Below are 57,671 nucleotides of genomic sequence, written 5' to 3'. Positions count from 1 at the left end.
GCTAATGTGCTTAGTGATAGCAAGTTATCAAAGGATTTAGCAAGCCTAACTGAAGAGGATAAAGAAATTTCTGAATTGATTAAAGGAACTAAGCATTTAAGTTTAGTTCCTCCTCCAAAAACTAAATTTGTGATTAATACAATCGCTTATGTTCCAGAGCGTAAATTTAGAAATGACTCTTCTAGTGAGGAAAGGGATGGCAGTTTTTCTGATGCAGATTTTAATTTTGATCTTAAAAACAAAAGTTCTTTTCCTTTCACTACTACTCCCCCAAAATATACGAGGAAAAAAGAAATCAATTTTGAAGAACTATCAAACTCAAATCAAAGTGATTCAATTAGTAGAATAATAACTCCATTTTTAGAGAAATTATCACAAAACAGCTTTGAAAAAGATGACAAAGACAAATTAACAACATCTATTAGTACTAGTATAGCATTAAATAGGATGAAATCGTTGAGTACAAGAAAAAATAAATCATTAGATTTAGAACTAAAAAGTAAGATAGAGACAGATATTAGATATGAAAAATTTGGTTTTTTTTGGAAATGTGAATGGTATAGTAAAAGAGGAACAGCTGTTGATCAAAACTTAGTCAGAAAATTTTATAAACAACTTAAAAAACTTGACCCTAAAAAAGCTCAGGAATTCAGAGAGACGGAAGAAAAAAATATTGATGTACCATACCAAAAATTGAGAGAATATGCAAAAAATCATGATAAAACAAAGAAATTAGTACAAGAGTTCAGAAAAAAAGACCATGATGCAAATATATATCTTAGTTTAATAGATAGTGATACAGTTAATTTTAATGGAATTTATAGTGCTTATTTACGTATTGTAAAAGATTATAATATACCCACGGTAATGTCTACAGGGTATGAGTACTCTAAAGATGAGCCAGCATATCAATTTGCAAGTCATATTGATAGGATGATTAGAGTGATTACAGCACTTCACATTCCTCTCGGAGTATATTACCCGGAGCCAAATACATGCGTATTAATACAGCAAAGATGCGATACCTTACTAGAGAGTTTTATAGACAAAACAAGACCAAAAGGCAATCTTGAATCAGCCTGTTTAGTAAAAAAAATTCAAAATAGGAAAAATGCAACTTTTATTTTTAGTAAAGATAAGCCGCTAATTACTACTATACCTGATAGAGCTAAACTAAATAAAGCATCTAAATCTCCAATATCATTTTCCTTTGAATTTGTTCAAGGTGCTTCACCAACAAAAGATGATATTAAAAGTTGTAAGCAAGTTACACAATCTCATTTTCATGAAAAAGTTTGGTACGATAATTTATTCATTAATGGTGCTATTGTTGTCGATGCAAAGGTTAATAAAAATGCTTTAAAACATTGTAAAAGTTTATTATCAAAGATTCGCAATCCTAAAGAAGCTAATGATAAGAACGAGGCTATCAATGAACTAAAACAATACATAAACTCTGATGTTGTTGATACAATAGTTAAAGCAACCGAAACAGTAAAGAAACATATTAAACAATTCAAAATAGATTACATTAGAAGTGAAGATGAAAAAAAGCTTCTTAGAATTCTAGAAGAATGTAAAATAGAAATAACTAAGTTTTCTAGAGATAAATTACTAATGCTTGCACAACAACCTGTACTAGAGTTGGTTGAAAAAGAAATAATAAACCTCCAAGATTTAATAGGGCTAGATATAGAAGTATTAGAATATATCTGTTATGACGAGGAAATTATAGAAATGGTTAAAAACGAGACTATTAATTTTGATAATTTACTATATTTATTAAAAGAAAATTTCTCAAATTTTATGCAAGCTAGAGAAGAATATTCAATTTTAGAGATTTTAGAGGAATACGCGGAAAATCCTCTTCACCTAACTTTTATGGCAGGTGATCCAACTGATATTGTACTTGAAAACTCAGATAATGAGGAAATAGTAAAGTTTGGAATAGAAAATTATGACATTGATACAGCCTGGGTAAGAGGTGAACTAAATGCAGGTCGAGAGCATCAAGATTCATATAGTGCTGCCCTTATGGATTTTGATAGAATAATAATGGGGATAGATGAGGACTTTAGTCATTCTGATAATGAAACTTATTACGAAGAAATACTAGAACTAGAAGAAGTGTCATCAATAGGCAATATGCCTCATTATGAATGATTAAACAATAGATAAAGGGTAGTAAAGAAGTATTTAAGAAGTAAAAACTGACAAATTGCAAGAACAATATTGAGGTTTTTGCAGCTACGATATCCTAAGAACTATACTAAAATACATTGAATTAGGTGACAAAAAACATAGAAATAGCTTCGAATAATTTACTAGTTTCTGTTATCTTATTTTTAATCCATTTTTTCATATTAGCCCAAAATTTTTCTATTGGATTTAAGTCTAGTGAATATGGGGGTAAAAAAATAACCTTACAACCTACTGATTCAGATCTCAGTACAGGACAAAGAGATTAAGGAGAGAATAAAAAAATAGTAGATAACGCGTAGCCAAAGCTCTATTACTTAGGTTATTGAAGACTTAAGAGGCAAGAGAATGAGTACAGCGTTATCACAATTAATAGGAGACTACTTTTTTAATAGTTTTGCAAGCATAAAATTAATAGAACAAATAATATTAGGATTACTGCAAGTGAGAGATGTAAATCTTACCCAGCTTGCCTTAACGATAAAAGGAGATAAGCAAGAATCACGCTATAAGAAATTACAGAGATTTTTTGCCAAATGTGAATTATCATATACGTCCTTAGCCAAGTTACTGGTTAGGTTGGCTGGAATTGATGCTGAACAATGGTTACTAGTGCTTGATCGGACAAATTGGAAATTTGGCAAGCTTGACATCAATATTTTAGTATTATCTATTTGCCATAAAGGCATTGCTATACACGTTAATTCGGGATAAGGATTAGTAAAAATAGCAGACATATATACACTACGAAGAGCAATTAATGTATGAATTCACAGAAATGCAATTTATACATATCCAAAATCTTGTATTAGTTATAGCTAAAGCATTTTTACTAATCCTTATCCCGAATTGACGTTATACCAATTATGTGGGATATGTTGCCAAAAGCAGGAACTTCTAATAACATTGAACGTCAGCAATTAATGGAAAGGTTTGTTACTGTATTTGGCATAGAGAAGATGTCAGCATTGCTTGGGGATCGGGAGTTTATTGGTGATTTATGGCTAAAGTTTTTAGCCGATAAAATGATACCATTTTATATTAGAATCAAAGCCAATCTTACCATTGGTAGAGCAGAAGATGAGTTAGTTACTGCTAATCATTTAATTAAGAAGTTACAGAATGGTGAATATATGTTGTTTAAAGGAAAAAGATATTTGGGTAAGAATTATAAAGGATCTAAAGTATCTGTAGCGGCATTGCGTAATGATCAAGGAGAATTAGTAATCATAGCTACCAATGATAACCCTAATATAGCACTAAATATATATAAAAAAAGATGGGAAATAGAAAACCTTTTTGCTTGCCTTAAGACTCGGGGCTTCAATTTTGAAAATACCCATATAATACATTTAGATAGAATTAGTAAATTGCTTGGTTTACTTGCTATAGTATTTACTTTTGCTTATGTTGTGGGTCAATGGCAAAATTCTATCAAACCTATAAAGCTTAAAAAACATGGCAGAAAGTCTATCTCCTTATTCAGGTATGGCTTAGATTACTTGCAGAGAATATTTTTGAATATTGAAGAAATGATGGAAAAATGGATGGAAGTTATAACAAAATTTATTAAGCCAATGATACCATCTTTACTCCGATTATCACCTTGTTAATCTCTTTGTCCTGTACTAAGAATCTTGCCACCTTTTATTATTAATTTTGCTATATTCATTTAGATATTTATCATAAAGTTCTGCAAATGTCAGTTCATTAGATATCTTACTCTTTGCTTCCAAAGGATTATATCCTTTAGCAATTTTATTCTTTAATTCCATGGCTTTTGTTCTAGCTTCAGTAATAGATAAATTAGGGAAAGAACCTATTTTAATTCTATGGTACTTTTTATTAATTACTGTTCCTAAATAAAACACCTTGCTTCCACCGTATGACACTATCAGAATTAAACCAGCTTCTTTAGTATCTTTATACACATCTCTTTTTACTTTTGGAGCTCCAATTTCATGGAGTAACTCTCTAGTAAAGAGTAATGATTTTACTAACATAATAAAAATCTCCTACAATTAAACTATATACAATTTAACTGTAATATCTTCTTAATTAAATAGCAAATATTATTTTTAAATATAATTACCGAAAAGTTTTAAATATAATCATCATAAAAGTAAAATCAATTAATTATTGTAATAAATTTCTTTCAAACCCAGAAGGTCTTACTACCTTTACAAGATAAAAATTACTTAGTTAATTTTAAATATTATATGCTCCATATATGCTCATAATATTTTGTAAATTAGCTATATTTTTAAATATTGACAAATATTCCCAACTCTACTACAGTGAAACCTTAATTTTAGGTAACAAAGAAAAGACCATAAATACTAGGGTTGTAAGCAAGGGTATAAGTTTATAGGAAGAGGGGTGGTAAATAGGGGAATATAGAGCATTACAATGGCATTCAAAAGGTCGGGGTTCGATTCCCCCTGTCTCCACCAAAGACTTATCAGGGATTAAGGACTTCTCTACTCTTACTAAAAAATCTATATGTGTTATTTCAACTAAAATTCCTGAAAATTTTGATATTATGAAATCTTTTTTTCCTTCTCCTCCTTCCACTTGAATACTTTACCCTTTCTTCTTTACCGGAAACTGCTGATTTTTTAGTAACGAACCTTGACGCGGTTAGATATACAAGATATAATAATATACTAAATTTTTTTTATCAAATAGTATTAGTGCTAACTATATTTAGTGATATAATATACAAATTAACAAAATAGCAATAGCAGAAAATGTTTAATCGAATATATACTCAAGTTCTAAAAAAATCCCCTTGGGGAGATTCTGAAGAGGAAGAAAAAAGTGAATATAATATATTTACTAGACCAAGGAAAAAAAATAAGTTTAACCTTAATGATTTCTATAATAAGTTTAGCTTTAACAATAACATAATGGCGTTAGTTTTGTTGTCATTAGTTGCTGTTTGGTTTGCCTCCGGAGTTTATGAAGTTAAGGAAGGAGAGGAAGCTGCAGTAATGAGGTTTGGTAAGTTTGTTCGTAAAGGATTCCCTGGTTTGAATTATCACCTTCCCTTGCCATTTGAACAGGTAGTAGTTGAGAAGGTAAACCAGTCTCGTAGAATTGAGATCGGCTATAGATCAAGTAGCCTTAGGTCTAATATGGATAACACCAAAGCTGTGGCTGCTGAAAGTACTATGCTGACTGGTGATGAGAATATTGTTGCACTAAATTGTGATATAATGTGGCATATTACTGACTTAGAAAAATATATTTTTAATATTGTCAATCCAGAAGATTCTGTAAAAACAGCTGCTGAAAGTGCTATAAGAGAAGTTATAGGCAATACTCCTATCTCTTCGATATTATCAGACCAAAAACAAGAAATCACTAATAAGATTGAAGGTTTAACACAGAAAATCCTTGATCATTATAATGCTGGTGTTGGTATTGAGAAAGTGCAGTTACTAAAAGCTGAACCGCCAGCTGAAGTAATTGATGCTTATAGGGATGTACAAACTTCTAAAGCCGATAAAGAACGTGAGATAAATCAAGCACAATCCTATAATAATGATATTTTACCTAAAGCTAGAGGGCAGGCGGCTAAAATTGTCCAAGAAGCAGAAGGTTACAGACAAGAGGTTATCTCAAGAGCTGAAGGAGACAGCAAAAGGTTTGCTGCTGTTTATACACAATATGTTGCTAATAAGTCAATAACTAAGGATCGCCTTTACTTAGAAGCTATAGAAAATATTCTAACGGATACCAGCAAAGTTATTATGGGTACTAATGGCGTTTTGCCGCATATGGCAATTCAGCAAAATAAAATTAAGGAGTAGTGCTGGATGAAGACAATTTATTATATAAGTTTCGTAGTTTTCGGATTATTATTATCAGTTAGCAGTGCTTTATTTACCGTTGATCAACGCCATTCCGCTGTGGTATTTCAATTTGGTGAGGCAATGAGAACCATTGAAAGTCCAGGATTAAATATAAAGATTCCATTTATTCAAAATGTTGAATTTTTTGATAAACGTATCTTAAATGTAGAGGCGGAAGCAAAAGAGCTAACTGCTTCTGATGGAAAAAGGGTAATCGTAGATGCTTTTGCCAAATTTCGTATTGTTGATCCTGTGATGTTTTACAAAACTGTACATAACTACCAAGGTGTTAAAATTAGACTTAATAAAAACCTAGAATCTTCAATGAGAAAAGTTATAGGTAGATTACCTTTGACTAGTCTTCTTACAAGTGCAAGGTCTGACATAATGTCAAATATCTTAAATCAGGTTAATGAGGAAGCAAAGAATTTTGGACTTGATGTAATTGACGTTAGAATTTTAAGAGCTGATTTACCAAAAGAGAATAGTGCAGCAATTTATCGCCGCATGCAAACTGCTCGTGAAAAAGAAGCTACCCAAATAAGAGCTGAAGGGCAAGAAGAAGGAGCTCGCATAAGATCAAGAGCTGATAAAGAAAGTAAAATATTACTTGCTGAAGCTTATATGCAATCTCAAATCATAAAAGGTGATGGTGACAGGGAGGCAGCTAAGATATATAATCTTGCTTATTCTGTTGATCCAGAATTCTATAAATTTTATAGATCCTTGGAAGTATATAAAAATACTTTAAAGAAAGATGATACTTCTTTTGTATTGTCTCCGGAAGCAGAGCTATTTAAATATCTAAATTTGGGTAAATAGAATGACATTGAGAGAGTAAAAATGATTAGTAGTTAGGTAGATGATATGGTTCAAAATATTTGTAAGTTTAACAATTTACTAAGGTCTTTAATTGCCACTTTTCTGATGACTATGTGGTGGGCATCTTCTGTTTTTGCTGAAAATATCCAGTCAAGCAAAATTACTCCTGAGGAATCTAGTAATTTACAGTCAGTGCCAATAAAGATACCTGAATCCCATAATTATAGTTTTGCAGATATTGTTGAGCCACTTATTCCAGCTGTGGTAAATGTGTATACAGTACAATATAACCAAAAATCAGAAGATTCTCATAAAAAATCTTTCGAGCGTTTTCCATTCGATCATTTTAATGAACTTTTGGAGCGTTTTAATCTACCTTTTGATTTTGATGAGATGTATTCAAATCCTAAATCTGTTCCCCTTGGCTCTGGTTTTATTATAGATCCTACAGGTTTCATTGTTACCAACCATCATGTAGTTGCAAATGCAGATGAGATTCACATAAAATTAACGGATAATAGGGAGCTATCAGCTAAATTGGTAGGTAGTGATAAAAAAACTGATCTTGCTCTTTTAAAAATTGAGATCGAAACTCCTTTACCTTTTGTAAAATTCGGTGATTCCAGTAAAGCTAGGGTAGGAGATCAGGTTATTGCTATTGGTAATCCTTTTGGTAGACTTGGAGGAACAGTAACTGCTGGTATTATATCTTCAAAGGGACGTGATATTGATAACACTAACGGTATAGTAGATGATTTTATACAAACTGATGCGGCTATTAATAATGGTAATTCCGGTGGACCAATGTTTAATATTAATGGTGAAGTTATAGGAGTCAATACAGCAATATTTTCACCTTCTGGGACTAGTATTGGTATTGGATTTGCTATTCCATCTAATACTGCTAAATCAATTATTGACCAGCTAAGGCAAAATGGAAAAATTAATCGCGGTAGGCTTGGGGTAGTAATTCAAGAAGTAACTAATGAAATAGCTGAAGGGTTTGAGTTAAAAGAAGCTTCGGGAGCATTAGTAGTGGAAGTACAAAAAGATGGTCCAGCTGATAAATTTGGTATAAAACCTGGGGATGTAATAATAGAATTTGCTGGACAACCGGTAAAAAATTCTAGGAGGCTGCAGGTAATGGTTGCTGAAACTATCGTTGATCAAGAGGTAAAAATTATCGTTGTACGCGATGGCAAAAATCAAGAATTAAGTGGCAAGATTAGTAGTGAAGAGGATCTAGAGCCTAAAAAAGTAAATGACAAGGTAAGCGATAAAACTTCTGATAATAAATTTTCTGTTGTAAAAAATAATGTTACTTTTAGTAATTTAACAGATAATCTTAAACGAAAATTTGCCATTAAAAGTAAAGTCGAGGGCATTATTGTAACTGATATCGCAAAAGATGGAAAAAATTATGGTTTTAAAATTGGTGATTTAGTAATAGCGAGCAATCAACAACCTATAGCTTCTATAGATCAATTAAATGTGTTGTATGACAATGCCCAATCTATTAAAAAGCAAAATATAATCTTGTTGGTACAGAGACGGGGTGTTTCTATGTTTATAGCTTTGCCAGTTACCAAATCTGAAAATTAGTAGTAATGAAGTCAGTATGAATAATGATTCTAAAATAGCAGTATTAAGTTTTTATAGTTTTACTAACCTAGAAAACCTTGAGATTTTGCTGCCAAAGATTTTACTTATTGGTAAAAAAAGAAGAATTAGGGGTACTATTCTTTTAGCTCCAGAAGGATTTAATGGTTCAATTTCTGGGACAAAAGAAGAGGTAATTTTTTTAGTAGATGAAATTATAAAACTTACGTCTGCGGAAGATGTAAATATTAAAATAAATTACTGTGATATCCATCCTTTTCAAAAATTAAAAGTAAAGCTGAAAAAAGAAATTATTGCTATGACAGTTGGAGATATTGATATTGCAAATCTGAAAGGAGAGTATATTGAGCCAAAGGACTGGGACAAGTTTATTAGCCAAAATAATGTGGTATTAGTAGACACTAGAAATGACTATGAAGTTTGTGTAGGTACTTTTAAAGGGGCTATAGATCCGAAGACAGAAACGTTTAAGCAGTTTCCCAAATGGGTAGAGCAGAATAAAGAATTACTTGCTGGAAAAAAAGTAGCAATGTTTTGTACTGGTGGGATTAGATGCGAGAAATCAACAGCCTATTTGAAGAAACTGGGTTTTAATGATGTGTACCATCTTAAGGGCGGTATTTTACAATATTTAGAAGTGACCCATAATCGTAATAGGTTATGGCAAGGAGAATGTTTTGTATTTGATGACAGAAGAGCTGTGGCAAGTGACTTGTCACCAGCTGAAGGACATTGGTTGGAACGTGGTGATCGATAAGCTATTATAGTCAGGATCAGGTTTTAATATGAATTGTCATCCCAGCGTAGGCTGATATCTAAAAAATAGCCTAGAAGGATGTGTTAAGTGTTATAGCCCCCTACCTACGCAGGGGTGATATTTAATCTCTTAATTATCTTGAATAGAGTTCAACTACTAAATGTACTTCTGGTTCAAATGGATACGGAACATCAGAAATTACTGGGATTCTGACAAACTGACCAGACAATGAATTGGAATCAAAAGTTAAATAGCTTGGTACAGCGTTTCCTTGTTTGCTAGCTGTCTCGAGTATTACAGGGATTTGTTTTGCTGATTCCTTTAGCTCGATGACATCTCCTTCTTTTAGTCTCATACTTGGGATATTAACCTTTTTACCATTCACTTTAATGTGACCATGGGTAACAAATTGTCTTGCAGCAAAAATCGTTGGTGCAATATTCATTCTATATATAACAGCGTCAAGCCTTCTTTCTAACAGAGCTATAAAATTTTCACCCGTATTGCCTTTCATTTTTTGTGCGAGAGTAAAAGTATTTCTAAATTGCTTCTCGTTAATTCTACCATAATGGCATTTAAGTTTTTGTTTAGCCTTCAAGTGTAGACCATAATCAGAGGTTTTAACCATACTATTCTGACCATGTTGACCAGGACGATAATTTCTTGTATTGAAGGCATCTTTACTATCGCCCCACAGGCTCACACCAAGTCTTCTGCTAGCCTTATATTTAGAATTAATAATTTTTGTCACGCTCTATGTCTCATAATTTTGATATCATACTGACGTCATTATAACGTTAATTTAAGTATATATATTTTAACAATTAAAGTCAATTCCTCATTTTTTAAAATTATGGGAGTGCCTGCGAATTCCTCAACATAAGCAAATTAAGAGGTCTATTCTAATTCCTTGATTTTATCGGATGATTCGAGCAACTGGGCATCAATAATTTCAGATTTTGATGAAACAAGCTGATAACGCTCTATAGGATGCTGGATTGTTTTGTTACCAATATCTATGCCTAATTTTTGAATATTCCTAGCCTTAGATAAAAAATGTCGATTAAAAGAAGCGGCAAATTTATCATAATTATTGACTATATGCTGAATATTATTGCCAAGTTTCTGCGAATGCTCTGCTAACGAAGCAATAGAGGTCAATAATTTTCTTACCTCTTCTATAATTAATTTGTGATTTTCTGAACGTCTATAATCTGAAATTTGGAATTTAGCAAATGATAGCATATTCATAAGTCCTGCTGGACCAACTGGGAAAATATTGCTTTCCCAAGCTTTTTGTAAAAAATTATTATCTGCAATCAGAATTTTTTCAATTGCCTGTTCAGTAGGGACAAACATCAAAGTAACTATATTACCAAAATGTTCCTTTTTATCTTGGAAACTAGCTAAAATATTTTCCGCGTAATCTTTACTATTTAAGGACTTTAAATGATTATTCATGGTTTTACTAAGATTAGTACTATCTTGCCCTAAATCTACTAGAAACTTTGAAGCCTTTGCATCTATAACCATTAAGTTACCAGAAGGTAAGAAAACTAGGGCATCTGGTCTAAGTTTTAAATTATCGGTAGTTGTCACAGAATATTGTATGATAAAGTCTAAATTAGAACGTAGACCTGATGATTTTAGAATGTTCTCAAGAGTAATTTCAGCAAGTAATCCAGCTCCAGATGGAGAAAGAAGGGATTGTTTAATAATGTCTACTGTTCCTTTAGATTGTTCGATATCCCTACTTAATGATCCAACCATGTTTATTAAACGTTCAAACTCGTTATTAAATTTGTTTGTTGCCCCCGAAATATTTTTTTCTGATAATTCTCTTGCTTCTTGATTTTCCCGTCTATGAATTTCAATTAATTGTTTAGACAATTCATTACCAAGATCAAATAAAGCATTTTTTGCCGATGCATAGGACTCCTGTCTTGCTTTATCTGCTTCAGCTATCAATTGACTTTGATAGTCTACTTTACTAGATAATTGCTCAATTTTTTGGATATAAGAAATTTTTTCTTGCTGCAAAATTTGATTCTGCTTACTTGCTTCTAAATAGTTATTTGATAGAAAGCCTAATTCTGCATTTAGTTTGGTTGTCTTATGATAAAACCAAGCAAATAAACCAAATAAAACAACAAGTCCGGTAGTAAGCAATAATGGAATATAACTCATTGATAAATTTACTCTTTAGTTAGTAATTTTGGAATTACCCGCTCTTCTAAAGGACCAGTTGGCATAGCTGGCTTTAATAATTTCGGAGTTAAAATGAATTTAGTCTTTTGTTCAATAGGCGAAAGAATAACAAAATAACTATGCGGTTGCTGAATTACCCCGTATTTATCCCATTCTGGGTATTGCCTATCTAGGTTACCTTTAAATTCATGAGGGCCATAAACTTCAATATCACCAAATTTATATTTCTTTAGTGGAAATATTTCATCAATATAAAAGAAATCATTAGGAAACCTACCTAACGTTCTGAAATTAGCAGATATAAACATGTTGTCTTTTGGACGAAAAATAAAAATATCTATACATCCCTTGTTGCATATAGTGTAAAAATCTTGATGGTAAGTTTTATAACCTAACTCGACAAAATCTGTTAATATATCTTGTAACCTTATTTCATCAGCGTGCATTATAGCAATATCTAAGTCATCATCAAAAGGTATAAGACCTTTATGCCTTACTGCCCCAAGAAGTGTACCGCCCTCAATCCAATATTGTATGTTATGTTTAGTCAATATCTCATGAGTATCTTTCATTAATTGGTATAAGCTTAGGGCTTTGTTTTCACTAATTGTATATTTCTGTACTTGTTGGTCGGTAGGAGTTACATATCTCCATTTGTGATCATAAAACTCTACATAGCCTTGGTACAAACCGTAAGTAATTATAATTACTCCAGCTATTTTAAAGAAAAAGTTATTAGTTTTTTTATGATTTTTGTGCATATATATTTCCCATGTTTATTTTAGTAGACTTTTTTAAAATCATAAACTATAAGTTGCTTTAGTTAGATAATTATATAATTAATACTATATGAAAGTAAAACCAGTAATTATGGCTGGGGGTCTAGGAACTAGATTATGGCCATTATCACGACAGATGCAACCAAAACAATTTATAAAAATATTTAAGAATTTGAGTTTAATACAAAAAACTTTGATTACAAACAGAACTTTAGGCAAACCAACTTTAATAATTGCTAAGGAATATGAATTAATAGCAAAAGAGCAACTTAGAGAGCTAAATATAGAAGCAGACTTAATAATAGAACCTATGCCTAAAAATACAGCTTTATGTGCAATTATATCAGCTATTCAAGCAAAGAATAATGGTTATGATACGGTCATACTACTGCCTTCTGATCATTATATACATGATATTGATAAGTACCTAATTACTATTAATGAATCTTTGAATTATGTCGCAAAATTTGGTATTTGTACTATTGGGGTTAAACCTAGTTTTGCAAATACCGAATATGGTTATATTAAAATAAATAAGTTATTAGCAGATAGAACTTACAACACCCAACAATTTGTGGAAAAACCTACTCTTCAACAAGCACAAAATTATCTAGCAAATGGCAAATATTTTTGGAATTCAGGAATTTTTATTTTTAATATAGATTTTATTTTAGAGCAGGCTAAATTATGGCAAAAAGAACTCTTTAAACATGCATATGATGCATATTATTTTGCAACCAAAGATCATAATAATATAACACTTGCTTTAGAACCATACTTACATATTATCCCAATTTCCTTAGACTATGCTATAATCGAAAATATTAGTCAAATGATTATGATAGAAGCCAATTTTAGTTGGAGTGATATTGGAAATTGGCATTCTTTATGGCAAATACAAAAAGAAGATATAACGAATAATTACTGCGAAGGCGATGTTATAAACATTGATAGTACAAATTCATATATTAGTTCTAATAATAAGCTTACTGCTGTAATAGGAGTTGATAATATAATAATTATTAATACTGAGGATGCTTTACTGATCGTAAATAAATCAAGAGTTGAGAAAATAAAGCAGCTTGTAATGGAAATGACAGAGATGGGACGAAAAGAAGTATTATGAACTTACGTGAGAGTATAAAAAATTATGTCAGCAATTTTCAAGAAGAATATGAATATAAAGAAAGGATGTTGGACTTTTTAGATAATTGTAAAAATCCATTTAGTAGGGAGACAAAAGAAGGACATTTTACCAGTTCAGGATTCTTGCTTAATTCTAATAAAACAAAATTTTTATTGATGCATCATCATAAGTTAGATAAATGGTTGCAACTAGGAGGACATTGTGATGGTAATAATGACATTTTGGCTGTAGCAATTAAAGAGGCACAGGAAGAATCTGGTATTTTAGAGATTGAACCGATTTCTAGACAGATTTATGATATAGATATTCATCTAATTCCTAGTAATTCTATAGACCAAGAACATTATCATTATGATGTGAGATTTTTATTAAAAACCGTTTGTAACGACCATTTTGTAAAAAATTCTGAATCAAACGAATTACGATGGATAGAATTTGCTTCTAATCATCAAGAACTTGTGCTAGATAATTCAGTAGAAAGGATGATAAAGAAGTACACTCTTATGCTTTGAAGAATTGGCTTCGTAAATATATACTGCTATGATTTCAAGAGTTTAGACGATAGAATCAAAATTATGATAGTAGCAGGAGTCAAAGGGTCGAGCGGCGTAGCGTACATTTAGTACGTGGCTACCTACAATCCCTGAAGACTACAACTGTCGAAAATTAGTAAATACAGCTTCTCTATACGTCTATTAGCGAGGAGGCCGTAAGGCCGACGAAGCAATCCAGTAACATCTATAGATTGTTTCCTAGATTGCTTCGTTTACGCTCGCAATGACGCTGTGGTATAGGTATTGTAAACTTTCGACAGTTATGCCCTGAAGACGACAACGCAATTCTTGAAGTTCTACCTGAGTATATATACCTTAATTTTTTGGTTATAATTTATGTTAAAAATCTTTGAACAATATAAGTCTCATCCATTTGCTAAATATTTTCTGATTTTGTTTAGCGTAATAGTCGTCTACCTAGCTTATCATATTTATATTTGGAGTCATACAGAATCGACTGATAATGCGTATATTGAGGCTGACATATCCAGCGTTAGCTCTGAGATTAATGGAGTGATTAAGAATGTATTTATTTCAGATAATATGAGGGTAAAAAAAGGTGATCTTATTGCTGAGATCGATGATCAGGATTATAAGTCACGTCTTGCTTCGCTGGAAGCTTCTATTAAGGCATCTATTAAAAATATAGAAATCATAGAACAAAAGACTTTAATAGCTCAAATTAGTTTAGAGCTTTGTCAAGAGGTTGTTGATTCTGCTAGTACTAATTTGGAGATTAACTCAGTTGATTATATAAGAACTCAAGAGCTTAACAAAGAGAGTTTTGCTAGTAAAAAGACGTTAGATGAATCTAAAATGTCTTTTACTAAAGCAAAGACTGATCATAATCAGGCAAAGTTAAACTTGCAAATTGCACAGCAGAACTTACTACTTTTAGCTTTACAGAAAACTGCTGAGGAAGAAAAAATGAAAGGGTTACTGGAAGATAAAAATATAGTAGCTAGAAGTTTAGTAAATACCCAAATTATAGCCCCAGTTAACGGAATAATAGCAAATAGTAGCTTGCAGGTAGGTAATTTTATTAATCCAGGGAGAGTATTATTTTTTGTTGTGCAGGATGAACAAATGTATGTAAAAGCTAATTTTAAAGAGACGCAAATTGCAAAATTGCAACCAAAGCAAAAAGTTAAATTACAGTTTGATTCTTTACCAAAAAAGATCATATACGGCAGAATACGTAATATATCACCAGCTACCGGCTCAAAATTTAGTCTAATTCCGACTGATAATGCAACTGGTAATTTTACTAAGATTGTTCAACGGATTCCTGTGCTAATAGATTTTGAGACTCCTAAAGATATTACTAGTAATTTGATACCAGGAATGTCTGCTATAGTTTCGGTCAGAACTAATTAACCTGAATTCGATGTAACTTGTTACATCGAACTTTCGTGTTATATATAGAAACAATCAGGTTTGAAGCGGCTGCCCACCTGATTGTTAAAATATAACACTCCATTCAATATATGATTTTAATTATTAAAATCACATATTGAATGATGAAAAAAGTTAAAATGCACTCGCGTTAACCGTTTCAAGAGTGCATTTTTCCTTATAACAAAGCCAGTTCGATATAAGAATTATTAATTCTTATATCGAACTGAGGTTGAGTTAATTAATTTTTTGCTCGACGACTAAACCAGCTTTGCAAATAAGTTGCTGCAATATCACTATTCTCTATTAATAAGACGTTTTCGGCATTTCTATTATCAGCTGCATTGGTAAAATTAAAGCTACCAGTAATCACCTTACTTTTATCAATGATCATAACTTTGTTGTGAGCAATACCTGGTACTTTATCTATTGAGACATCAATACCAGCCCGTTTTAATTCATGCATTTTAGAATATCTATCGTGTAAGTTACTACGATCCAATAATACCCTTATTTGAACACCGTTTTGCTTAGCTTTAATTAATTGATCCACTATATTTTGCGAAGTTAAACCAAATGCTTGAACATAAATACTATCCTTAGCCTTGGATATTTCTTTTGCTATTAATGATCCGCAGCCGGATGGTGGGGTAAAACAAACATTTAAATTATCAGTTTCGGTATGAAAACTGTGCCAAGAAGCTGTTTCTCGTACCTCATTATATCCTATCCCGGTAGTAATGCCGAGTAAGAACGATATTATTACGGATAGATTAAGCTTTTTAGATAGTTTTTTCATTTTCTTATACTATGCCGAAACCGAGGCCTTAGCACCCTTTAATTTTTGGAAATCGTCACCAGCATGATAAGAAGAACGGGTTAATGGACTAGCGGAAACCATCAAAAACCCTTTAACCCTTGCTACTCTTTCAAAATATTTAAATTCTTCTAGGGAAACATATCTAGCAACTGCTGCATGGTTTTTGGTTGGCTGTAAATATTGTCCTATAGTTAGAAAATCAACTTTAGCTTCCCTTAAATCGTCCATTACTTGCATAATTTCATCGTTTGTTTCTCCAAGACCAACCATCATACCTGATTTAGTAAAAATCTCAGAGTCTAATTTTTTCACATTATGCAAAAGACTTAATGAATTATAGTATCTCGCTCCTGGTCTAATAGTTTTGTATAGAGAAGGCACTGTCTCTACATTATGATTATAAACGTCAGGTTTTGCTAATACCACTATTTCAGCTGCCCCATCTTTCTTAAGAAAATCTGGAGTTAGAACTTCAATTGTGGTATTAGGAGCAACTAGTCTTATTTCCTTTATACAATTGGCAAAATGCTCAGCCCCACCATCATCTAAGTCATCTCGATCAACTGAAGTAATTACCACATGTTCAAACCCTAATTTCATTACGGCTTGTGCTAGTCTCTGTGGCTCGTGAGGATCGAGTAAATCGGGACGACCAGTTTTAACATTACAAAATCTACAAGCACGAGTACAGACAGTTCCTAAAATCATAACTGTAGCTTGTTTTTTTGTCCAACATTCCCCTATATTAGGGCAAGCAGCTTCTTGACAGACTGTATTTAATTCTAAACTCTCAATTAGTTTTCTTGTACCATGATATTGATATGAATTTGGTGCTTTAACCTTTATCCAATCAGGTCTTTTAAGGACTTGAGCTTCTTCTATCTTGATTATGTTTGACATATAATCCTGCTTTGTTTATGGCCTGCTTTTTTATGAATTTTATATTCAAATCATTTGAGTATATCATTAAACAAATTGTTTTATTGGTAGTTTAACTATATCTGTAAGGCTAGTGCTGTTATCACAGTTGTAAGATAATTTGGGTTCAATAGGAATCTTACAGATTAAAGGTATATTATATTCTTTGGCAAAATTTTCTCCACTATTACCGTTAAATATCTGAATTTTCTTGCCCGAACTTGGTTCAACTAGATAGCTCATATTTTCTATAATACCTAAAATTGGTAGGTTAAATTTTCTGTATAAATCAATCGATCTAACGACGTCTATTGCAGCCATTTTTTGTGGAGTAGTTACTATTATTACCCCATCTAGTTGGTAATTTTCTAAAATACTTAAGTGAATATCACCAGTACCAGGGGGCATGTCAATAATTAAATAATCTATTTCCTGCCAATGGGTGAGAGATAATAGTTGATAAATGGTCTTGCTGGCCATTGGACCACGCCAAACAATGGCTGAGTTATCCTTAATAAGAAATCCGATAGAAATAATTTCAATGCCTCGCGATTTTAAAGGGGTCATTTTATTATACACTATTTCTGGTACACCACTAATACCAAATATTTGTGGAATTGACGGACCATAAATATCAGCATCCACTATTCCCACCTTGTACCCTTCAAGATTTAGTTGCTCCGCTATCAATGCTGTTATAGTAGATTTACCAACTCCCCCTTTACCGGATGCCACCAATATTATCTTCTTTACTCCATCAATGAAATGCTTAACTTTTGGATTAGTTGATTTTTTAGCTACACCTTTGCTACTAGTTAAAACTATAGTTATTTTTCCAATATTAGGTATTTCATTTAATTTATTAATAGCTTTAATTTTTATTTCATCGATTTCCTTGGAATCTTTACCAAGAATATCAATGGCAAACCCAATATTTTTATCCTTAATTATAATATTAGATATAATACTGACTAATTTTGTATTGTCACTAAAAGTGATATCTGAAATTTTATTTAGTATTTGTTGCTGGTTTATATCAATCATCGTTTTTAAGTAAAATGAAGCTATTATACAGGTTAAATTAGTATATTTATAAACAATAATATTACTGTTATAGTAGTTTTCTTGCTCTAAGATTCATCTTTTTTAAAAAGAGATAATAAATCACTGGAAGTACCTTAATTTTTAGTTTAATTTAACCTCAGTTCGATATAAGAATTATTAATTCTTATATCGAACTGGCTTTGTTATTAGGCAGGGGTCTAAAGAAGTAGCAAGGATTAAGTGCTTAAACATTTTTAGATACCTGCCTTCGCAGGGATGACATCGAGCGTGCAGAGAATAATAATTATTCTTACATCGAACTGAGGTTAAATTACAGTTTATCATCTATAAAAACAATATCCAATAATTCACTAGTGTAAATTGTAATAGATATCTTTCGAAACTTGCTTATGTTAGAGAATTTGCAGGAAATACTTTACTGCAAACCGCAGCGTACTCTAGTATACATGAGGATTCGGGTAGCGGATCATTGTCCAAATTACCAGCTAGAAGTAAAATTATGCAAGAGGTATATTATTCATCCTTATATACTCCCCACAATACTGTTTTAGGTAGCCATCCAGTATAATTTTTGCAGCACACCTGACAATAATCTTGTTTGCATTTATTAAGTAGGCAACGGACATAATTACTTACTCTTGCAACAATTTTATGTTGATCATTAGCTACTCGAGTCAGAGCTACTAACTCGGGACTTACCACAATCACCGATCTTTTACCGGACAATACACTTGAATGTACCCAGCCTCCTTCTCCTTTTGTATCACGAATTTGCCTCCATTGTTCATATTCTGCAATAATTTCTACTGGTTCACCTTTTTTAACAAATACCCATTCTATAGGTGTATTTATCGAAGGACCAACTCTAGCATTTACCTCATTAGCCTTTATTGAGGCAAATCTAGGTATCGGTAATTTCTGATTATCAGCTTTTGTTAGTAAAGGTGTAATGGTCAAGATTATAATCAAAATATATGACTGTTGCTTTAGTAACTTGATTGCCATGGTTATTCTTAATCATTCTCTTCTAATTCACGCAAAGCATCATCTCGTTTAGCTATTACATAATTACCTGATCTAAATTGCCCTTTGATACGATTTATTTCATATTCACTAAGACCAATAAATTTTAAAATTGTTCCACCAAGCTGTAACCCCGTCTCATAATTTTCTGGTATGATTGTTGTTGCTCCAGCATCATAAAATTCTCTAGCCTTCTCTAGATTTTTTAATCTTACAATAACTTCAAGATCTGGAAAATGACTTGAAATTGTTCGAAGAGATTTTTTGATAGTAACACTATTATTCATTGTAAGTACTAGAGTTAAAATCCTTTCTGCTCCCACAGCTTTTAGCGTATCAATCTGTGATACATCTCCTTTAAAAACTGGAAATCCATTAGCTGTTTCTGCTTTTACAATCTCGTCATTAACATCTAGTGCTATATAATTGATTCCTTCAGCTTCCAGTACTAATGCTACCATTCTACCAACACTACCAAAACCGGCAATTATTATATGATTTGTTAAATCTCTTGCTCCAAGTTCTATAATTTGTATTGGAGTCTTGCCAAGTTGTTTATCAAGTCTTTCAGCAAGTTTTTTTCCTAAAATTGCCAGTAATGGAGTTAGTGCCATAGTACATGTCACCACTAACAACAGAACATTAGCCGTACTCTCTCTAATAACTTGAGTTTCTTTACCAAGACCGAATAAGATAAAAGCAAATTCTCCACCTTGTGATAATAATAAACCTGCATGCAAGGCTACTCCTTTATTAAAACCAAATAAAATGCAAGAGGCGGCAATAATTAGCGTTTTTACTACAATCAAGGCAATAGAACAAGTTAGTATAGTTGATATTTGAGCGTATATTTCTTGAGCGTCAATATTCATTCCAACGCTCATAAAAAATAGTCCTAGCAATAAGCTTTTGAAAGGGTATATACTTTCTTCAGCTTGTAGCCGAAATTCTGTTTCTGCAACCAAAACACCTGCAACAAAAGCTCCTAAAGCAAGTGATAAACCAAAATATTGCGTGGCCCAAGCTGCAGATAGAACTACCAATAGAGTCATGGAAATTGGTAGTTCGTTTATATCACCATTGTCCGATGAAATTAACCCAAATAAAGGTCTTAGTAATACTCTACCTGCAACAAATATTGCAAATAGTGCTATGATAGCCTTAAGCAAAGCTGTTCCTAAGGCTATCGCTAACGAATCTTTACTATCGCTAGCAAACAGTGGTACCATAACTAGCAAGGGCACAACTGCTAAATCTTGTAATAACAAGATAGCTAGGGATATACGACCTAGTTGAGTTGATTGGCTACGGCTTTCCTCAATAACTTGCATAACAAGGGCAGTTGAGGATAAAGCAAGACCACCTCCAATAATAATTGCAGCACTACTATTACCGCTGATTAGTACAACAACGGCAGCAATTACTATAGCTGTAGTTAACACTTGTAGTGAGCCAAGACCAAATACATACCGCCTCATTACCTTTAATCTTTCAAAAGATAATTCTAAACCTATAGCAAAAAGTAAAAAAACTACTCCTAATTCTCCTAGTAATTTTGTTTGATCATATGTTACAATCTTAAATCCATGGTCTCCAATTACTGCTCCTGCAATTAAATAACCCAAAACAGGGCTTAGATTAAGGCGTTTAAGTATTGCTACAACAAATACAGCTGTTCCTATTAAAATTATAATATTGATAAGAATATGCTCTTCCATTTACACCTTTTCCCCAGAAGTATTAATACATTATTTTTTAAATACACTAAGTAGTTTTCAGTAAAAAATCTAATATTTTTAACCTCAAGTATCGATGTAAGACATAGGTTTAATCTCCTAGATGTCATTCCTGCGAAAGCAGGGATCTTAAAAAATAACCAAGAATACTATTAGATATTTTAGACCCCGCACCGAAGCAGGGGTGATATCAAACCTGTTACATCGATACTTGAGATTATTTTTAATTTATTTTTTGCTCCACATCTCTTCCAACTTAAAATACTCTCTAGTTTCTGGATAAAAAATATTAACTAATACATTTCCAGCATCTATTAATACCCATTCAGATGTTCCAAGCCCTTCAATATTAGTATCGATATTAGCTTGATGTTTTAACTCTAAAGCTAAATATTCAGCAATTGCTCCAACATTTTTAGTTGAACGCCCGCTTGCAAAAATAATATATTCAGCTAATGTAGTTTTTTGTCTTATATCTATTACTAGTATATCTTCTGCTTTTTTTTCTTCTAAACATTTAACCATAAACTCTTTCAATAGTTCAGTATTTTCTATCATAATTATCTCCAATTGCTAGAGTAACCTGAGGTTACCATACTATTTCACGCGAATTTGGGATAAGAATTTGTCAATTCTTATCCCAAATTTGGTGGAATTATAGAAACAATCAGATTTGAGACGGCTCTGCATCTGATTGTTAAATTAATATTTTGCTAAAAACATGATTTTAATCTTTTAAAATCATGTTTTTAGCTTTAGAAAGGTTTAAAATGCATTCGCGTTAGCCGCTTTAAGAATGCATTTTTCCTTATATTAAAGCCAATTCGGGATAAGAATTAACTAATTCTTATCCCGAATTGGGGTATTTTTCTCCCTTATTTGCCAACACCCAACTACTATCCAAATAATCATTACCATACTTATGCAAATATTCCTGATATTTACCTTTAAAATCAGTGATAGTTCGGTGGGATAGAGCAATAATCCTTGTGGCTATGTTGCTAGCAAAATCTCGATCATGAGTTACTAATATTAGAGTTCCTTGGTAGTTAATTAGAGCTTTTTTTAACATATCCTTAGATTCAATATCTAAGTGATTAGTTGGCTCATCTAGTACCAATATGTTACTTTCTTCCAATATAATTTTTGCTAGTAATAAACGTGCTCCTTCCCCTCCACTTAAATTTAGAATATTCTTGCTTACTTCATCTTTACTGAATAATAATTGACCTAGTACACTACGTAGCACATTATCACTTTCAGTAGGTATTTGGTTGGATAACCAATCAATAACACTCATACTTTCATTTAGCAATTCATGATGATCCTGAGCAAAATAGGAAATTTGAGTTTCATATCCCCATTCATAACTTCCTAAATCTGCAAGTGTTTTATCAAGAAGAATTTTTAATAAAGTGGATTTACCAATACCATTTGGGCCAATAATAACAATTTTTTCCGCGCGCGAGACAGTAAAATTCACATTATTTAATATTTTTTTATCCTCGTAGCTTTTAGAAATACCCTGAACTTTTAACGCTAATTTTCCAGATGGCCTTTTTTGCTTAAAATTAAAATATGGGCTAACACGTGAACTTTTTTGGATATCAGGTAATTCCATTTTTTCTATTTGTTTTTCTCGGGATGCAGCCTGTCTAGCTCTAGTGGCCAACGCTCTAAACCGGTCAACGAAACTCTGCATAGTAGCAATTTTTTTCTCTAAATGAGAGAATTCTTTAAGTTTTTGTTCGGTAACCAACTGTTTATCACGAACAAAAATATCATAATTACCAGTATAAGTCTTGATAGTACCATAATCTATATCAAGAATATGTGTAGAAATATTATTAAGAAAAGCAAGATCGTGTGAAATAAATACCAAAGCACCTTTGAATTTCTGTTTTAGATAATTTTCTAGCCAATAAATTGAGACTATATCAAGATGGTTTGTTGGTTCATCAAGTAACAATATATCAGGATTATTGAATAAACTTTGTGCCAATAACACCCTAAGTTTATAACCCCCGGATAAAACGGATAAAGGCTGATAATGATATTTTTCTTGTATTCCTAAACCAAGCAGTAACTCAACTGCAAAAATTTCTGATATATATCCATCATTGTCAGCTATAATTTCTTCCAACTCACCTAAGCGATAACCGATTTCCTCATCACATTGATCATTACATTGAGATTTTTCTAGTAATTCTTCCTTTTCTTGCAAAGCTTGCCATAATTCATTCCTACCAGCAATAACAGTGTTAATAATTGAAGTATTTTCATAAAGAAACTGGTCTTGTTTCAAGCAACCAACACGAGCATTCTTAAGTATATTGACTTCACCAATACTTGCTTCCTCTTCTTTGATTAAAACTTTAAAAAAAGTAGATTTACCAGCACCATTTGCTCCAACAAGCCCATACCTATTACCTTTCTTAATATGCAGGCTTACATCAGTAAATAATATTTTTGCACCATAGCTCATGGCTAAATTAGTTGTAATAATCATAAAGTATTATCAGGTAATATTGTCCCATTTTTTAATCGCAGCTTAACTTGCTTAAGTGATCTTGGGCTTGCATCAATCACTTCAAGTTCAACCTGTTGCTCAATATCAATTTTAGTACCAACCAAAGGCACATTACCTACTTTTGCTAAGACTAGGCCACCAATTGTATCGAATTCATCATCCTGGAGTTTTAATTTCACACCAAGAGCTAATTCGAGATCCTCAACTTTCACTCGAGCATTTGATAAAATTGTATTATTATTGATAATTCTGAAACTATCATTATCTGATTTCTTATCATGCTCATCATCTATTCTACCAACTATCTCTTCCATAATATCTTCCATGGTTACAATACCGTCAGTTCCACCATATTCATCCACAACTATCGAGATCTGCACACGATCTCTTCGCATTTTTGCTAGTAAATCTATCAATTTCATTGAAGGAGCAGAGATGATAGGTTTACGAATTATTTTTTTTAGCTGCAACTCTTGATTTGTAATAAGTTGCTTAGTAACAAGGATCTTGAACAAGTCTTTTATATGAATAAAGCCAACTATATTATCCAAAGTTTCATCATAAACTAATGTTCTAGTATTAGGTATTTTGCTATTAAGCATTTGGCTTAACTCATCTATACTGGCAGTTAATTTTACTGCCTTAATATCAGATCTAGGGATCATTACATCTTCTACAGTTTTATGACCAAATTTCAGAAGATTCATAAAAATCTTTTTTTCTTCTAACGTCATTTTTTTACTGTTAGATTTTAGCTTTTTAATTACATCATAAAAATTATCCTCTAGCTTCTCTTTGGAAAACAGCCGAGAGAAAAAAGATTTAAGAGCAACAATTTTTGAAGGATTTCTCAGCATAGCCCTTTTAGAATTAATAGATGTAAGGTTTTCTTTTTTCGAAGAAGTGGACAGAACCTAATATGGGGAGGCAATAGCAAAACCCTTTAATATCTCTATTTCTAAATTTTCCATAATATCTGCTTCCTCGTCATCTTGGTGATCGAAGCCAAGTAAATGTAAAATACTATGTACCAAAAGATGGATAAAATGATCCCCAAAGGCTTTATTTTGACTTATAGCTTCGCTTTGAATTATTTCATAGCCAAAAGCTATGTCCCCCAAATACATATAATGTACATTAGGAGTAAATTCAAGTAAATGCCGAAAGTCTAATTCTATATCAGGAAATGATAGTACATTTGTAGCTTTTGCTTTGCCACGAAATTGGCTATTCAAATTTAACATTTCATTATTATTAGTCAGTAATATTGCTAACTCAAACTCTGCAACTCCCTTAAAATTCTTATATTTACTCAGTATAGCACCAATAACCTTCTTCACTAATAGTTTATTGATAAATTTTTGATTTTTCCAATCTTGACAAGTTCGAATAATCTCTACATTGATTTTCATGATATAGTTTCTTGGCTGAAAATGCTCAATAATATTATATAACAATATCTTGCAGATAATACCAAAAATTTTTCTTAGTGGTAGCATTAGTTTGTGGTATCTTGTTAAATAGTTTATAATAATTACTATTAACTAGTTAACCTCAAGTATCGATGTAACAAGTTACATTGTTAAGCATCAACTGCGAACGATGTCACCCCTACGAAAGCAGGGGGCTAAAGAAATAGCCTAATAGGACAGTTGATCATTTTTAAGATATATACTTTAGCAGGACATCGAGACTATTAATATAGATGTCTTACATCGAACTCAGGTTAGTTAAGCAATTACAATATATTTATGATAAAAATAGGCAATATTCAGCTACCTCATCCGGTGATATTAGCTCCAATGTCTGGTGTTACTGATCTACCATTTAGAAAGTTAGTGAAAAAATTTGGTGCAGGACTTGTCGTTTCTGAAATGGTAGCAAGTAGAGCGATGATTATTGAAACAAGACAATCTTTGCAAAGATGTGCGATTATTGGGGACGATGCTACTGGTTCATGTGTACAGATTGCTGGGTGCGAACCTGATATAATAGCAGAATCAGCTAGAATGAATGAGGATATGGGGGCAAAGATTATTGATTTAAACTTTGGTTGTCCAGCTAAGAAAGTAGTAGGAGGATATTCTGGTTCAGCTTTAATGAGAGATGAGAAATTAGCTGCAAAAATTTTAGAAACTACGGTAAAATCTGTCAAAATCCCAGTAACTTTAAAAATGCGGACTGGTTGGGATGATCAAACTAAGAATGCTCCAAATTTAGCAAAAATAGCCTATGATGTTGGAGTGCAAATGATCACTATTCATGGCAGAACAAGATGCCAGTTTTATTCAGGTCAAGCAGATTGGGAGTTTATAAGGCAAGTTAAAGATGTGGTGAGGATTCCAGTTATCGCTAATGGAGATATTACTTCTTTGTCTAAAGCCAAGGAATGCTTACAAAAATCAGGTGCTGATGGCATAATGGTTGGTCGGGGAGTATATGGTAGACCATGGTTTATTTCTCAAATAGCACATTATCTTAAAACTGGAGAAGAACTCCCGCCACCTTCAATAGCAGAGCAGCTAGAAATAATACTGAGTCATTATGATGCTATGTTAGAGTATTATGGAAATGATACAGGTGTTCAGCTAGCTAGAAAACATATAGGTTGGTATAGTAGTGGTTTAGCAAACTCAGCTGAATTTAGAGGAGGGGTTAATATGATGACTGATCCAATTCAGGTTAAAGAAAAGATCATGGAATTTTATGGAAATTCTTTTAACATCGTGACCCCAAAACCATAGTACCCTACATTTTTCTATAATCGTCATCGCGAGGCATCTTTAGATGCCGTGGCGATCCAGGTAAACAGCGAAGCTGTTTTTTCTAGTACACTTCGCGTATCCTGGATTGCCGCGTTGCCGCTTTCAGCGACTCCTCGCTAATAGACGATCAGCAGCCATTTTAATAGTGGTTATATAAAAAATGTAGGGTACTATGCCCCAAAACTCTAATGCTATCTGATAGGACTAACTTCTCTAGGACGGCTATTGTTCCTAATAACAGGAGGAGATGTAGTAGGACGAGATGGATAGGTATTCATCGATTTTCTAATGGTATTAACTTTTTGCTTGGCTTTTTCAAGATCCATTGTTTTTGCATGAGCTTGGCGTAATGTTGTTCCTATGTTTTTAGATTCTTCAGTGGTAAGAATTGCCTCGCCTTTTGCCATTTTAATTAAATTATCCACAACGAAAGCCCCACAATCTTTATCATTTTGTTGTTGCTCAGTGTGTAAATCTACTATTTTAGCATCAGGACAAACTTTTTTAACCATATCTACTAAATCCACTCTTGTATCTATATCTGTTCCCATAGGATCATTATAGGTAAACACTATACCTCCCTCGTTGTCTTTAGTGATTGCTAAACTAACCCAATGTTCGTGTCCAGTGTTAAGGGGTATAATAACCGCTTCCTTGTTATCTACTATTAAATCACTATACACAGCTTTATAAAGAGTTTCCTTTAATAAACTTTCTTCTCCTATAGAAGCATGAGTAATAATAGAAACCTTTGTTTGATCTACAGACGCTTTTAATACATTGCCAATATCATCTTCGTCATATAAATAATCTAGTTTAGTTAATTTGCTACCCTCAGGCAATGAATGTTCTACCTCATTTTGTCTAGTTGATACCCCCCTTTCATCTGCCACTTGCTGAAGGGTATTGGTAATTCTTTTAGCATTTTCTTGTTTATACTCATTTAAATTCTCTTGCATATCCTTAATAGTTAAGCTGTTAATGCCAGGAACAGCTTCCCTTTGCTTAACTTCAGCAACAATATCAGCCCTTTTCCCATGACCTTGAGCTAATGGGATACAGCCATTAGTTAAATTTTCGACCGAGCCTCCTTGAGTTATAGTATATTTAGCCTGTTTGGCAATATTCTGAAGTCTCAATGGATCAGATAGGTCAAAATATATATCAACAGGGTTTATTTCTGCTATATTAAGATCTTTTTGGAATTGTTGAGATAATTGTGATATATAATTTTCTAGTTTTTTAGCTCCACCAATTTTATCTTTTAAAATTTCCTCAACTTCTAGCTTAATACCTAATTGTTGGTTTTGGTCGTTGATACCAAATTTGGTCGCAATAATACTAGCCATATCATCTACAGATGAAGGATTGCTGGCTACTATAACTCTAGTATTTTTTCCTAGTTCTTTTGCAGCAAACATAACCTCAGTCAATCTTTCTTTATTAGGCAATTTCCCTGACACTAATATGTTAGGAGGTCTTTTTAGAATTTCCGACTCTATTAAATTGCTAACTTGCATAGATTGGATGTGCGAAGTTTTTTCTTGTGCTACATGCTTTTCAGCTACAGCCCTAATTTGGTCGTTAGCATTGGCAAAAAACACGTGATTGGTCTGTGCAAGAAGAGGTGGCCAGTAGTTATAATATGGCAAAGTTTGATTATATGCATTATAATTACCAAAGGTAAAACAAGTTTGAACACCTGATTTTTTTAATGCTGCTAAATCATTTGTATCAATTATAGGTTTTTCCATGTTTGAATTATATTGAATATTAAGTATAGGCGTTTCTCCTTGTTTAACTTCATGCAATATTTCACTTATTATATTATCCTTATTTAGTTTGCCATTTTGAATGTTATATTTAAGTTCCCTAGTTGGTATGTTTAAGTCAAAATTAGCCACTATAATATTTTGCTGAGTCTCTTGACCTACATGACCATTAATATTAAATAACCTTACCTTATTTTCTTTTTTACCTGTTTTTGCCATACGTACTCCAAAGTCATCATATCTAATGACTATCATCTTAAACGAAAAAACAAGTCTATACAAATCAATTATATATCTAAACCAGTATTGATAAATTGTGCAGCCTCATTGTATTTTAAGTTAAATTTTACAGATATAGTTGCATAATAATCTCACCCCCTTTAATAATATACTATATATAAGCCTGCACTAATATATTATTTAATTGGTAGAGGGATGGTTAGGTGGTAATAGTAATTGCCTATGGAAATAATTAGGTAAAAATAATGCATTGGAATGATGTTGACGAAATTGCTATAAGTTTAGAAAAAAATTATTCCGATGAGGATATATCTGAATTAACACTAAAAGATCTTGAGGACTTAATAAAATCATTGAGTGATTTTGATGACCACGAAATTGAGACAAATAAAGAAGTGTTAAAAGAAATTCTCGAGGCTTGGAAAGAGATTAAAGATAGTAATTTTGAAGATTAATTATATACTCTTCTGCTTTGAAGAAGAGCTATCATAAATACTTGCGGAGAATGTATACTCGGTGAACTTCAAGAATTGGCGTCGTCGTGTCTAAAGATCTCCGCTGCTCACGTACTAATGTACGCTCCGCTGCTCGACTTTGACACTCCTAGCTCTTCTTGAAGTTGACCTTCGTCTACCAACTATTCATTTACGAGCAGTATACGTAACTTGTACCTCATGTAGTTCATCTATAGCTAACACGAAAAGGTTTAAGGCATAGTAATGGTGATAGCCTTTATGTCATTCCCGCTTCGGTCAGGAATCTAAAAAATAGCCTAAAAGACTATTAGATATTATAGATCCCTGCCTACGCAGGGATGACATCGCTTCTAGTTAAGCTAAGATTAACATATACCTAAAACCTTTTCGGGTTAGCTATAGAATCTAAATAATTTACAGAAATAACTTGATTTTTTTGGGAAGATAGGGCATTATCTGCGTTAAATTGAAAGAAGGGGCGTTTAGCTCAGTTGGTAGAGCATCTCGTTTACACCGAGAGGGTCGGCAGTTCGAGTCTGTCACCGCCCACCATATTACCTCTAGCTTTCTATGGTTTTTATTATTCTAATAAAAAGTCTGTATTCCCGTCGCATGCCGTTTTTTCACTAAAATTGCCGGAATACGACCCCCAAAAAACTCTCTCTTTAACTAGTTTTTTGAGGAAGGAATTATTACAAAAGTGTTAAAATGTACACCTAGTCCTCTCACCCCTTGTTTGTTACCCCCGTCATGTTAGATATTTATTATATAGTTTTTATTTTTAACGTTTTTGATATATACCTAGTAATATTGGTTCTTGGAAGATAATAATTTTATGATAAGAAAAGTAATTATATTTACTGTCATTGCTATTTCGTTGTTAGTATGTACTATATTAGTTGCGGTGAACTTTGTTGATTATAGTTCCGCCAGTAATAGTTTTGTTAATGAATTAAAAATTTCTCCTCAGAATTTAAAAAAAATAAAAATAATTAAATTTCCCATACCTTATTTGATTATTGATCACATAAAAGAGGAAGGGAAATTAGAATTAGAAAATATAGAAATTCGCTTTGTCCCATGGTCATTATTAATTTTCAGACCAAGAATTAGTGCTGTAATTATATATAGTGCCACAATATATTCAGATGAACAAGATTTTGACATTATAAACCATGATAGGCTAGTTAGTTCATTTATAACAAATGATATAATGGATATAAATTTTAATGTTAAAAATCTGAGTATTTTAAATAAAAATAACCAACCTATTCTTACTTTAAATAATTGCTCTTTATTTAAAAATAACTCTATTGCTAATAGCACTTCATTCAAAGGGGATGGAGGATATGTAGGAAAATTATCTGGGTTTTTTGAAAAAAAGGCCAACCAAATAAATCTCGATCTTACTATCTCTAATGATGATTATAATTTTCATTTGCTAGAAACCTATATAGACTCTAAACTAATAAATGGCAAAGCAGAATATTTAATACAAAATTTAGCTGATATATTACATATTCTAGTGCCAGATTTAGATTCTTTATTTAGAAGATTTAATCAGAATGAAAAGATAAATATAAAATTTGATATCTTACCTACTGGGCAACTGCTCAAGCTAGAAAATGTAACCATAGACTCTAATTCGCTTGTAGGTAATGGAGGGGTATATTTGAGCAGAAATGACAATGTTACTAGTATAATAAAATTATATTTTCCTAAAATAGACGTAAAATCACTTATCACTTCATCAAACAATATTAACCAATTTAGTGATTCAGTTTTTGGATTAAGACTTATCTTTGATAATAAATCAATCATAACGAATGTTTTAGTTGACCAAATAATATTAGGTAACGATGAGATATTAAATAATACTAAACTTTCATTTAATTTAGATAAAGGGGTATTAGTGGTCAATGATTTTTCTGGTATAATAAAATCCGGAGGAAATTTTCAATTGATAGGTAATGTAACCCAAAACTCAGTACGAAGTATATTTGATGGCACAATTTACTTGCAACATAATGACCTTAATTCTGTGTTGAATACTTTAGGTTACAAACAAGCAGTGAGTAAGAAACCTACAGCTTTTATTTTATCTTCAGATTTAAAACTAACTTTAATAGATGTCTATTTACAAAACCTTATGCTAAAAACTGACAACACTAAAGTTATAGGTAATATTACTGCTAGATTTATTGGTTCTATGCCGCATTTTATAGCGACCCTTGACTTTTCCTCGATTGATTTAAATAGAGACGATTACCCGATAATCTCACCAATGATCAAATTTGCTAAAAGTTTGTCAGAGAATATGAAAGATGAATCATACTTAGCTAAATATATTCCCATTAGGACAGCTGATTATTTAGGTAATTTTGATATTACTATAAATGATCTGCTTATAGGAAAGAATTCATTTGGCAAAGCATATATCTTAGCAAATGTCTCACCAGGTAATATTGGAATTAGTAATCTTGATATAAGAAGCAATAGTGATTACATCAATCTTAGTGCTAGTTTGTTAGCAAGTAACATTAAACCGCAATTAACAGTTACAATAAATGATGGCTCTCTTAATGTTAACTTTTTAACCCCTAAATCTTTACTTAATCTGCGAAATAACTTATTGAATGAATTTGACGTAGAAAAAATAGAGTTAAAATTAAATTGTGCATTATCAAAAATAATTCAGAATGATCTAGTATTACAAAATGTTAAACTTGCTTTAGCAAATAATAATGCTTTATTTAAGATTGATAACCTTGAAGCAAATCTACTTTCTGGTAAATTAAAAGCAGAAGGTAATATTTTATTAAATCCATATACTCTGAACTTTGTTTATGCACTTAATTCTATTGATTTAGCTCAATTATCTAATATTTTGCCAAGAGGATTACTAGACAATTACGGTGGAATGAGCATAAATGGAACACTTGCTACTCATGGCAATAGTTTAAAAGAATTATTGTATGAGCTTAACACTCAATCAGAGTTTGTAGTAAAAAATGCCAAGATTAGTAACTTCTCTGTTGATTCATTGATAGAAAAAATTAATAATAAAGACTATAATCTAAAGTATTTAAAAGATGATTTAGCAAAATCTATGTATCAAGGGCACACTGAATTGAATAGTTTGCGTGGTAATCTTCAGTTAAAAAATGGAATAGTTACAATGAAAAACTTAGTATTTAATACAAAATATACTAGCGGAGCTGCATCATTAGCTATAAATATATATAATTTAGATATGGTATTATCTTCAATATTATCTTTCTATATAGCAGACTTAAATCCTAATCTAAATAATTCTAGTAATCAAAATACACCTATAAATCTTACAATAAAAACCTCAGGCACTATATTAGATCCCATAAAAACGTCAGACGAGACTGAATTAAGAAAGGCTTTAGAGAACAGAAGGAAATCCACAATTAAAGAAGAATAAATGTTATTATTAAGAATTTTAAAAGATTATAGACTATTCGAAATATTGGTTCTTGGGGCAATTAGTGGCATGCCACTAGCTATATTATTCACTAGCTTAGTTGCTTGGCTTAAAGATTCTAATATTGATATTGCAATTATTACCACTTTTGCCGTTGCAAGACTATCTTATTCGCTAAAAGTTTTTTGGTCTCCTTTGGTAGATTATTTTAAGATACCATTATTAAAGAAATTTGGTCATAGAAAAAGTTGGCTGATACTTTGTACTATACTAATATCTTTAGTACTATTCAGTATGAGTACAGTTTTACCTAATGAATCATTAACTTTACTATATTTTCTTACTATCTGCCTTGGTTTCTTGTCAGCAACATTTGATATTAGTGTTGATGCACTTAGGATAGATAAATTTGATCAGGAAACCCAAGCTATAGCAAGTGCTACGGCAGTATTAGGCTATAGACTTGGCATGCTGATTACTGGAGCTGGGGCTTTGTATTTTGCTGAAGCCACAAGTGATTGGTCAGCTACATTTGTGGCTATGAGTATAGTTTTTGTTGTAGCAACAATTTTTATAATTACTGTCAATGAACCTACATTATTACGAGAAAATGTTGATATTTTATCTTTATTATCACTAACAAAAATAGTAATTAACCCTTTTAAGGACTTTTTTGTTAGGAAATATGCCGTTACTATTTTACTAGCAGTAATATTTTTTAAATTAGGTGATGCTATGCTTGGTGTAGTATCTATGCCATTTTATATGGAACTTGGTTATACAAAGGGACAGATAGCACTGATTATTAAATTTTATGGGGTACTAGCTACACTTGCTGGGTCTTTTGCTGGTGGAATAGTTGTATACCGACTTGGAAATTTTAAAGGGCTGATTATAACGGGAATTGTACAAAGTATCACGCATTTTGCTTTTATTTGGTTAAATCATCAACCAGTAAGTTCTGAAGCTTTCTTCATTGCTATTACTATAGAGAACTTTGCTGGAGCTATGGGTACTACTGCACTTGTTGGATATATTAGCAACCTTTGCAACAAACAATATTCTGCATCGCAATATGCTTTACTCAGTAGTAGTAGTAGTTTATTTAATAACACAGTCACCGTTTTTGGTGGTAGCCTAGTAAAAATGTTGGGTTGGGATAATTTTTTTATCTTAACAATAATTTTAGCCTTGCCAGGACTTATAATATTGTTCTATCTTAATAAAAAGATTCCTAAAACATAAAATTATGTTAATACGATTATTGCTATTTTTTACTTGCGTAATAACATTCAGTACAAACCTACGTCCTGTTTATGCTGCAAAAAAGCTTGTGTCTTCGCCACCTCAGACAAGTCTTGTCGTAGATTACAATACTGGTAGGATACTGCACGATAAAAATTCTACTACTAGAATATATCCGGCTTCATTGACAAAATTAATGACCTTGTATTTGTTATTTGAAGCGGTAGAATCTGGCAGGTTATTAATGAATCAAAGATTATATGTTTCAAAAAACGCAGAGAAAATGTTGCCCTGCAAATTAGGGCTTAAAGAAAAAGAAACTATTACTGTAAGAGAAGCTATTTTAGGCCTAATTATTAGATCAGCAAACGATGCAGCTATGGTAGTAGCTGAAAATATTAAAGGTACTGAAGAAAGATTTGCTCAGTTGATGAATATTCGTGCTAGACAGCTTGGTATGAAAGATACTTATTTTAAAAACGCTTCTGGATGGCATCATCCTTGTCAGAAAACTACGGCTCGAGATCTTGCTAAACTATCTATAGCTATTAAGCGAGATTTCCCTAAATATTATACTTTCTTCTCTAGAAACAACTTTGTTTTTAGAGGCAATATTGTACGAGGACATAATAAAGTAAATGAAATGTATGAAGGAGTTGAAGGGTTGAAAACTGGTTATACCATTCCAGCCGGTTATAACTTGATTACTGCAGCAACTAGACAAAATAAATCTTTGGTTGCTATTGTTACTGGTGGTAAATCTGCTGAGTCTAGAAATATGCAAATGGTAAAACTATTAGATAGCCATTTTGACCAGCCTAGAAATAATAATACTATGGTTAATAAATTGATAGTCAAGACAACAGTACCATCAAGAACATATGGTAAGAAAATAAAATCAACTAAAGTTGCTACAAATCTTAAAGTAAGAAACAGAAAAAGACTATAGGAATATTATGAGAAATGTTGCTGTAGTTATTTCAGGTTGTGGATATTTAGATGGGGCTGAAATCTTTGAAACAGTTTTTACATTATTGGAACTTGATAAGCATAATGTAAATGTAAAAATTTTTGCTCCTAATAAAAATCAACATTATGTGATTAACCATCTAACTCAAGAAAAAATGTTAGAGGAACGTAATGTATTGGTTGAATCAGCACGCATTGCTCGTGGTAAAATCCAACCATTAAATCAAATACGTGCTGAAGATTTTGATGCTTTAATATTACCGGGTGGGTTTGGTGCTGCACTAAATTTGTCTGATATAGGACTCAAAAATGAAAATGCTACAGTACTAGAAGATTTACAGGAAATAATAGTAGGCTTTTATAATTTATCAAAACCAATTGGAGCTATATGTATTGCTCCTGCTTTACTTGCTATAGTCTTAAGAAATCATACAAAAATTAAGGTTACTCTTGGAGAATCAAATGATCTGATAAATAAGCTAGGAGCAACAGGAGAAATTTGTAATGCTCAAGATATAGTCGTGGACGAAGATAATAGATTGGTTACTACTCCTGCTTTTATGTTAGATGCTCCTTTAGCACAAATACATAAAGGTATTAAGGGTTTAGTAATTAGAGTGCTGCAAATGTGTGCTAATATCTGAGATTTAAGCTATTTTATAAAAGACAATTGGTATTAAATAAGGAAGATAGATATAGACCAATATGAATAGATTAATACAAGCAGATGGGGTGCATCCTCAAACTCGTCTAACTAGAGAACAAAAAGAGGCTGTCGGATTACTTTCAATCGGTACCTTTCTAGAATATTTTGATCTGATGCTCTATATACATATGGCGGGAATTCTTAATGAGCTTTTTTTCCCAAAATATGATCCCCATGCAGCACAATTACTTTCAGCCTTTGCTTTTTGTGGCACATATTTATTAAGACCTATTGGGGCATTAATTTTTGGATGGATTGGTGATACTATAGGACGTAAAGTAACTGTTATTATTACCACTTTTATGATGGCATTTTCTTGTATTATTATTGCTAGTTTGCCAACTTATGCTGAAATAGGTATTACTGCTGCTGTAGTTGTATCAATATGTCGTATTATACAAGGCATGACTTCCATGGGAGAAATAATAGGGGCAGAATTATATTTGACTGAAACTATAAAACGTCCACAACAATATATGTCTGTAACAGTAATAAGTTTTTTTTCTGTATTAGGGGGAACCTTTGCTTTGGGCGTTGCATTTATTTCTAGCTCTTACAACTTCAATTGGCGTTATGCTTTTTGTTTTGGTGCATTGGTTGCGTTAATTGGTTCAGTAGCTAGAACAACTTTACGAGAAACACCAGAATTTGCTGACGCAAAACGACGAATGAAAATGATTTTTGCAGATATTAATGAGAATTCTAGTATATTGGAAAAGAATCCTATTTGGACAGAGAAAGTTAATAAAGTAACAGCTTTATCTTTGTTTTTAATATTCTGTGCTTGGCCAGTATGTTTTTATTTAACATTTATTCATTGCGGAGAGATACTTAAAAATAATTTTGGTTATACGGTTGAACAAGTTATTTATCAAAATTTCTTTGTTTCAATAGTAGACATGTTAGGGATTTTATCATTGGTATATTTATGTTATTACGTGTACCCCCTAATGATTTTAAAAATTAGAATGGTAATTTTTTGGGTTCTTATTCTGATTTGCCCATACTTATTGAGTCATGCTAGAACAGCTTTTGATATTTTTCTGTTCCAAGTATTTATTCTGTTGTTTATACCTAGTTTAGCTCCAGCCCGTTCAATTTTATTTACATATTTCCCTGTTTTTCAACGCTTCACATATGTTAGTTCTTTATTTGCTATATCTCATACTATTATGTATATTATCACATCTTTTGGGCTTATTTATTTAACAAAATATTTAGGTAATTATGGATTACAGATTATTATAATTCCAGTCATGATAGGATATAGCTTTGGCATATTTCATTTTGAAAAATTAGAGAAAATAACTGGAAACTATCCGAAAAAGAAAAAATGGTTTCTCTTAATGAATTAGGTGGTGTCTATTAAAGAAGATTTAATTTTTGTTGGTGTAGTATCATCAGTACACGGAGTGCAGGGTAATGTTTACGTCAAATCTTTTACTATGCCAAATACTAATATCATTAAAATGAATTTGGTGGATGAATTAGGAAAAAAAATTATCCTCAAACTCATTAGTCAAAATTCTAAAGGTGATATAATATGTAGATTTAACGAAATTAATAGTAGGACATTAGCTGAAGGGTTAAAGGGATGTAAGCTTTTTTGTCATAGGCGTGATTTCCCTTCATTAAGTGAAGATGAATTTTATATTGAAGACTTAAGAGGTTTACTGGTACTAGATACTAATTTGGTGGCTATAGGAAAAATTACAAATGTTTTTAATTTTAAAGCAGGCGATATCATTGAAATCGAGTTTGTCAGCAATAAAAAAGTAGAATTATTTCCTTTTAACAAGCAATTTTTCCCAGTAGTGACGAAAGAGCATGCTATTTTAGCAAAGATTTAACTATAGCAATTAGTCCTCATTACGTCGTTCTGATCTCTTTCGGTCATTAGGGTTTAATACTGCCTTACGAAGCCGGATTGATTTAGGAGTAACTTCTACTCTTTCGTCATTTTGGATATAGCTGATAGATTGTTCTAATGTCATAATGACTGGTGGGATAAGACGCATAGCTTCATCTTTGCCAGAAGCTCTGACATTTGATAATTGTTTGGCTTTCAGAGGATTTACCTCTAGGTCATTATCCCGATTATGTTCGCCTATAATCATTCCCTGATATACTAGTTCATTAGGGTTTATAAACATTTTTCCACGATCTTCAAGATTCCATAGAGCATAGGCAACAGATTCACCATCTCCATTAGAAATTAACACTCCATTACGTCTCCCTTCAATAATCCCTTTATATGAGCCATAACTATGAAAAACACGGTTCATAACACCTGTACCTCGAGTTTCGGTTAGAAACTGACCGTGGTAACCAATAAGACCGCGTGATGGTCCTAAAAATGTGACTCTAGTTTTACCGCCACCAGATGGACGCATATCAGTCATTTCTGCTTTACGTATTGCCAAGGATTTAACAACAACTCCAACAAAATCATCATCAACATCAACTTGGATTTCTTCAATTGGTTCTAATCTTTTTCCCTGTTCATCCTCTTTGAATAATACACGTGGTCTGCTGATTGATAGTTCAAAACCTTCACGTCGCATAGTTTCAATTAATATTCCTAATTGTAACTCACCACGACCTGCAACTTGAAAAGCATCTTTTTCTTCAGTTTGACTGACATGTATTGCCACATTACTTTCGATCTCTCGCATCAATCTATCACCTAAAACTCTTGATGTAAGCTTTGATCCTTCCCGTCCAGCAAGAGGAGAGTCATTTACTCCAAAGGTCATGGATAATGTTGGTGGATCTATAGGTAAGGAAGGGAGTGCTAGCATTATTTCAGGGTCACAGATAGTATCAGCTACCGTAGCGTTCTGAATTCCAGCAATAGCAATGATATCCCCTGCATATGCTACATCGACAGCTACGCGTTCCAATCCTCGGAATGACAGTATTTTACTTATTCTAGCATTTTCAATTACCATATTATCGCGATTAAGTACTTTAACATTTTGGTTAATCTTAACCGTACCGCTCTGCACTAGACCGGTAAATACACGACCAAAATATGAGTTATATTCTCTAGTAGTAACAAGCATAGAAAAGGGAAGGCTGCTATCAGCAACAGGAGCAGGTACATGAGATACTATCAAATTAAAAAGAGGAGAAAGGTCTTTTTGCTCATCTTCTAGATGGAGCGATGCCCAACCGCTACGTCCCGAAGCGTAGATAATTGGGAAATCTAGTTGTTCATTAGTTGCCTCTAATGCCATAAATAATTCAAATACTTCATCAACTACTTCACTTACTCTTCTATCAGGACGGTCGATTTTATTGATAACAACAATTGGTTTCAAACCAAGTTTTAGAGCTTTTGACAGCACAAATTTTGTCTGAGGCATTGTACCTTCAGAAGAATCAACTAGTAATACAACTCCATCTACCATAGTAAGAATGCGTTCTACCTCACCACCAAAATCAGCGTGACCAGGAGTATCAACTATATTGATACGGATATTTTCCCACATAAGGGAGGTACATTTGGCTAAAATAGTTATACCACGTTCGCGTTCAAGGTCATTTGAATCCATAGCACGTTCTGCTACTGCTTGGTTTTCTCGGAAAGTCCCACTTTGCTTAAGCATATTATCAACTAGAGTGGTTTTACCATGATCAACGTGGGCGATAATGGCAATATTGCGAATAGCAGACATCAAAAACCTTTAATATATTTTTTAGATGTGCATTATAGAGCAAAATATATCAAATTGGAATAGAGTTCTTGTGTTATAGTGAATTCAGTTGAATTAGCAGCAATGTTGCTTCTCGCTTGCTAGAATTCTTGGATTGGATTCACAATTTACGCGAATTCGGGATAAGAATTTGCCAATTCTTATCCCAAATTCGGTAAAATTATAGAAACAATCAGATTTGAGACGGCTCTGCATCTGATTGTTAAGTTAATATTTTGCTAAAAACATGATTTTAAAAGATTAAAATCATGTTTTTAGCTTTAGAAAGGTTTAAAATGCATTCGCGTTAGCCGCTTTAAGAATGCATTTTTCCTTATATTAAAGCCAATTAGGGATAAGAATTAACTAATTCTTATCCCTAATTGGGGTAATTTACAAACTCTAGGAGCTAAATCACTGGAAACAGCTAAAAAGATATTAGAGGAAACAGTAATAGATTTTTTAACTTTAGCTATGCATTTAAAAATACCAACAGTAACAAAACAAATTATGGCATTATGTTGTCAACATTTATCTATACCTCTACATGGAGCTTTTGTGGATAATTCCCAGTCTTTTTCTCCAACTTTTCAAAATGAAATAATCCAAATGCAAAACCTATGCAAACTGGAAACAATATCATCATTATCCCCCAATGATGCCAATACTCAGTTAAGTAAACAATCAAAAAAGAGGTAACTAAAAACATTAAGGCACGAGATATGGCAAATGTAAGACTAGCACAGCTAAAACGTTTAAAGACAGGAAAATGTTTATAATAGATTGGCTGTCCTGTGCTAGGACCGTTAGGTACAAATAACATAACGACTAATTGAATTAAAAATACATCAAATGAGTTATTAAGGTTATTTAATAAATAAGGGCAAGCTAAAGCAAATAGACAAAATATTAATAACAAAGTTTTTACAATTTTTAACGGATATATTTTATAACTTAAATATGTTAATACCAAAGTGCTTAAGAAGGAAAATATTGAGATAATAAAATTTTGATGAATAACCTGTTCAGCAGTGTAGCCAAAAGAATTTTTTAACATATTTCCGCAATAAATATAAGAAAAATAAAAACATACGGGACACATACATTCTATTAAAAACAAGGCTATTATTGTTACTTTATTAGCTTTTTCCTTCCATATCGGGTTGTTTTCCAGTTTTTTGAGATATATGCCGGCAACATTTGAAGTCTGCTGAAGAGTTTTTTTTAGTTGACGTTTGGTATTAGCAAATTCCGGCGTTTCTCTAAGACTCCTTCTAGCTACTGTACCAGCCAGTGCTACACTCGCTCCCATCCAAAATGCTATACGCCAATTAAATCCATAGGAGGTCACTAAAGATGCTATTCCTAAAGCAGCAACTCCTCCTAAAGTACTAAAAACGGAAATTGATGAAACAGCTGGGTATTGGCTTGGTGGATTTATAAATTCAGTTAAATAAAGTTGTACTCCTATTACCTCTCCCATAGAGGAGATTCCTTGTATTATACGGCATATGGTGAGTAACCAAGGAGCTGTAATACCTATTTGGGCATAGGTAGGTAGATTAGCTATTATAAGACATGATAAAGCCATTATAAAAGTCGTGATGATAACGGTAGTCTTACGCCCTATATTATCACCTATCCAACCAAAAATTAATGCACCAACCGGTCGAAAAACAAAGCCAGAACAGAAAGCTGTAGCAGAGTAAATTGCTGTAGTATGTGGATCATATTTTGGAAAAAATAGCTCATTAAGAAATACTGCCATATGAACATATAACATCAGGTCAAAATATTCTAGGAATGTCCCAACTGAAAGCAATCCAACGGCTTCTTTTTGTTTCCTTGTTAAACCTTTTTGTTCTTTATAGTTCCCTATCATTTATTCACCTTATAATTTTTAATAGTACTATAAATATTGATGATTTGGTTAATTAATAGCAAGAAAAAATGATATAGTAGGCTAAAATAATTAAACTATTGGTATAACAATATACTAGTACTTAATATAACCTGAAAGTTCGAGTGGAGATTTCTTTGACATAATTCAACTGAATTCACTATTAAGTGCATATTTGAAGTAATTAGTATTTTAAATTATAGATTCTATATTTGCTATCTTACAGCTATTAACCAAATTATTATCTAGAGTAGCAATTTTTGCTTCAAGGCGTAGGGATAATTCAAGGTAAGAAGCATTATAAGACGTTAGACCATATTTAGTTGCAATCCTTGCTATTATATGTAGAGATTCAGGGCTAGAACAAAATTTATCAATATTAATAGGAAGAGTATTTAAGAGGTGTAAATACTCTTCATAATTACTTTTAGTAATACGCTGTTTTTTTAAGGATGATATAAGCACATTGTTACATTCTAAAAAAAAGACAGCAGGGGCAAATATATTATATACTTTGTTAGAAATCTGATGGTAAATGTTATCGACCTTAAGCTGCTGCTCATCCGGTAAAATCGATGACATAATGAATGAACAATCTACTACTAAATTCATTTTCTACCAAGATTTTTCATTTTAATAACATCATCTGTAGAGCCAAGAGGACTACGTTTTTTAAGTTCAGCAAGTTTTTTAAATAGATCATCAAATCTTTGGGAATAATATTTAGCTACAGGTATAACAAAAGCTACCTCTTTTCCTCTGTTTGTTATGCATAATTCTTCACCTGCTTCTACTTCTTTAATTAGCTCCGGTAAGTGAGTTTTTGTTTTAAACATACCAACTATTCTCATGAATCCTCTTTAATAGACTAGTTAATTAAACTAGTTTATCATATTTTAATAAGCAATACAATATGCTAATAACAGTGATTAATATATTTCATTTTACTTAAATAATATTAATAATTTGCTTGCAAAAATTTTAAAATTAATTTATTAAGTTCTGAGTTTTTGGGTTCAAGAAGAATACCCTTTAAAAGGGTAATACAGTTTTTCCTATAAATTACTTAATTATAAAAAATAACAAAAATAAATATAAGAGAACAACAGATGTCAAAAGTAAAAAAGGCAAGATTAGAACTCCCCCCTTTTGATTTTAGCATAGTAAAAGATAAATGGGTAATGAATACTTCGGATTATGACCAACTAGAAGTTAAACAGCAAAAGGATTCTTTGGAAAAAGAAACTCAATCTGATAAGATGTTATTATGTATTGATTGGGATGGAACAATAGTAAAAGGCTCCTTACACAATGCTCTTAATACTACTTTCAATTATAAGAATTGTGTAGATCTATTTCTAGCAGATGAAACAAAAAGTTGGAAAAATAAAGAGCCATTAGTAGAATTGTTACAAAAAGTATTAACTATAGGATGTCATATAGCTATTGTATCTTTTGGCTCATATCCTGAGTGGATCAAATACGCTCTTAAGCAACTTGCTTTAGAATCGACTCTATTGGAAGAAACTCTATTGAAAAAATTTTATATAGTGTCACATCCTCGTAGAGATGGCTGTGAAGGCAAACAGGAGCATATAGAGGAAGCCAAGAGGCATTTTGGTGTTTCTGAGAATAAGAAGGTTGTTTTAATAGATGATGATTTAGATAATGTGGATATAGCAAGGCAAAATGGTATGCAGGGGATACATGTTGCCAAGGATATCGGGTATTTAACTGAGGCTTCTAAGATAGTTACAGCACAAGAACAAAAAGAAAATCAAATACAGACTGACTTTGATCAGCCAACAGAGAGTAAATTAGAACTGTTAGGTGAAGATCTTCCTTCCCTAGGAGACTCTTATGACACATTGTAGGGATTATACTATTTTGCTTTGAAAAAAAGCAATAGCAAAACTTCTAGGTATAGTTTAACAACCTAAGGTGTCATCCCTGCAAAGGCTTTGTTGCATGGATCACTAGTATGTCATTCCCGCGTAGGCGGGAATCTATAATATCTAATAACGTTAATTCGGGATAAGGATTAGTAAAAATAGCAGACATATATACACTACGAAGAGCAATTAATGTATGAATTCACAGAAATGCAATTTATACATATCCAAAATCTTGTATTAGTTATAGCTAAAGCATTTTTACTAATCCTTATCCCGAATTGACGTATTTAGCAATTGTATTTGCATCATCTAATTCTTTACGCATATCTCGCTGTTTTCCCTCAACGATACCAACCCCTGTATCATGCACAATAATTTGTAACATCTTATCTCGTGCATTATTTGTGCCATTTAAAGGTGGAAATAAACCAACTGTCACAATAACATGACCTTCTTTACGTCAATTCGGGATAAGGATTAGTAAAAATGCTTTAGCTATAACTAATACAAGATTTTGGATATGTATAAATTGCATTTCTGTGAATTCATACATTAATTGCTCTTCGTAGTGTATATATGTCTGCTATTTTTACTAATCCTTATCCCGAATTAACGTTCTTTAGTAAATTTAATAGCATTACCCACTAATTGATCCAATACTGCCTGCAATTTAGAATGATCGCCAATGATATAATCTGCCATATCATATTGAAAATTACAGGAAAGATTTAAGCCTTTACTTATCTCAGCTGGCCTAGCTTTAGTGATCGTTTTATTGACTAATTCTTTTATGTTAAATTTTTCTAGAGTTATGGTTGGTGCTGCAACATTCTGCCTTAAAAAGGCTAGAACATGATGCGAATAATCAAGTAATATTTCAGCACAATCTACTATAGTTTTGAGATAATGCTTTCTCTCTGTGTCTTGCTCTACTTCATAAAGAACGGTTATTAGGGCAAACATCCCACTGCAAGGCACTTCTATGCTATAACCAATATTGCGAATTAAATCTATTCTCATTAATTCATCTATTTTTAGTTTATTTTGAGCTTCTTGCAATTCTAGTTGTATTTCTTTATATCTAATAATGTCCGCATAATTTCCTTGTGGAGCTATCATTTGGCAAGCTTGATCGGATGGTATTAATGTGACAGTTGTTGGAGCTAGATGTAAAATCCAGTTTTTTTCTGTAGAATTTTCTATTTTATTGTTATCTTGTTGTTGATTTTCATTGTTAATTGTCATAGCATACCTCTGCTGTTTTCAGTGATGGAAATAGAAAGCCAGAGGTTAAAGGGTTAAACTTGCATAGTAAAATTTAACCTCTGAGCTTGATGCGTGCCTTAATTAGCAGCATCATTCACACAGATATCACCATAATTCTTGACAGTACAGAGGATTTGCCAAGTCTTTAACAGATTTTTGTCCAATCTGATACAGAGCTGCACAAATGAGACACTTAGATTGTGCTAATTAATAAAAGCAATTCTTAATTATAAAAATAAACAGAATAATAGTGTTTATTATACTAATAATAATACTAAAAAAGACCTGAAACTACAGTATTATCTGGCATTTAAGCCTATTTTAGATATAATCTAATAATAGAATATTTAATAAATAACTTTATGTCAGTAACTATAGAAAAAACCCAACCATTCATCCAATGGGTTGGTGGTAAAAGAAAAATTGTTGATCAATTAATTAAACATATTCCTTCAGGAGTAAGTAATTATTATGAACCATTTCTTGGCGGTGGTGCATTATTTTTCCAAGTCCGACACATGTTTAATAAATGCTATCTATCTGATATTAATCTTGATTTAGTGACGTCTTATAATGCGGTTAAAAAGAATCCACAAGCAATAAGTAAGTTACTTGATTCACATCAAGCAAATCATTGCAAAGACTATTATTATCAAGTTAGAAGTGATAATAATAGTAATAATCCTAATAAAATTACTGCAAGATTTATCTATCTTAATAGATATTCCTTTAAAGGAATATATCGTGTCAATATCAATGGTGAGCCAGCTCAAAGCTTTTCTAGTAGAAACTATCATAAATCTGACATTACTACTAAATTACAACAATGTAGCAGGCTGTTATCTAATACATCTATTTGTGCTATAGATTTTTCTTTTATTGAACCGCAGAAAAATGACTTTGTCTATTTCGATCCACCTTATCACCAATCTGGTGAGAAATTTTATACTAGATTGCCATTTGATGAACAAGACCAAATGAGACTAAGAGATTTTGCTAAGGAACTAGATAATCAAACTGTTAAATTTATGATCTCGAATAGTGATACAGCTTTTATTAGAAACTTGTACCAAGATTTTAACATTAATACTATCCAGGTCACCTATTCCATGCCACAGCAAAGAAAAACCTCTTATGAGGTAATAATTACAAATTATTAGTTTTAATTAATAATATTGTAATTATCATTCCAGCTAATTAATTCTAAGCTACAATTTTGAGCTTGCAAGGCGGCTTTTAAATCTTGCATATGACGATCTCTAATGTAATAATCATAAAAAGCTGAAGTGGGTTTAAGAGTTACTTTTTTATTGATTTTATCTTCTTTTACCACTATTAATTTACTAAAGGTAGCGATATCAACATATTTATTGTATCGTTCAATTAAAAATTTTCTAGCTTTATACCATAATGAATCAGGATTTAATTGTTTACTTAGCTCAAGCAAATAGGCATAATTTTCATCTTTAGTATTATTTCCTTGTGTTGTTGATATAGATCGCTTACATGGCATAATTTGTAACTTTGTTATTTTATTACCATATACCATTTGTACTTGCTGTAATATTTTAGTTTTAACATGTTCTGATAAGGAAATATCTTTTAATAACTTAACCTGAAATTGCTCCTCTAAAACTTTACCAAATGTACAAGAAGTTAACAACTGATAAGCTGTATCAGTATCAAAAGCACCAGAAATTTTACGTTTTAATTGAGCCTGCTGGCTATTATCAGTACAATATTTTATTTTCTGTAGATACTGCTCTTTAGTTTTATTGTCATCACTAGATTTAAACTGGAAATTACTAGAATTAGCTTTAGTAGTTTCTCGTAGTTCATTGCTTAAAGCTTTAGCCATATAGCTCAACAACACTTTCTTATGACCAAAATGATGATTTGAATATTCCCCAGCTAGCTTTAATAGCAACTTATTGATAAAGTCTAAGTTAAATTCTCGATTTGATTTAATCTGCAATAAATTAGCATCTTCTTGAGTTAAAGGATAAAAATCAGCTAATCTTTTTCTTCTGAACCAGCTATTTTTATGGTTTACAACTGGAATGCATGAACTATTGGAACAATTTGACTCTATTACTGACTGACGTTTCTGTGAGACTTGCTGAACAACTTTTTGTAATGTTCTACTAAGTGGCAAGGCATCTCTCATAGGATTTTCAGCAGATGTATTAGTATTATCAACTTGTGCTTCATCTGATAATTCTTGTGCAAATTGTAAAATTGGCTCAATCTTTTGTTGTGGTAATTGCTGGTTTTCATCAATTTCATTAGCATCAACTTGATTTTTTTCATTTTGAAAAATTTCAGATTTGCCATATCTAGATTTATTAGATATATTTTTATTATTATCTATATATATAGAGTGATCCAAACTTTTTTGGGGTTGAGCCAAAAATTCTTTGGGGTTAGCCCCAAAGTTTTTTTGAGTTGAGTCTAAAATTTTTTCATCTTCAGTAGAAATTTTTTGAGAATGAGGTTGGAAAATTCTTGCCAGTTTAATACAAGGAGTATTACGGCACTTAATGCCATATTTGACTATGGTTGCTTTACGAAGATCAATAAAGCCAGCTTTCTGCAACTCCATCAAACATTGCCTAACCCGTTCTTGGCAAACTCCTAAAGACTGTTCAAAAAAGTTATAAGTTTCCTGGAGTTCATCTATGCTATTATTATGATAGATTTGTAAGCGAAATACGATCAATGATAGGAGCTGCCTAGCAGTTTTACTTAAAACTTTACCATTACTGGAAGAAAGAGTCCGCCATTCAGGTGGCACAAAATTACCAACAAAATGGTAAAAGATAGTAGAATTATTACCAACATCACTACCAGTAGTAGAACAGGCAGGAAAAAAAGAGCAGCATATAGTGTGCATAATACCTCAACTTAAACATCAGGTTTAAACGAGGTAATAGAGCAATTAAGATACCATTTTTGAAATTATTAGCAGCATATAAGCAGCATAAGGATATTTACGAGGAAAGTAGAAAATTATGAGAAGGTTGGAGGTATCTGGTGGAGACAGGGGGAATCGAACCCCCGACCTTTTGAATGCCATTCAAACGCTCTACCAACTGAGCTATGACCCCTAAAAATACTTTATATCATTAGTCCAGCTTTATACTATAGTTACAGAGCTGAATCCATAAATTTTTTGAATATTTCATTATTTTCTAATATCTCGAACTCTTCGATGCACCAAGGGGAAAATTTTGTTTGGTGTTTTTCCATATATAACTTAAAGTCTACCCATTTAAGTAATTTTACTTCTGCTATTTCTTGTTCATTTATTTTTATGATATCATCTGATAAAGCCAAATATATCGGGCATATTTCATTTTCTACAATATTATTTATAGCAAATTTATAGCGATAATTAGCAATAAGATCTACTCTCTGTAGGCTTACTAAGCCTAATTCAAATTTTGCATGCCTATAAATTGCTTGTTCATAAGTTTCGTTAATTTGTGGATGTCCGCAGAAACTATTTGACCAAAATCCACCCCAAGTTTTTTTGAGTAAACTTCTTTTTTGTATCAAAAATTCTTTTTTGCTATTGAAAAGAAATACAGAAAATCCTCTATGTAATGGAGTATTAGAATTATGAGCTTTTAACTTATCCTCTATTCCAAGGATATTATCTTGCTCATCAACTAATACAACATGTTTTGAGTATAACATAACACTAATTCTCCACTAAGTGTTTTTCTATAATATTTAAATAATTACCTAAAATTTGTTGGTTTTTTTTGACAAATTCCAAAGCATTAGCCTGATAAACTTTAGATTCCTGAGTACCAGTCTTAGATAGAAGATACTCAATTTTATTCAGCAAATCGTTTTCATCTCGAATTTGAGTAGCAGCTTTATTAGTAAGCATTTCATTAGCAATATTAGCAGAATTACTCATATCTGGCCCAAATATAATATAATTAGCAAAATATGCTGGTTCAAGTACGTTATGCCCTCCTTGTTTAAATGAACCGCCAATGAATGAGATATAGGCTATGCTAAAAAACAATCCAAGTTCGCCAAATTTATCAACAATGTAAAGATCATCAGTTAGAATAGGTATATTTTGTTCGGACTTGATACTATAAGTTAAATTTAATTGAGTACACGCTTTTCCTATATCATTCTTACGCTCAGGATGGCGTGGAATTAGAATAAAATAGCAATCTGGGTGTCGCTGTTTTATTGGTTTTATAATATTAAGTACTACTACCTCATCGTCTAGGTGGGTGCTAGCAAATACAACAACTCTTTTACCACTCATATGTTGTGTAAAAATTGTTAACTCTTGTTCATTTACAGGTAATTTTTTGTTGGCAAATTTAATGTTACCTAAATTAACTATATTTGTCACACCAAGTTGCGTAAATTTTTGGAAATCACGGTTACTTTGCACAATAATCTCACTGAAGTTAGCGATAACTAACCTAAAAAATGAACTTATTTTTTTCCATGATTCAAATGATTTATCAGAAATACGTGCATTCAATAATAATAGTTTACAATGTTTTGCCCCTTCACTAATGAGACATGGCCATAACTCTGATTCAACAAAAATTCCTAGGTTTGGTTGCCAATTTTTAAAAAACTTTTTAACAAAAATAATATTGTCTATAGGAATGAATTGATGAATGGCATTTTGCGGTAGTTTTTGTTGTAATATTTTTCCAGAAGATCTAGTTCCCGAAGTAACCAAAAACTTTAAGGCGGTTTTTGGCATAGTTCTTTTTAACCAAAGATTATTGATATTTTCAACTAAGGTAAGAGCTATAAGAGATTCCCCTATACTGGCTGCATGTATCCAAACTAAAGTTTCATTTCGTTTAGTATGTGCATGGAAAATAGCAAAACGTTCCTTAATACGTTTTATATCTTCTTTGCCAATAATAACTCTTAATACTAATAAAAAGAAATACAGTGGAAGAAATAGAAAACTTAAGACATGGTATAAATAGATCATAGATAGATTTACTTCAACCCTGTTAATGCTTGTGCTAAATTAATATTGTCCTGGTTTTCATTTCCTACAAAAGCTAGTGGTAAGCCTATAAAAGCTGTTATTTTACCAAAAGGTAGAGGCATAATCAGTTTATCCCAACTTTTAAGTAAAAAATATCTAGAAGCACTACAAGAAACTGGTATCAATTTTATATTATATTTTTGAGCAACTTTGTTAATATTACTATTTATTTTATAAATAGGTCCACGTGGACCATCTGGTGTAATCACTATATTACTACCGTTATGTAACTTTTTGATAATTATTTTTAAAGCTGATACAGGATTCTTATTACTAGAACCATTTATTACCCCAAAGCCAAATTTACCTACTATATCACTAATTATTCTGCCATCTCGATGAGGGGAAATAAGAGCATAAATATCTTTATGACCGGCAAATATTCCTGGACCGAAAGCCAGCCTATTATGCCAAAAGGCAAAGATCACCCCTTTTTGTGCTAAAAATTCCTGTTTATTGTAATTATCTGAAAAGACAAATTGCCAGCGACAGGTAAAATAAACCACTCTCAAATAAGCATACAGCATCTTAGTAACTACACTAAGTACAAAATTGTTTTTTTTAAGGATTTTTTTTATCACGTTAATTGATTACAAGCATTCTTTATACGCGAGCATGCTTGCTCCAAATTGTTTATCGAAGTTGCGTATGAAATTCTAAAATAACCTTCTAGACCAAATGCAATACCAGGAATAACCGCAACGTTACATTCTTCAAGCAGATATTCTCCAAAGTCGTTACTATCTTTGATAATTTTACTAGAAGGGGTTTTAAGACCAAATAATTCATTGCATTTAGGAAATAGGTAAAATGCCCCTGCTGGTTTATCGCAACTAATACCCTTGGTATCACTTAGGATTGATAATGTTAAATCACGTTTTTCTTGAAAGTTTTTTGCATTAGACCTAATAAAATCTTGAGTGCCAGTTAAAGCTTCAATAGCTGCCATTTGGCTTATAGAACAGGGGTTAGAAGTACTTTGTGACTGAATAATAGTCATTGCCTTAATTAATGATTTAGGCCCAGCCCCATATCCTATACGCCATCCTGTCATAGAATAAGCTTTTGATACACCATTAACAGTAAATATTCGATCTTTTAAATCCGGTGCTACTTGGGCAAAAGTATAAAATTTAAAATCATCAAAAATAATATGCTCGTAAATATCATCTGACATAATGTTTACATTGGGATATTTGCGTAGTAATTCAGCAATATCTGCTAGCTCTTGGTGAGAGTATGCAGCTCCTGTTGGATTACTCGGTGAGTTAATAATTAACCATTTAGTTTTTTGGGTAATTACTTGCTCTAGAGCTTCAACAGTAAGCTTAAAATTGCTGTCAATGCCACAGTTAACAAATACCGGAATTCCCTCAGCTAACATTACCATGTCTGGGTATGAAACCCAGAAAGGACTAGGAATAATTACTTCGTCCCCTTGGTTAAGGGAAGCCATAAATAAATTATAGATTACTTGTTTACCACCGCTTAATACTATTATCTCATCTAGATCATAATCTAAATTATTTTCATACTTGAATTTAGTCTGTACTGCTTGTTTAATCTCCAAAGTACCATCAACATTTGTATATTTTGTGAAACCATCTCGCACCGCTTTAATTGCAGCCTCTTTGATATTATTGGGTGTGTCAAAGTCGGGTTCACCAGCCCCAAGAGAGATGATATCTCTGCCTAGCTTTTTTAGTTCAAATGTTTTTTTGACTAAAGCTAAAGTTGGAGATGGTTTTATTAGATCTAAGCGTTTAGCAATGAGTGACATGATTCTGTAGAACCTTATAATTATTTTCGTATTACGCGAATTCGGGATAAGAATTAACTAATTCTTATCCCGAATTGGGGTGTATTATACTATGTTGTTAAAAAAAAACAATTATTGAAAGCAAAATAGTACAATATGATTTATTTTATATAATTTATTACTATAAGTATTAGTGTCATTTGATATATATGTTATTATATGATGAATATATGTTTACAAAATCAAATTCATAGCAATTTATGTTCGGCAGCAAAATTATTCGTAACAGTTACGGCTCAATAAAAGACAAAATAAAATTATATTATCATTGTAGTAAAAATTTTCCATCTTGGTATAGGGAGAAAATCTTTACGTGTATCAATTATTTTGTCGATGTAAAATATAAGGTAACACACTTAAAAGAAACTAATTTTAATCTTGGTATAGAACATTTGTATAAAAATAACTTAAATGACGCTATACTAAGGCTCAAATTGGTTGATAAAATTTTTTCTCCTAACGACCATCAAGCTAATTATTGGCTTGGTTGGACATATTTCTTAAAAAATAATTATGAAAAAGCTTTGTATCATCTACAAAAAGCTTTTGAAGCTGATCAAGTAAGGTTAGAATCTTTTCTACAAAATTATAATAATTTGTCAGAGATTCCACCGCAAATTTGGCATCAATATAGAAATCTTACCGCTGAATATTATGGCAATAAATTTCGTAGTAATAATAAACTATACCTACCTTACAGTTTTGTAAGCACAACTATGAATAACATAACAGACTTACCTGATAATTACCATATTTTGGAGCTAGGTAGTAATATAGGTTTAGTGGGTTATGAAGTGAAAAAGCGTTTTCCTGATGGCTTTACTTTTACCGGTGTTGAAAATTCAGAAATTATGAATAAGCTTGTTACCGTATATGGCAATATTTATGATCAGTTATTAGAAATTTCAATATCGGATTTTATTAAACATGACTCTAATAAATATGATGTAGTACTAAGTTTTAACTCTCTTTCTTTTACTAAAAACCTATTAGATTACTTTAATTCTATTTATTCTATAGTCAATGCATTAGGGTATTTTGCATTTTGTTTACCAATAGATAACGTCACAAACCTTTCGTTAAAGAGAAAAGGATTTATTTTTACTATAGCAGATATTAAGAAAGCTTTAGGTCAAACTAAGTTTACCATATTAAATAGTGAAGAATTAGCTCTAGAAAAAAATGATAAATACTATATGGTGATTTGTAAGAAAAACCATTAATGACGCCATGAAGCAATTTATATTACTATTGTTAATTAATTTTTCTAGTATAACTGCAATAGCAAGTACTCAAAATACTCAAGATGATGAAGATTTTAGGTATGTTTATAATGAAGGTAAGGGGTGTACTCAAGTCTATGACCCTTATGAGAAACTAAATCGTAAAATCTTTGCCTTTAATTCTGTTTTAGACTATCTGTTCTTACGACCTATTACTATAGGCTATAAACGAATTAGTAATAATTATACTAGGGCTAGAGTGAGTAGTTTTCTAGATAACGTTAGTATGCCTTTGACTGTTGTCAATTATGGCTTACAGATGAATTATGATCAAACTATGAAAAGTCTATGGAGATTTTTAATTAATGCTACGTTTGGTATAGGTGGGTTATTTGATGTAGCAGATAAAATTGGATTGAGAGTTACTAAACAAACTTTGGGTAGTACTTTTGCCCACTATGGAGTTGGTCCTGGACCATATTTAGTCATACCATTTCTTGGTGGTACTAATGCAAGAGATAGTACAGATGCTATATTTACAAATAGTTACTTAAATCCTATAATGTACGCGGTACATAGAGATTTTGAAATCATAGTTTCTGGTGTACAACTTATAAATACTAGGTTAGGATTATTACCGTTTACTGACTATATAGGATCTAGTTCTACTGATCCTTACATAGCTGTAAGATCAGCTACGCATCAAAATCGTGAATCTGTAATTTGCTATCCTAAGCAATTTAAATGCCCTAAACCTAATTAAAAAATGCAAAATTATGAAAAAAATTATTGTTTATTTAATTTTAAGTTTCCTGTCTTTGTCAGCCTACTGTGCTACTACTGATAACAAGGTGATTGATAATTATGTTAATCAGCTAATAAAAGATGGGCTAGACGTATTTAAAGATGAGAGTTTAAATCAAGACGCTAAAATTGCTAAAAGTAAAAAGCTAATTTTAGCTAACTTAGATCTAAATTGGATGGCTAAATTTACCCTTGGTGTTTACAGAAGAACTCTAACTCCTGAACAAATTAAACAATTCACAGAAGTTTACAGTAATTATGTAAGCAAGTCCTATGCTGATTTAGTAAAGAATTACCAGGGTCAAGAACCTAAAGTTCAACAAGTGTGTGTTCTTGATGAAGGAGAGTTTATGGTAGAAATGTTAATAGGAACTGCTAAAGTAAATTACTTAGTACGTCAAGTAAAGAATGCAAGCGATAAAACTAATTTAAAAGTCTCAGATGTTATTACAGAAGGTGTTAGTCTTATCAATTCTCAACAGTCAGAGTTCATGAATATTCTCAGTAATAGTGGTTTTGAAAAATTGATAGATGAATTGATGAAAAAGTCGTGATTTTTTAAAAGGCGTATATACTCAAATGATTTGAAGAATTGGATTTGAAAATGAATGGTGAGCAGGCGTAGCGTATATATAGTACGTGAGCATGCGAATCCATGATATTTTCAAAAAACAATTCTTCAAATCATTTGAGTATACTTATACGTCATTACGAGCGAACGTATGTGAGCGTGGCAATCCATGAAACTTGTCATAGCTAATACTCGATAATCAAGTTTTTTCTAAGGCATACAATTCATGGTAGTTTAAAAGTCATGAAAAGAAGTTGAGAAGATGTCATTCCCGCGTAGGCGGGAATCTAAAAATACAAAAACACCTTAGACGTAAAGGTTTTTGAGATCCCTGCCGCAGCTCGGATGACATAAACTACCATGAATTGTATGCCTTAGCAAAAACTTGATTATCGAGTAATAGACGACAACTTGAATAGAAATAATAAAAATATTTTTCATAAAACACTTAGTGCAAATTATAATTATTGTATACTACAAAAACTTAAACCAATTATTATAATTAGCATGAAAATTCTTGCAGGTCTTAGTCATAAAAAATTAGCTAGATGTTTAGCTGAGGAACTAAATTGTAAATATGTCGAAACTTATATTACAACTTTCGATGATGCTGAAACAAGGGTAGAAATCCTTGAAGATATGCATAAGTGTGATGTTGTTATAGTACAATCTACTTCTAGACCAGCCAATAACCACTTGATGGAACTTTTATTATTAGTTGATACGGTAAAAAGAGCGGGAGCTTCACAAGTAACTGCGGTTATACCGTATTTTGGTTATAGCCGCCAAGATCGTAGATCTTGTAGTTTTACTCCAGTATCGAGCCGTCTTGTAGCGAATATGCTGGAAGTTGCTGGTGTTGATCATGTAATAACTGTCGATTTGCATTCACAGCAATTAGAGGGTTTTTTTAAAATTCCAGTACAAAATCTTGATCCAATAAGTTTATTTGCTCCGATTATTGAAACTTATAATAATTCTATTATTGTATCTCCAGATGTTGGTGGTTTTGTACGTGTACGTGATGTGAATAGGCTTTTTAACATGAATATAGCTGTTATTAATAAAAGTAGAGATATCAAGAGCTCTAATGATAAATGTCAAATGTCAGAAATAATAGGTAACGTTTCCGGCAAGCATTGTATATTAATTGATGATATTGTTGATAGTGGCGAAACCCTTTGTAAGGGAGCTAAGCTATTAATGGAAGTAGGAGCTTTATCTGTCAATGCTTTTATAACTCACCCAGTGCTTTCTAGAATGTCTAAAGAAAATATTCAGAATTCTGATGTAATGAACGTATATATAACTGATACAATAGAAACTACTGATTTACCATCTAAGTTCCATGTAATATCGGTTGCTCCAATTATTATAGCAGCATTACAAAAATCTGTAAGATTATGAGAATTTAGAACTTTATGCATACTGATAAATGTACACTTGAAATAGACTTAGCAAAAATTCGTGCTAATTATCGTATTATTTCTAAAATTTGTAAAACTTCAGAGATTGCTTCCGTGGTAAAGGCTAACAGCTATGGACTTGGTGCTGATGCTATCGCACCAGCCTTACAGATGGAGAATTGTCAAAGTTTTTTTGTAACCTCAGTTGATGAAGGAATATCATTACGTAAAGTATTGGGGCAAAAATCTAATATTTTTGTGTTTAATGGTGTATTTTACAATGATGTTGAGGAATTTAGGAATAGTAATTTAATTCCTGTGCTTAATAGTTTAGAGCAAGTTGAAATTTGGCAAAAATTTGCTACTCTTAAAAAAGAAGTGCTACGCTGTACAATCCATGTTGATACTGGTATGAATCGCTTAGGAATGCTCGACACAGAAATGCAACATATAATAGACAAACCCGATCTATTAGTTGGTCTTGAATTGCAGTATATTATAAGTCATTTATCTACATCTGAAATAGTTGATGATCCTTATAATTTACAACAATTAAAAAAGTTTAAGCGTTATTTAAAATATTTCCCAAAAGTCAAAGCTAGTCTAGCTAACTCTAGTAGTATATTTCTAGGACAAGAATATCATTTTGACTTAATACGTCCTGGTGCAGCATTATATGGACTTAATCCTTTGGGAAATGCCTTGGAAAATCCAATGCATAATCCAATAAGACTGACTGCTCCAATAATACAATTGCAAGAATTACCACCGGAAAGTTACATTGGTTACAATATGACCTTTAAAACAAATAGTAATAGGCTAATTGCTACCTTGCCTCTTGGTTATGCTGATGGCTATCCCCGGGCTTTTAGCAATTGTGGAGTAGTAGTTATTGATTCGCATTCAGCTCCTGTAGTTGGCAGGGTATCAATGGATTCAATTACTATTGATGTTACTGAACTACCACCAAACAAAATTTTTCTAGGACAACAAGCTGAAATTATAGGGAATTATTGTACTTTAGATAAAATAGCGAATATAATAAATACCATTGGTTATGAAATTCTCACTCTACTAGGTAGCAGATATAAGAGAGTATACAAAAATGATTCTTGATACCGTTAATTTATTAGGTAAACATACTATTAGTTTTGCAAGGACTATAGGGGCTTTCTCTCTATTTACTATTGCAGGAGTCACTAGTATTTTTAAGAGACCTTTATATTACAACTTAGTGTTAAAGCAGTTATTGTCTATAGGTTTTTATTCCTTACCAGTTGTAGCTATGACTACCTTCTTTTCTGGTGCTGTGCTGGCATTACAAAGCTATACAGGTTTTTCTCGTTTTTCGGCTGAAAGTTCAATAGCTACGGTGGTAGTTCTTTCAATAACTAGAGAGCTTGGACCAGTTCTTGCTGGTCTTATGGTTGCTGGTAGGGTTGGTGCATCAATTGCTGCTGAAATAGCTACTATGAGAGTGACTGAACAAATAGATGCACTTTATACTTTGTCAACTGATCCCATAAAATATTTAGTTTTTCCAAGAGTACTAGCCGCAGTTATTACGTTACCATGTTTAGTATTAATAGGTGATATATTAGGAGTAATGGGTGGTTATTTGGTAAGTGTTTATAAGCTTGATTTTAATAGCTTTAATTATATAACGAATAGCTTTAAGTTTTTAGAACCAATAGATGTCATTTCTGGCTTGGTAAAAGCAGCAGTGTTTGGTTTTATTATCTCAATAGTAAGTTGTTATAGTGGTTACTATTCAGGTACAGGAGCAAAAGGAGTTGGGACGAGTACAACTTCTGCGGTAGTAAATTCTTCAGTTCTTATTCTAATCAGTAATTACTTGATAACAGAGTTGTTTTTTAAAGTATAAGACTCGATGACACGCGAATTCGGGATAAGAATTGACAAATTCTTATCCCGAATTCGGTGAAATTATAGAAACAATCAGATTTGAGACGGCTCTGCATCTGATTGTTAAATTAATATTTTGCTAAAAACATGATTTTAAAAGATTAAAATCATGTTTTTAGCTTTAGAAAGGTTTAAAATGCATTCGCGTTAGCCGCTTTAAGAATGCATTTTTCCTTATATTAAAGCCAATTCGGGATAAGAATTAACTAATTCTTATCCCGGAATTGGGGTATGACGTGTATATGTAGAATAGATTATGGATAACGAATCAAAAATAAAAATACGCTCATTATATAAATCTTTTGGCGATCATAAGGTACTTGATGGTATAGACTTAGATATAAAGCGGAATAGTTCAATAGTAATTCTTGGGGGATCAGGAACTGGTAAATCAGTGTTAATAAAGACTATAGTTGGTTTAATGCAGGCTGATGAAGGTAGTATAGTTATTGATGAAGTGGAGACTGTAAACATTTCAAGTAAAGATAGATTTAAAATGATGGAAACCATGGGGTTTCTATTTCAGGGGGGAGCTCTTTTTGATTCTTTAACTGTTCAAGATAATATTACATTCTTTACTGAAAAACTGTATAAATTATCTCCAAAAAATAAAGAGGAGTTAGCTGCATCTAAACTTAATTCTGTAGGTTTGTCTACAAAAATACTGGGGCTTTATCCATCTGAGCTTTCCGGAGGTATGCAAAAGCGAGTATCTTTAGCTAGGGCTATTTGTGGCGACCCGTTGATTCTTTTCCTTGATGAACCAACTACCGGTCTTGACCCTATAATGGCTAATGTTATCAATGAATTAATAATTAAAGTTCAAGAGGAGCTAAAGGCTACTACCATCACCATAACTCATGATATGAATAGTGCTTATATGATAGCTAAAGAGGTTGCTATGATTTATAAAGGGAAGATTTTATGGTTTGGTAAAAAAGATGAGATAAAAAATAGTGATAATCCTTACTTGCAACAATTTGTTAATGGTTTAACTACTGGACCAATTGAGATTTAGTATGGTGTATTCAATAATAGCAAGTCAACTAAATCTACAAA

General features: G+C 32.0%; 52 protein-coding genes, 2 tRNA genes and 1 pseudogene (1 of these 55 cut by a window edge). 28 read left to right on the top strand and 27 right to left on the bottom strand.

All coding sequences use genetic code 11. The annotated features are described in order from the left end of the window. Positions 1-2,163, top strand: the 3' portion of a protein-coding gene (locus tag ACN1AG_RS02475) for a Ulp1 family isopeptidase (RefSeq protein WP_417905371.1). Its footprint begins 645 nt before the window's first position; 2,163 of the gene's 2,808 nt are visible here — the last part of the coding sequence; its start codon lies beyond the left edge, outside the window; the stop codon is at positions 2,161-2,163. Positions 2,164-2,284: 121 nt separating this feature from the next. On the opposite strand, the gene ACN1AG_RS02470 is transcribed toward ACN1AG_RS02475, so the two are convergent. Next, complete coding sequence (locus tag ACN1AG_RS02470; RefSeq protein ID WP_417905635.1) at positions 2,285-2,419, bottom strand: transposase; 135 nt, start codon at positions 2,417-2,419, stop codon at positions 2,285-2,287. Positions 2,420-2,547: 128 nt separating this feature from the next. Here ACN1AG_RS02470 and ACN1AG_RS02465 point away from each other — a divergent pair, with 128 nt between their 5' ends. Both ACN1AG_RS02465 and ACN1AG_RS02460 read left to right on the top strand, forming a co-directional pair. Next, a complete protein-coding gene (locus ACN1AG_RS02465) occupies positions 2,548-2,913 on the top strand; it encodes a hypothetical protein (protein ID WP_417905370.1) in 366 nt (121 codons plus the stop codon). Positions 2,914-3,074: 161 nt separating this feature from the next. Continuing rightward, positions 3,075-3,812 (top strand): transposase, encoded by a 738-nt coding sequence (locus ACN1AG_RS02460; protein ID WP_417905369.1) that lies wholly within the window; start codon positions 3,075-3,077, stop codon positions 3,810-3,812. A 21-nt stretch (positions 3,813-3,833) separates the two neighbouring features. On the opposite strand, the pseudogene ACN1AG_RS02455 reads toward ACN1AG_RS02460, so the two are convergent. Beyond that, positions 3,834-4,202, bottom strand: a pseudogene (locus tag ACN1AG_RS02455) (Arm DNA-binding domain-containing protein); the annotation flags it as partial. A gap of 747 nt (positions 4,203-4,949) precedes the next feature. Between ACN1AG_RS02455 and hflK the strand changes: the two are divergent. From hflK to ACN1AG_RS02435, 4 genes are read left to right on the top strand one after another with little or no spacing between them, the layout of a single operon-like run. Further along, positions 4,950-6,014: an FtsH protease activity modulator HflK gene (hflK, locus tag ACN1AG_RS02450; protein ID WP_417905368.1), complete on the top strand. Its 1,065-nt coding sequence runs from the start codon at positions 4,950-4,952 to the stop codon at positions 6,012-6,014. A 6-nt stretch (positions 6,015-6,020) separates the two neighbouring features. Beyond that, positions 6,021-6,878, top strand: a complete 858-nt coding sequence (gene hflC / locus ACN1AG_RS02445; protein WP_341757607.1) for a protease modulator HflC — start codon at positions 6,021-6,023, stop codon at positions 6,876-6,878. A 45-nt stretch (positions 6,879-6,923) separates the two neighbouring features. Further along, positions 6,924-8,480: a Do family serine endopeptidase gene (locus ACN1AG_RS02440; RefSeq protein ID WP_417905367.1), complete on the top strand. Its 1,557-nt coding sequence runs from the start codon at positions 6,924-6,926 to the stop codon at positions 8,478-8,480. A 16-nt stretch (positions 8,481-8,496) separates the two neighbouring features. Further along, on the top strand, positions 8,497-9,255 hold the full coding sequence (locus tag ACN1AG_RS02435; protein ID WP_417905366.1) for a rhodanese-like domain-containing protein: 759 nt from the start codon (positions 8,497-8,499) through the stop codon (positions 9,253-9,255). 133 nt (positions 9,256-9,388) lie between these two features. Here ACN1AG_RS02435 and rpsD read toward each other — a convergent pair whose 3' ends face one another. The 3 genes from rpsD to ACN1AG_RS02420 form a co-directional block, all read right to left on the bottom strand. Continuing rightward, positions 9,389-10,006 (bottom strand): 30S ribosomal protein S4, encoded by a 618-nt coding sequence (gene rpsD / locus ACN1AG_RS02430; protein ID WP_417905365.1) that lies wholly within the window; start codon positions 10,004-10,006, stop codon positions 9,389-9,391. A gap of 146 nt (positions 10,007-10,152) precedes the next feature. Further along, positions 10,153-11,442 (bottom strand): DNA recombination protein RmuC, encoded by a 1,290-nt coding sequence (locus ACN1AG_RS02425; protein WP_417905364.1) that lies wholly within the window; start codon positions 11,440-11,442, stop codon positions 10,153-10,155. Between the two features lie 8 nt (positions 11,443-11,450). Then, positions 11,451-12,224 carry a LicD family protein gene (locus tag ACN1AG_RS02420; protein ID WP_417905363.1) on the bottom strand — a complete coding sequence of 258 codons (774 nt, stop codon included), beginning with the start codon at positions 12,222-12,224 and terminating at the stop codon, positions 11,451-11,453. Between the two features lie 88 nt (positions 12,225-12,312). On the opposite strand from ACN1AG_RS02420, the gene ACN1AG_RS02415 reads away from it, so the two are divergent. From ACN1AG_RS02415 to ACN1AG_RS02405, 3 genes are all read left to right on the top strand, one after another. Next, positions 12,313-13,368, top strand: coding sequence for a mannose-1-phosphate guanylyltransferase (locus ACN1AG_RS02415; protein ID WP_417905362.1), 1,056 nt, complete (start codon positions 12,313-12,315; stop codon positions 13,366-13,368). Next, complete coding sequence (locus ACN1AG_RS02410) at positions 13,365-13,901, top strand: NUDIX hydrolase (RefSeq protein WP_417905361.1); 537 nt, start codon at positions 13,365-13,367, stop codon at positions 13,899-13,901. The genes ACN1AG_RS02415 and ACN1AG_RS02410 overlap by 4 nt, the downstream gene beginning before the upstream one ends. Positions 13,902-14,279: 378 nt before the next feature. Continuing rightward, positions 14,280-15,320 carry an HlyD family secretion protein gene (locus ACN1AG_RS02405; protein ID WP_417905360.1) on the top strand — a complete coding sequence of 347 codons (1,041 nt, stop codon included), beginning with the start codon at positions 14,280-14,282 and terminating at the stop codon, positions 15,318-15,320. A 259-nt stretch (positions 15,321-15,579) separates the two neighbouring features. Here ACN1AG_RS02405 and ACN1AG_RS02400 read toward each other — a convergent pair whose 3' ends face one another. From ACN1AG_RS02400 to ybeY, 9 genes are all read right to left on the bottom strand, one after another. Continuing rightward, positions 15,580-16,137, bottom strand: coding sequence for a phospholipase D family protein (locus ACN1AG_RS02400; protein WP_417905359.1), 558 nt, complete (start codon positions 16,135-16,137; stop codon positions 15,580-15,582). Between the two features lie 9 nt (positions 16,138-16,146). Continuing rightward, positions 16,147-17,058, bottom strand: coding sequence for a lipoyl synthase (gene lipA / locus ACN1AG_RS02395; RefSeq protein ID WP_417905358.1), 912 nt, complete (start codon positions 17,056-17,058; stop codon positions 16,147-16,149). Between the two features lie 66 nt (positions 17,059-17,124). Further along, positions 17,125-18,120: an Mrp/NBP35 family ATP-binding protein gene (locus ACN1AG_RS02390; RefSeq protein WP_417905357.1), complete on the bottom strand. Its 996-nt coding sequence runs from the start codon at positions 18,118-18,120 to the stop codon at positions 17,125-17,127. Between the two features lie 534 nt (positions 18,121-18,654). After that, on the bottom strand, positions 18,655-19,146 hold the full coding sequence (locus ACN1AG_RS02385; protein ID WP_341754094.1) for an SH3 domain-containing protein: 492 nt from the start codon (positions 19,144-19,146) through the stop codon (positions 18,655-18,657). 8 nt (positions 19,147-19,154) lie between these two features. Continuing rightward, complete coding sequence (locus ACN1AG_RS02380; RefSeq protein ID WP_417905356.1) at positions 19,155-20,882, bottom strand: cation:proton antiporter; 1,728 nt, start codon at positions 20,880-20,882, stop codon at positions 19,155-19,157. A 246-nt stretch (positions 20,883-21,128) separates the two neighbouring features. Then, the gene (gene rsfS / locus ACN1AG_RS02375; protein WP_417905355.1) at positions 21,129-21,458 is read right to left on the bottom strand and encodes a ribosome silencing factor; all 330 of its coding nucleotides are present in this window, start codon (positions 21,456-21,458) and stop codon (positions 21,129-21,131) included. Positions 21,459-21,747: 289 nt separating this feature from the next. After that, positions 21,748-23,409, bottom strand: coding sequence for an ABC-F family ATP-binding cassette domain-containing protein (locus ACN1AG_RS02370; RefSeq protein ID WP_367364454.1), 1,662 nt, complete (start codon positions 23,407-23,409; stop codon positions 21,748-21,750). After that, the gene (locus ACN1AG_RS02365) at positions 23,406-24,287 is read right to left on the bottom strand and encodes a transporter associated domain-containing protein (RefSeq protein WP_417905354.1); all 882 of its coding nucleotides are present in this window, start codon (positions 24,285-24,287) and stop codon (positions 23,406-23,408) included. Before ACN1AG_RS02365 ends, ACN1AG_RS02370 begins: the two co-directional genes overlap by 4 nt. A 57-nt stretch (positions 24,288-24,344) precedes the next feature. Continuing rightward, a complete protein-coding gene (ybeY, locus tag ACN1AG_RS02360) occupies positions 24,345-24,842 on the bottom strand; it encodes an rRNA maturation RNase YbeY (protein ID WP_341754099.1) in 498 nt (165 codons plus the stop codon). Between the two features lie 339 nt (positions 24,843-25,181). Here ybeY and dusB point away from each other — a divergent pair, with 339 nt between their 5' ends. Further along, a complete protein-coding gene (dusB, locus tag ACN1AG_RS02355; protein WP_417905353.1) occupies positions 25,182-26,174 on the top strand; it encodes a tRNA dihydrouridine synthase DusB in 993 nt (330 codons plus the stop codon). A 212-nt stretch (positions 26,175-26,386) separates the two neighbouring features. Here the strand turns inward: dusB and ACN1AG_RS02350 are convergent, their stop codons facing one another. Beyond that, positions 26,387-28,222 carry a Ulp1 family isopeptidase gene (locus tag ACN1AG_RS02350; protein ID WP_417905352.1) on the bottom strand — a complete coding sequence of 612 codons (1,836 nt, stop codon included), beginning with the start codon at positions 28,220-28,222 and terminating at the stop codon, positions 26,387-26,389. 230 nt (positions 28,223-28,452) lie between these two features. Between ACN1AG_RS02350 and iscX the strand changes: the two genes are divergently transcribed. The 8 genes from iscX (at position 28,453) to rimM (ending at position 36,904) form a co-directional block, all read left to right on the top strand. After that, positions 28,453-28,662: a Fe-S cluster assembly protein IscX gene (iscX, locus tag ACN1AG_RS02345; protein ID WP_341757756.1), complete on the top strand. Its 210-nt coding sequence runs from the start codon at positions 28,453-28,455 to the stop codon at positions 28,660-28,662. 497 nt (positions 28,663-29,159) lie between these two features. Then, positions 29,160-29,235, top strand: a tRNA-Val gene (locus ACN1AG_RS02340). Positions 29,236-29,518: 283 nt separating this feature from the next. After that, complete coding sequence (locus tag ACN1AG_RS02335; protein WP_417905351.1) at positions 29,519-32,134, top strand: AsmA-like C-terminal region-containing protein; 2,616 nt, start codon at positions 29,519-29,521, stop codon at positions 32,132-32,134. Further along, positions 32,135-33,379: an AmpG family muropeptide MFS transporter gene (locus tag ACN1AG_RS02330; protein ID WP_417905350.1), complete on the top strand. Its 1,245-nt coding sequence runs from the start codon at positions 32,135-32,137 to the stop codon at positions 33,377-33,379. 4 nt (positions 33,380-33,383) lie between these two features. After that, complete coding sequence (locus ACN1AG_RS02325; protein WP_417905349.1) at positions 33,384-34,328, top strand: D-alanyl-D-alanine carboxypeptidase family protein; 945 nt, start codon at positions 33,384-33,386, stop codon at positions 34,326-34,328. A gap of 7 nt (positions 34,329-34,335) precedes the next feature. Further along, complete coding sequence (elbB, locus tag ACN1AG_RS02320; RefSeq protein WP_417905348.1) at positions 34,336-34,992, top strand: isoprenoid biosynthesis glyoxalase ElbB; 657 nt, start codon at positions 34,336-34,338, stop codon at positions 34,990-34,992. Positions 34,993-35,053: 61 nt separating this feature from the next. Continuing rightward, complete coding sequence (locus tag ACN1AG_RS02315) at positions 35,054-36,409, top strand: MFS transporter (RefSeq protein ID WP_417905347.1); 1,356 nt, start codon at positions 35,054-35,056, stop codon at positions 36,407-36,409. A 3-nt stretch (positions 36,410-36,412) separates the two neighbouring features. Continuing rightward, positions 36,413-36,904 carry a ribosome maturation factor RimM gene (gene rimM, locus ACN1AG_RS02310; protein ID WP_417905346.1) on the top strand — a complete coding sequence of 164 codons (492 nt, stop codon included), beginning with the start codon at positions 36,413-36,415 and terminating at the stop codon, positions 36,902-36,904. A 9-nt stretch (positions 36,905-36,913) separates the two neighbouring features. Here rimM and typA read toward each other — a convergent pair whose 3' ends face one another. From typA to ACN1AG_RS02290, 4 genes are all read right to left on the bottom strand, one after another. Further along, on the bottom strand, positions 36,914-38,734 hold the full coding sequence (typA, locus tag ACN1AG_RS02305; RefSeq protein WP_417905345.1) for a translational GTPase TypA: 1,821 nt from the start codon (positions 38,732-38,734) through the stop codon (positions 36,914-36,916). A gap of 553 nt (positions 38,735-39,287) precedes the next feature. Beyond that, positions 39,288-40,634, bottom strand: a complete 1,347-nt coding sequence (locus ACN1AG_RS02300) for an MFS transporter (protein ID WP_417905344.1) — start codon at positions 40,632-40,634, stop codon at positions 39,288-39,290. Between the two features lie 210 nt (positions 40,635-40,844). After that, positions 40,845-41,234, bottom strand: a complete 390-nt coding sequence (locus ACN1AG_RS02295) for a type II toxin-antitoxin system VapC family toxin (RefSeq protein WP_417905343.1) — start codon at positions 41,232-41,234, stop codon at positions 40,845-40,847. A gap of 26 nt (positions 41,235-41,260) precedes the next feature. After that, complete coding sequence (locus tag ACN1AG_RS02290; protein ID WP_367364440.1) at positions 41,261-41,503, bottom strand: type II toxin-antitoxin system Phd/YefM family antitoxin; 243 nt, start codon at positions 41,501-41,503, stop codon at positions 41,261-41,263. A 258-nt stretch (positions 41,504-41,761) separates the two neighbouring features. On the opposite strand from ACN1AG_RS02290, the gene ACN1AG_RS02285 reads away from it, so the two are divergent. Further along, positions 41,762-42,526, top strand: coding sequence for an HAD family hydrolase (locus ACN1AG_RS02285; RefSeq protein ID WP_417905342.1), 765 nt, complete (start codon positions 41,762-41,764; stop codon positions 42,524-42,526). Positions 42,527-42,815: 289 nt separating this feature from the next. Here the strand turns inward: ACN1AG_RS02285 and ACN1AG_RS02280 are convergent, their stop codons facing one another. Next, positions 42,816-42,986, bottom strand: coding sequence for a hypothetical protein (locus tag ACN1AG_RS02280; RefSeq protein ID WP_417905341.1), 171 nt, complete (start codon positions 42,984-42,986; stop codon positions 42,816-42,818). 170 nt (positions 42,987-43,156) lie between these two features. Continuing rightward, positions 43,157-43,792 carry a sensor histidine kinase gene (locus ACN1AG_RS02275; RefSeq protein WP_417905340.1) on the bottom strand — a complete coding sequence of 212 codons (636 nt, stop codon included), beginning with the start codon at positions 43,790-43,792 and terminating at the stop codon, positions 43,157-43,159. Positions 43,793-44,175: 383 nt separating this feature from the next. On the opposite strand from ACN1AG_RS02275, the gene ACN1AG_RS02270 reads away from it, so the two are divergent. Continuing rightward, the gene (locus ACN1AG_RS02270) at positions 44,176-44,973 is read left to right on the top strand and encodes a DNA adenine methylase (RefSeq protein WP_417905339.1); all 798 of its coding nucleotides are present in this window, start codon (positions 44,176-44,178) and stop codon (positions 44,971-44,973) included. A gap of 2 nt (positions 44,974-44,975) precedes the next feature. Here ACN1AG_RS02270 and ACN1AG_RS02265 read toward each other — a convergent pair whose 3' ends face one another. From ACN1AG_RS02265 to ACN1AG_RS02240, 6 genes are all read right to left on the bottom strand, one after another. Next, the gene (locus ACN1AG_RS02265; protein WP_417905338.1) at positions 44,976-46,706 is read right to left on the bottom strand and encodes a hypothetical protein; all 1,731 of its coding nucleotides are present in this window, start codon (positions 46,704-46,706) and stop codon (positions 44,976-44,978) included. A 138-nt stretch (positions 46,707-46,844) separates the two neighbouring features. Then, positions 46,845-46,920 (bottom strand) — tRNA-Ala (locus tag ACN1AG_RS02260). 40 nt (positions 46,921-46,960) lie between these two features. Further along, positions 46,961-47,512 (bottom strand): isopentenyl-diphosphate Delta-isomerase, encoded by a 552-nt coding sequence (gene idi / locus ACN1AG_RS02255; RefSeq protein ID WP_341753869.1) that lies wholly within the window; start codon positions 47,510-47,512, stop codon positions 46,961-46,963. Positions 47,513-47,516: 4 nt separating this feature from the next. Continuing rightward, positions 47,517-48,803 carry a lipid IV(A) 3-deoxy-D-manno-octulosonic acid transferase gene (waaA, locus tag ACN1AG_RS02250; protein ID WP_417905337.1) on the bottom strand — a complete coding sequence of 429 codons (1,287 nt, stop codon included), beginning with the start codon at positions 48,801-48,803 and terminating at the stop codon, positions 47,517-47,519. Positions 48,804-48,811: 8 nt separating this feature from the next. Next, entirely contained in the window at positions 48,812-49,390 is a 579-nt protein-coding gene (locus ACN1AG_RS02245) for a lysophospholipid acyltransferase family protein (RefSeq protein WP_417905634.1), read from the bottom strand. Positions 49,391-49,440: 50 nt separating this feature from the next. Next, positions 49,441-50,643, bottom strand: a complete 1,203-nt coding sequence (locus ACN1AG_RS02240; RefSeq protein ID WP_417905336.1) for a pyridoxal phosphate-dependent aminotransferase — start codon at positions 50,641-50,643, stop codon at positions 49,441-49,443. A gap of 239 nt (positions 50,644-50,882) precedes the next feature. On the opposite strand from ACN1AG_RS02240, the gene ACN1AG_RS02235 reads away from it, so the two are divergent. The 7 genes from ACN1AG_RS02235 (at position 50,883) to ACN1AG_RS02205 (ending at position 57,630) form a co-directional block, all read left to right on the top strand. Then, positions 50,883-51,905: an SAM-dependent methyltransferase gene (locus ACN1AG_RS02235; protein ID WP_367364527.1), complete on the top strand. Its 1,023-nt coding sequence runs from the start codon at positions 50,883-50,885 to the stop codon at positions 51,903-51,905. Between the two features lie 7 nt (positions 51,906-51,912). After that, the gene (locus ACN1AG_RS02230; protein WP_417905335.1) at positions 51,913-52,668 is read left to right on the top strand and encodes a VacJ family lipoprotein; all 756 of its coding nucleotides are present in this window, start codon (positions 51,913-51,915) and stop codon (positions 52,666-52,668) included. 13 nt (positions 52,669-52,681) lie between these two features. Continuing rightward, the gene (locus ACN1AG_RS02225; RefSeq protein WP_417905334.1) at positions 52,682-53,263 is read left to right on the top strand and encodes an MlaC/ttg2D family ABC transporter substrate-binding protein; all 582 of its coding nucleotides are present in this window, start codon (positions 52,682-52,684) and stop codon (positions 53,261-53,263) included. 428 nt (positions 53,264-53,691) lie between these two features. Beyond that, entirely contained in the window at positions 53,692-54,687 is a 996-nt protein-coding gene (locus ACN1AG_RS02220; protein ID WP_417905333.1) for a ribose-phosphate diphosphokinase, read from the top strand. A 14-nt stretch (positions 54,688-54,701) separates the two neighbouring features. Then, positions 54,702-55,802, top strand: coding sequence for an alanine racemase (locus ACN1AG_RS02215; RefSeq protein WP_417905332.1), 1,101 nt, complete (start codon positions 54,702-54,704; stop codon positions 55,800-55,802). After that, positions 55,792-56,571, top strand: a complete 780-nt coding sequence (locus ACN1AG_RS02210; RefSeq protein WP_367364523.1) for an MlaE family ABC transporter permease — start codon at positions 55,792-55,794, stop codon at positions 56,569-56,571. The genes ACN1AG_RS02215 and ACN1AG_RS02210 overlap by 11 nt, the downstream gene beginning before the upstream one ends. A 297-nt stretch (positions 56,572-56,868) precedes the next feature. Continuing rightward, entirely contained in the window at positions 56,869-57,630 is a 762-nt protein-coding gene (locus ACN1AG_RS02205) for an ABC transporter ATP-binding protein (protein WP_341753860.1), read from the top strand. Positions 57,631-57,671: the final 41 nt, after the last annotated feature.

The organism is Candidatus Tisiphia endosymbiont of Micropterix aruncella, assembly GCF_965178575.1.
Lineage (GTDB): Bacteria > Pseudomonadota > Alphaproteobacteria > Rickettsiales > Rickettsiaceae > Tisiphia.
The sequence above is the reverse complement of the archived record's forward strand: the minus strand, read 5'-3'. Positions and strand labels throughout refer to the sequence as shown.

Coding starts and splice junctions, on each gene's coding strand:
- ACN1AG_RS02465 (WP_417905370.1), top strand. CDS start 2,548: ATGAGTACAGCGTTATCACAATTAATAGGAGACTACTTTTTTAATAGT.
- ACN1AG_RS02460 (WP_417905369.1), top strand. CDS start 3,075: ATGTTGCCAAAAGCAGGAACTTCTAATAACATTGAACGTCAGCAATTA.
- hflK (WP_417905368.1), top strand. CDS start 4,950: ATGTTTAATCGAATATATACTCAAGTTCTAAAAAAATCCCCTTGGGGA.
- hflC (WP_341757607.1), top strand. CDS start 6,021: ATGAAGACAATTTATTATATAAGTTTCGTAGTTTTCGGATTATTATTA.
- ACN1AG_RS02440 (WP_417905367.1), top strand. CDS start 6,924: ATGGTTCAAAATATTTGTAAGTTTAACAATTTACTAAGGTCTTTAATT.
- ACN1AG_RS02435 (WP_417905366.1), top strand. CDS start 8,497: ATGAATAATGATTCTAAAATAGCAGTATTAAGTTTTTATAGTTTTACT.
- ACN1AG_RS02425 (WP_417905364.1), bottom strand. CDS start 11,442: ATGAGTTATATTCCATTATTGCTTACTACCGGACTTGTTGTTTTATTT.
- ACN1AG_RS02420 (WP_417905363.1), bottom strand. CDS start 12,224: ATGCACAAAAATCATAAAAAAACTAATAACTTTTTCTTTAAAATAGCT.
- ACN1AG_RS02415 (WP_417905362.1), top strand. CDS start 12,313: ATGAAAGTAAAACCAGTAATTATGGCTGGGGGTCTAGGAACTAGATTA.
- ACN1AG_RS02410 (WP_417905361.1), top strand. CDS start 13,365: ATGAACTTACGTGAGAGTATAAAAAATTATGTCAGCAATTTTCAAGAA.
- ACN1AG_RS02405 (WP_417905360.1), top strand. CDS start 14,280: ATGTTAAAAATCTTTGAACAATATAAGTCTCATCCATTTGCTAAATAT.
- ACN1AG_RS02400 (WP_417905359.1), bottom strand. CDS start 16,137: ATGAAAAAACTATCTAAAAAGCTTAATCTATCCGTAATAATATCGTTC.
- lipA (WP_417905358.1), bottom strand. CDS start 17,058: ATGTCAAACATAATCAAGATAGAAGAAGCTCAAGTCCTTAAAAGACCT.
- ACN1AG_RS02390 (WP_417905357.1), bottom strand. CDS start 18,120: ATGATTGATATAAACCAGCAACAAATACTAAATAAAATTTCAGATATC.
- ACN1AG_RS02385 (WP_341754094.1), bottom strand. CDS start 19,146: ATGGCAATCAAGTTACTAAAGCAACAGTCATATATTTTGATTATAATC.
- ACN1AG_RS02380 (WP_417905356.1), bottom strand. CDS start 20,882: ATGGAAGAGCATATTCTTATCAATATTATAATTTTAATAGGAACAGCT.
- rsfS (WP_417905355.1), bottom strand. CDS start 21,458: ATGATAGAAAATACTGAACTATTGAAAGAGTTTATGGTTAAATGTTTA.
- ACN1AG_RS02370 (WP_367364454.1), bottom strand. CDS start 23,409: ATGATTATTACAACTAATTTAGCCATGAGCTATGGTGCAAAAATATTA.
- ACN1AG_RS02365 (WP_417905354.1), bottom strand. CDS start 24,287: ATGCTGAGAAATCCTTCAAAAATTGTTGCTCTTAAATCTTTTTTCTCT.
- ybeY (WP_341754099.1), bottom strand. CDS start 24,842: ATGAAAATCAATGTAGAGATTATTCGAACTTGTCAAGATTGGAAAAAT.
- dusB (WP_417905353.1), top strand. CDS start 25,182: ATGATAAAAATAGGCAATATTCAGCTACCTCATCCGGTGATATTAGCT.
- ACN1AG_RS02350 (WP_417905352.1), bottom strand. CDS start 28,222: ATGATAGTCATTAGATATGATGACTTTGGAGTACGTATGGCAAAAACA.
- iscX (WP_341757756.1), top strand. CDS start 28,453: ATGCATTGGAATGATGTTGACGAAATTGCTATAAGTTTAGAAAAAAAT.
- ACN1AG_RS02335 (WP_417905351.1), top strand. CDS start 29,519: ATGATAAGAAAAGTAATTATATTTACTGTCATTGCTATTTCGTTGTTA.
- ACN1AG_RS02330 (WP_417905350.1), top strand. CDS start 32,135: ATGTTATTATTAAGAATTTTAAAAGATTATAGACTATTCGAAATATTG.
- ACN1AG_RS02325 (WP_417905349.1), top strand. CDS start 33,384: ATGTTAATACGATTATTGCTATTTTTTACTTGCGTAATAACATTCAGT.
- elbB (WP_417905348.1), top strand. CDS start 34,336: ATGAGAAATGTTGCTGTAGTTATTTCAGGTTGTGGATATTTAGATGGG.
- ACN1AG_RS02315 (WP_417905347.1), top strand. CDS start 35,054: ATGAATAGATTAATACAAGCAGATGGGGTGCATCCTCAAACTCGTCTA.
- typA (WP_417905345.1), bottom strand. CDS start 38,734: ATGTCTGCTATTCGCAATATTGCCATTATCGCCCACGTTGATCATGGT.
- ACN1AG_RS02300 (WP_417905344.1), bottom strand. CDS start 40,634: ATGATAGGGAACTATAAAGAACAAAAAGGTTTAACAAGGAAACAAAAA.
- ACN1AG_RS02295 (WP_417905343.1), bottom strand. CDS start 41,234: ATGTCATCGATTTTACCGGATGAGCAGCAGCTTAAGGTCGATAACATT.
- ACN1AG_RS02290 (WP_367364440.1), bottom strand. CDS start 41,503: ATGAGAATAGTTGGTATGTTTAAAACAAAAACTCACTTACCGGAGCTA.
- ACN1AG_RS02285 (WP_417905342.1), top strand. CDS start 41,762: ATGTCAAAAGTAAAAAAGGCAAGATTAGAACTCCCCCCTTTTGATTTT.
- ACN1AG_RS02275 (WP_417905340.1), bottom strand. CDS start 43,792: ATGACAATTAACAATGAAAATCAACAACAAGATAACAATAAAATAGAA.
- ACN1AG_RS02270 (WP_417905339.1), top strand. CDS start 44,176: ATGTCAGTAACTATAGAAAAAACCCAACCATTCATCCAATGGGTTGGT.
- ACN1AG_RS02265 (WP_417905338.1), bottom strand. CDS start 46,706: ATGCACACTATATGCTGCTCTTTTTTTCCTGCCTGTTCTACTACTGGT.
- idi (WP_341753869.1), bottom strand. CDS start 47,512: ATGTTATACTCAAAACATGTTGTATTAGTTGATGAGCAAGATAATATC.
- waaA (WP_417905337.1), bottom strand. CDS start 48,803: ATGATCTATTTATACCATGTCTTAAGTTTTCTATTTCTTCCACTGTAT.
- ACN1AG_RS02245 (WP_417905634.1), bottom strand. CDS start 49,390: ATGCTGTATGCTTATTTGAGAGTGGTTTATTTTACCTGTCGCTGGCAA.
- ACN1AG_RS02240 (WP_417905336.1), bottom strand. CDS start 50,643: ATGTCACTCATTGCTAAACGCTTAGATCTAATAAAACCATCTCCAACT.
- ACN1AG_RS02235 (WP_367364527.1), top strand. CDS start 50,883: ATGTTCGGCAGCAAAATTATTCGTAACAGTTACGGCTCAATAAAAGAC.
- ACN1AG_RS02230 (WP_417905335.1), top strand. CDS start 51,913: ATGAAGCAATTTATATTACTATTGTTAATTAATTTTTCTAGTATAACT.
- ACN1AG_RS02225 (WP_417905334.1), top strand. CDS start 52,682: ATGAAAAAAATTATTGTTTATTTAATTTTAAGTTTCCTGTCTTTGTCA.
- ACN1AG_RS02215 (WP_417905332.1), top strand. CDS start 54,702: ATGCATACTGATAAATGTACACTTGAAATAGACTTAGCAAAAATTCGT.
- ACN1AG_RS02210 (WP_367364523.1), top strand. CDS start 55,792: ATGATTCTTGATACCGTTAATTTATTAGGTAAACATACTATTAGTTTT.
- ACN1AG_RS02205 (WP_341753860.1), top strand. CDS start 56,869: ATGGATAACGAATCAAAAATAAAAATACGCTCATTATATAAATCTTTT.